Origin of the sequence: Clostridium sp. (genome assembly GCF_050717535.1) — a bacterium.
Taxonomy (GTDB): Bacteria; Bacillota; Clostridia; order Clostridiales; family Clostridiaceae; genus Clostridium_AD.
Genome location: NZ_JBOITM010000009.1, coordinates 1 through 46,739 on the forward strand (window position 1 = coordinate 1; position 46,739 = coordinate 46,739).

Sequence of the window (46,739 nt, forward strand, 5' to 3'; positions counted from 1 at the left end):
CAAGCTCATTACATACTTTTTAGTCTTACGACTAAAATTTTACTTGTTTATCTAAAGTAATTAACTGGTCTAACGAAATATTATTTCGTTATTTTACCTATTTCTCTGTTTAATTTTCAAAGACCAATTTGCTTTGTCATCAAGTGACGACTTCTACTATTTTACTAGGTATTGCTTGTTTTGTCAACAACTTCTTTAATTTATTTTCAAATTAAAACTTATCAAGTAGTAATTAACATTTAACATGCTGTGTCACTGCTTCGTGACGACAAGGAGTATTGTATCAAATCTATTTCATGCTGTATTTCAACTAGTTCTACTTCTTAGTAGATTAAACTTGATTTTCTAAATATACCTTTATTTTTCGCTCATTTACTGCTTGGGATACACTAGGTTCATTATATTACAATATAAAAAAGTACTTATCTGAAATAATTTCAAATAAATACTTTACATTTTAATCTTCTTTTTTAATCTTCTTTTTCATCATTTGTTCCATCATTTGTTCCATCTTCAGTTTCAACGTTTATTTCATCAGTTGTTTCGCTAATTGTCTCTAAGTCATTCTCTCCATTAAGAGAATTTTCTTCAATCGTTTCAATATCTTGAGTTTCATCCTGCGAGTCACCATCTAATTTACAAGATCCCCCGTCTGCATTAATTTCATCACTACAATTTATTTTAGCTATAGCAACGATATTATCTCCTTCACCGCTCTTCATTAAAGTAACTCCCATAGTATTTCTACTTGTAGTTGATATTCCGGCTACATTTAATCTTATAACAATACCATTACTATTTATTAGTATCATTTCGTCTCCATCTTTTACTATTTTAGCACCTACAAGTTTTCCTGTTTTCTCTGATACCTTATAAGTTATTACTCCTTTACCACCTCTATGCTGAAGTGAGTATTGTGAAACTACGGTTCTTTTTCCAAAACCATTTTCACTTATAACTAAAAGTTCTTCTTCAGGTTTAACAATATTCATAGCCACTACAATGTCATCTTGTCTTAAAGTTAAGGCCTTAACTCCAGTTGCAGTTCTTCCCATACATCTTACATCTTTTTCACTAAATCTTATGGAATAACCATTTCTTGTAGCAAATAGCATTTCGCTATCTCCAGTAGTTATTGCAGCTCCAATTAATTCATCATCTTCTCTTAAATTTATTGCATTTAAACCATTCTTCCTTATAGACGAATATTTATCTAGTGATGTTTTCTTAATTAAACCATGTTTTGTTCCCATTATAAGATAATTATCCTCTGTAAATTCTCTAAGAGATATAACCGCTTGAATTTTATCATCGTTAGCCAGTGGTATAATATTTACTAAGTTTGTTCCCTTAGCTGTTCTTCCACCTTCAGGAATTTCATATGCTTTTAATCTAAATGCTTTTCCTTTGTTTGTGAATAGCAATAGATTATTATGAGTGGAGGTTATAAAAATATGTTCTACAAAGTCATCTTCTTTTGTAGTAACACCTTGTATCCCTCTACCCCCTCTTTTTTGGGCACTATAAGTATCAGCTGGAAGTCTCTTTATATAGCCTGCATGAGTTAGAGTTATTACAACATCTGTCTCTTGGATTAAATCTTCCTCATCTATGCTATATGGATTTTTTTCTATTGCTGTTCTTCTAGTATCACCATATTTATTTCTAATTTCTATAAGCTCATCTTTAATTATGTTTAGTAATACCATTTCATCTGCTAAAATTCCTTGTAAATAATTAATAGTTTTCATTAATTCGTTATATTCATCTTCAATTTTATCTCTTTCAAGACCGGTTAATCTTCCAAGTCTCATTTCAACAATAGCAGTAGCTTGTTTTTCTGATAGTTCAAATGCACTTATTAAACTTTCTTTAGCTTCACTAATGCTTTTAGATGCTCTTATTAAACGGATTACTTCATCAATATGGTCTAGTGCAATTTTCATACCTTCTAAGATATGAGCTTTAGCTAAGGCTTTGTCTAAATCAAATTGAGTTCTTCTTCTTACTACATCTTTTTGATGATCTAAATAATATACCAAACACTGTTTTAAATTTAGTGTTTGTGGCTCTCCATTTACAAGAGCTATCATTATAACTCCAAAAGTATCTTGCATCCTAGTATGTTTAAATAACCTGTTTAATACTATATTAGGATTTGCATCTCTTTTTAGTTCTATAACAATTCTCATACCTTCTCTGTCTGATTCATCTCGAAGGTCTGATATTCCATCTATTTTCTTATCTTTTACTAAATCTGCAATACCTTCTATAAGTCTTGCTTTATTAACTTGATAAGGTAATTCTGTTACTATTATTGAATTTCTTCCTTTATTTTCTTCAATGTCAGTTTTAGCCCTTACCAGGATTCTTCCTCTTCCTGTTTCATATGCACTTTTAATTCCTGCTCTACCTAATATAATTCCTGCTGTAGGAAAATCTGGTCCTTTTATTTTTGTCATTAAATCACTTATTTCAGCTTCTGGATCATCAATAAGCATTAATACCCCATCTATAACTTCAATTAAGTTATGTGGAGGTATATTTGTTGCCATACCAACGGCTATTCCTGTTGATCCATTAACTAAAAGATTAGGAAATCTTGATGGTAACACGGATGGCTCTTTTTCTTCTCCATCAAAGTTAGGAATAAAGTCTACTGTCTCTTTATTAATATCGCGAAGCATCTGTGTTGTAATTTTACTCATTTTAGCTTCTGTATATCTCATTGCTGCCGCTCCGTCACCATCTACAGAACCAAAATTTCCATGACCATCAACCAAAATACATCTTTGAGAAAAGTCTTGAGCCATTCTAACGAGTGCTCCATATACTGCAGTATCACCATGTGGGTGATACTTACCTAAAACGTCTCCAACAATTCTTGCACACTTTCTATATCCCTTTTCTGGGGTTAACCCTAGTTCATGCATAGAAAATAATATTCTTCTATGAACAGGTTTAAGTCCATCCCGTACATCTGGAAGCGCACGACTTACTATAACACTCATAGCGTAATCTATATAGGATTTTTTCATTTCGTACCTTATATCAATAGGTAAAATTTTTCCCTGATTATTCATCTGTTACACCTCTTCAAACAAAATATTTTAACAACACCTGAAAAATAGTACCGCCATTCTCCATGTGTTATGGTAATTATACTAATCTACTATATATCTAAATTAAGTACTTTCTTAGCATTTTCTTGTATAAACTCACGACGTGGTTCTACTTTGTCCCCCATAAGAATAGTAAATATTTCATCGGCTGCCATTGCATCCTCTACATGGACCTGAAGGAGAGTTCTCTCTTCGGGATTCATTGTTGTATCCCAAAGCTGATCTGGATTCATTTCCCCAAGACCTTTGTATCTTTGTATATCAGTATTACCATCTTTTCCTCCTACTTCCAAAAGTACCTTTTCAAGTTCTTTATCAGTATATACATATTGCTCTTTCTTACCTTTAGTAACCTTAAATAATGGAGGTTGGGCTACATACACGTGTCCTTCTTCTACTAATTCCTTCATGTACCTATAGAAGAAAGTCAACAACAATGTTCTAATATGTGCTCCATCTACATCCGCATCTGTCATAATAATAATACGATCATATCTTATTTTTTTCACATCAAAATCTTTTCCTATACCTGCCCCAAATGCTGTTATCATAGCCCTAATTTCAAGTGATGCCAGCATCTTATCAATTCTTTGTTTTTCAACATTCATTATTTTTCCTTTAAGAGGAAGTATAGCTTGGAATTTTCTATCTCTACCTTGCTTTGCAGATCCACCAGCGGAATCCCCTTCGACAAGATATATTTCACATTCCATAGGATCTTTTGAAGCACAATCTGATAATTTTCCAGGAAGTGTAGTACTTTCAAGGATTGACTTACGCCTTGTAAGTTCTCTTGCTTTTTTTGCAGCATCACGAGCTCTAGCTGCATTCAATGATTTGTCTATTATTTTTTTACCAAGCTCTGGACTTTCCTCTAGAACATTACTCATAGCCTCACCAACTATACTATCAACAATTCCTCTTACTTCGCTATTTCCAAGTTTAGTCTTTGTTTGACCTTCAAATTGAGGATCAGTAAGTTTTATAGATACTACTGCTGTAAGTCCTTCTCGTACATCCTCACCAGATAGATTTTTATCATTGTCTTTTAAGAAACCAAATTTTTTAGCATAATCATTTACTATTCTTGTTAATGCTGTCTTAAAACCAACTAGATGTGTTCCACCTTCTACTGTATCTATATTATTAGCAAAAGAAAATAAATTTTCTGTGTATGTATCATTGTATTGTAATGCTATTTCAACAATATAATCATCTTTACGTCCTTCAATGTATATAGTATCGTGAATTTTACCCTTATTCCTATTTAGATAATCTACAAAAGATTTTATTCCACCTTCATATAAAAATTCTTGTTTTTTGTCTTCGCGCTCATCTGTAAGGGTTATTCTTATACCTTTATTTAAAAAAGCAAGTTCGCGAAGTCTTTGAGCTACTGTTTCATAATCAAAATCAATTTCCTCAAAAATTTCAGCATCAGGCATAAAGAAAATCTTTGTTCCATGTTCCTCTGTTGTACCAATCTTTTCCAGAGTACTAGTAGTTTTACCCTTTGAAAAAGTTTGTTTCCATATATCTCCATCGACTTTAACTTCAACTTCACAAACTTCAGAAAGTGCATTAACTACAGATGCTCCAACACCATGAAGACCACCTGATACTTTGTATGCTCCACCACCAAATTTTCCACCTGCATGAAGTACAGTCATTATAACTTCTACAGTAGGTATTTTCATTTTATGATGTATTCCTACGGGCATACCACGACCGTCATCTATAACCGTTATAGAATTATTTGGATGTATAAACACTTCGATATTCTTACAAAAACCAGCCATTGCCTCATCTATACTATTATCTACAATTTCATAAACTAAATGATGAAGCCCACGAATGCTAGTGCTTCCTATATACATACCTGGTCTTTTTCTTACTGCTTCTAATCCTTCAAGTACTTGTATTTGACTTTCGTCATAAACATTATTTATATCCATGCATATCCTCCTAATCTAATCTACAGTTCATAATATACAGTTTCTGTTCTCTTACATAGCGTTTGCGATGATATTGGCGATAGATATATTTTGCTCTTTTTATCTACCTCAGCAATAACAAAAGACTTAGCAATATTCTTAGTTATCCTTTCTACAAATCCATCTTCTTCAGCCATTCTTAAAAATTGTATAGTGTCCGAACTGTACATAGTCGTTTCCATGTCAAATATACCTATAATATCTTTTATAGGTACTACTACATTTTCTCCCAAATGTAAAAACATATGATATCCTCCTTAATAGCGCATTATACTTATTTAAATCTATGTAATTTCTTTTAACTTACCTGAGCTAACCTCAAATATCTTATTTTCAGAACTTAGATATTTTCTTATTTCATTAATTCCTGTACAAGTAATTAATGTTTGAACATTTTTTATAGAGTTTAATATATATTCTTGCCTTTTTGTATCTAGTTCAGACAAAACATCATCAAGTAACAATACTGGGTATTCTCCAGTTAACTCTTTTATAATTGCTAGTGCTCCAAATTTTATGGTTAGAACTGAAGTTCTCTGTTGTCCTTGAGATCCAAAGGTTCTAGCATCCATGCCATTGATAGTTATAGAAAAATCATCCCTGTGTGGTCCTATTGATGTTGTTTTAGTTTCTATATCTCTTTTTCTGTTTTTACATAAAAGCAAGTACAAGTTTTGCTGTATATTATCTAATTCTTTAATAGGTGTTAGATATTTAATTTCTATTATTTCACTTTTAGAAGTTATATCACTATGTATTACTTTACCTATTTTATTTAACTTTTCTATATAATTTATTCTGTCTTTTATAATAATTGCACCAAATTCACTAAGTTGTATATCATACACATCTATAATATCGCTATTTGTATTCCATTTTTTTATAGCCAAATTTCTCTCATTTAAAATTTTCTTGTATTGAGTTAAGCTATAGTAATATCGACTGTTTAACTTACATAGTTCTATATCTAAGAACTTTCGTCTATATGAAGGAGATTCTTTAACAATATTTAAATCTTCTGGAGAAAACATAATTACATTGAAGCTTCCTACCAGCTCAGAGAGTTTTTGAATTTTTATAGAATTTATATTAACCCCTTTTCTACCCTCTTTAAAAATTTTTATTTCTATTTTTTTATCTAATCTTGTTTTACAGACATATAACTTTATATATGCATCTGCTGCATTCCAATTTATAAGTTCCTTATCTCTATTAGTTCTATGAGACTTAGCTAAACTACAATAATAAATTGCTTCTAAAATATTTGTTTTTCCTTGGGCATTATCTCCCACGAATACATTAGTACCCTTATTTAATTCTATTGTTAAATCATTAAAATTCCTAAAATTTACAAGTTGTAAATATTTTACATGCATACAATCACCTATTACAATTATAACATATATATATTAATTATATTATTTAATATGTATAAATAATATAACATATTTTTTTATATTACAGACATAAATTGTACACCGGATAATATTTAAAAATTATCCGGTGTATTATATATCATCAAACTATTTTATAAAATTCATTGTTAAATTCAATTATATCACCTTTAGTTAATTTCTTACCTCTTTGAGTTTCGATGATACCATTGAGCTTAATTTCTTCATTTTTGATATAATATTTGGCTTCTGTTCCTAAACAAGCTATTCCAGCCCATTTTAGAAAAGAATCTAATTTTATTATATCTGTTTCTATTTTTATTTCATTCATTTTAAAACCTTCTTTTCTGAAATATTATTATAATTACTTTTTTCTAATTATTTGTAGCTCTTATTCTTACTGGTAAAACCATATAGGTACAATTATTTTTTTCTTTATTTCTTACCACACAAGGATTAACACCACTAGAAAATTCCATAATGATTTCTTCTTCTTCCATTATTTTTAGAAGCTCTATTAGGTATTTTGAGTTAAATGCAATTTGAAGTGGCTCTCCTTGCAAAATTATATTAATTTCTTCTCTGGCCTTTCCCAATTGAGAATTTGATGTAATTATCAAATTATCTTCTTCAATATTAAATTTTACTAAATTAGTATTTCCCTCTTTTGCCATAAGAGAAGCCCTCTCTATACAACTTAATAATTCAGATCTTTTAGCTGTTATCTTTAAATTATATTCTTCTGGTATTATTGAATTATATTTTATAAATTCTCCTTCTAGTAATCTTGATATAACCTTTGTTTTTCCAATGTTAAATAGTATATGGTTTGCTGTGAAGGTTATATTTACTGGCTCGTCTGTTTCTTCTAATATTTTTGATACTTCACTTAATGTTTTACCTGGAATTACAGCATTTATACTAGAATCGTTATCTACCGGTTCACTTCTAAATGCAACTCTATATCCGTCAAGTGCTATAAGATTAAGTTTTTTATCCTTTATTTCGAATAAAACTCCTTGTAGAATTGGTCTAGTTTCATCTTGAGCAACTGCAAAAATAGTACCTTTCATCATATTTTTTAATACCTTTTGGGAAATTGAAAAAATCATATTTTCTATTATATTTGGTAGATTAGGGTAGTCATCAGGATTCATATGTATTATAGTTGCATATGATTTTTGACAAACTATTTTAATAGAGTTATTTTCCTCAGAAGTTATTTCTATTGCACTATTAGGTAATTTTCTTATTATTTCACCAAAAAGTTTAGAGTCTAAAACTACACTTCCATCTTCCATAACATCTGCATTGACTTTAGCTTCAATACTTAAATCAATATCAGATCCTATAAGTGTTACTTCATTATTTTTTGCTATTAATAATATACCTTGTAATACAGGCATAGTTGATTTACCAGTAATAGCCTTTTGGACATTTGAAATAGCTTCTTGTAATATATTTTTTTCACATATAAATTTCATTTAAAAACAACCTCCTTATCCACATGGGAAATTAGTTAAAGATAGGTAAGATAATAATTTAAAAATAGTAGTAATAGTAGTAGGGGCTGTTGATATGTTAGAAACCTATGGTGGGCTTTAAGGCGCAACAATCATAGGTATAAGTAATTGTGGATAAGTATGCAAAAAAAATCATAGTTATCCACAATATCAACAGCTGTGCTTTATGTATTATTTTATACACAGGACTATATATAAATATTATCAACACTTGTTAGTAACGAACATATTATTTTTGACTTATTTTTTTAGTTAATTCAGCTATGTTATCTTGTAGATTTTCGTCTTCTTTAAGACCATTAGATATTTTCTCACATGCGTGTATTACTGTTGTATGATCCCTACCTCCAAATTCTTCACCTATTTTGGGTAGAGACATATCTGTGAGTTTTCGGCACAAATACATTGCTATTTGCCTTGGAAAGGTTATGTTTCTTGTACGCCTTGAAGATTTAAAATCCTCGACTTTTAAATTAAAATAGCTGGAAACTATATCTTGTATTAATTCAATAGTTACTTGCTTTGAATTTCTACTTGAAATAATATCTTTAAGTGCTTCAGAAGCTAAATCTATACCAATCTCTTTATTGGTAAGAGATGAAAAAGCTACAATTCTTATAAGCGCACCTTCTAGCTCTCGTATATTAGATTTTATTTTAGTCGCGATATAAACTAATACATCATTTGGAATATTTAAATTTTCTACATCGGCTTTCTTCTTTAAAATAGCAATTCTAGTTTCAAAATCAGGTGGTTGTATATCAGCTATAAGACCCCATTCAAATCTAGAACGTAATCTATCTTCTAAAGTAGGTATTTCTTTAGGAGGTCTATCACTAGATAAAATAATTTGTTTGTTTGCTTCATGAAGATCATTAAATGTATGAAAGAACTCTTCTTGTGTACGTTCTTTACCAGCAATAAATTGAATATCATCAATTAGGAGAACATCTACATTTCTGTACTTGTTTCTAAATTCTACATTTTTGTCATCTTTAATAGAATTAATAAGTTCGTTTGTGAACTTTTCCGAAGAAACGTAAACAACTTTAGATTTTGGGTTATTTGATAATATATAATGACCGATGGCATGCATCAAATGCGTTTTTCCAAGACCAACTCCTCCATAGATAAATAGCGGGTTATAGGCCTTTGCAGGTGATTCAGCTACAGCAAGTGACGCAGCATGAGCAAACCTATTACTATTACCAATGACAAAAGAATCAAAGGTATACTTTGGGTTTAGTGTTGCAGACATCTCATCATTAATTAGTAGGTTATTTCTTTCAGTTTCTCTTTTTGCTTTAGGTGTTTCAATTTCTGCGACTTCCTCAGATAATATAAAGAATTCAATTTTATATGTTTTAGAAGTAATTAATTTAACAGCATTCATTATTAAATCCTTATATCTATTTTCAAGAATGTCTTTGGTAAAATTATTAGGAACACCTAATTTAAAATTATTATTATCTAAGGCCATAGGTTCTATACTTTTAATCCAAGTATTAAAACTAACTTCTGTAAGTTCGCCTTTTATTATGTTTAAGGTTTTTTCCCAGATATCTTTAATTTGGGTGCTCATTTTCTACCCTCCAGTTCAAATAAAAAAAATATTTTATGTAAAAACAAACAATGTATAAACAAAGTTATAAACAATAAATTAATACATCATAGGTTGTTGATAAATAGCTTTAAAATTATTAACATGTTAATAACTATGTTAACAGTTTTAATATGATTTTAGTTATTAACAATTACAAAAAAAAAGTATTAACATATTAAATTTGGAATAAATCTACTAACATAGCTAAAAATAGATAAGTAAAAAGCAGTTTTGTACAATATTATAGTAGTTATTCACAATTTTGTCCACAAGTTGTGAATAACTTTGTTTACAAATAGGTTATTCACAGTTATATCTTATATAATATCAAAAAATAACAAGGTGTTCAAGAAGTTATCCACAAATAATCATATAAATATTTAAAATATCAACAATAAGAATAAAAATGGTTGTCTTGACATTAAGCCATAGTAAATATATAATACAATAGTAAAACCATAAATATGCGATTGCAAGACGATTGATATAATTTAAGGTTTAAAAGAAGGGGGTGTAGTAGATATGTTCATGACTTACCAGCCTAAAAAAAGACAAAGAAAAAAAGAACACGGATTTAGAAAGAGAATGAAAACCGCTTCTGGAAGAAACATTCTTCAGAAAAGAAGACAAAAAGGTAGAAAAAGATTGACAGCATAAAGGCCGCTAATGTGGCCTTTTTCTGCAATTTGCGGAAACGAGGGCGGCTAATATGAAAATTGATGTGAAGAAGTATAGGATTAGAAAGAATACTGAATTTAGAACAGTATATAGAAGAGGAAAATCTTTTTCTAACTTATTATTAGTGTTATATATCTATAGAAATGGCAAAGATATAAATAGATGTGGAATATCAGTAAGTAAAAAGGTAGGAAAAAGTGTAACTCGAAGTAGAGTTAAAAGACTAATTGGCGAAAGCTATAGACTTAACAATGAGGGATTAAAGACAGGATATGATTTGGTTTTTATTGCAAGGAATCCTTCTAATGGAAAGAATTATAAAGAAATAGAGAATGCTTTGAAGAATTTGCTTAAGAAGGCAGGTTTAATTAATAATGAAAAAAATACTTATACTGGGTATAAAGATTTATAGAAAATATATATCACCTCTTAAGAGGCCTTGTTGTATATTTTACCCAACATGTTCTCAGTATACTTTAGAAGCTATTGAAAAGTATGGAGCTATAAAAGGCTCTATTTTGGGAATAAAAAGAATATTGAGATGTCATCCCTATAATAAGGGTGGCTTTGATCCAGTTAAATAACCACTTGGGAGGTTTTATTTTTGTATTCGAAATTACAGTTTTTAATTTCTCCACTTCAAAAGTTCTTTTACTTTATACATAGTGGCATTCATACAGTTATACCAATTGACAATATATCTTATGGACTTGCAATAATTCTTTTCACAATTATAATAAGGGTATTATTGTTGCCTTTAAGTATTAAGCAAACTAAATCAACGGCTAAAATGGGCGCAATTCAACCAGAAATGAAGAAAGTTCAAGAAAAATATAAAAAAGATCCACAAAAATCTCAGCAAGAAGTAATGAAGCTTTACAAAGAAAATGGAGTAAATCCAATGGGCGGTTGTTTGCCAATGCTTGTTCAAATGCCAATACTATTTGCACTATTTGCTGTGTTTAACACATTAAATATGAAAGGTGCTGGCTTCTTATGGATGCCAGATTTGACATTGCCTGATCCATATTATATATTACCAATATTGTCTACCGTTACAACTTATTTTTCATCAAAACTTATGCAACCACCAGGTAGCGGTGCTCAATCTAAACAAACTTCAACAATGAACACTGGAATGGCTATTTTTATGGGGTTTATGAGTCTTAAATTTAAAGGTGCATTGGTATTATATTGGGTAATAAACAACGTATTACAAGTAATTCAAACTTTAGTTATAAATAAAATAGAACTTGGGAATACTGGAGTTGTAAAAAAACAGATTTAACACAATTGCCTAATTTTATATTGAGAAAGGCGGGTGTCTTACTGTATGAAGATTTTAGAAATGATGGGGAAGAATGTAGAGGATGCAATTAATAATGCATTGAAGGAATTAAATGTTACAAGAGATAAAGTAAAAATTGAAACCTTAGATGAAGGTAGTAAAGGGTTTTTAAATATCATTGGGGTAAAGCCTGCAAAAATTAGAGTTACAGTTAAAAGAGATAGTTCATATGAAGCTAAAAAGTTTCTAATGGAAGTATTGAAATCTATGAGTATGAAAGCTGAAGTAAACCTAAAAGATGAAAATAATGAAATTAGGATTGATTTAATTGGACCTAATATGGGACTATTAATAGGATATAGAGGTGAAACACTAGACTCCCTTCAATACCTTGTAAGTTTAGTTGTAAACAAAAATCATGATGAAGAATATAAAAGAGTAATATTAGATACTGAGAATTATAGGGCAAAAAGAGAAGAGACGTTAAAAAGGCTTGCATCAAAAATTGCCTATAAGGTAAGGGTTAGTGGTAGAGTATTAAAACTTGAACCAATGAACCCATATGAAAGAAGAATAATACACTCTACGCTTCAAAATGATTCATATGTTTACACCATTAGTGAAGGTGAAGAGCCCTATAGAAGAGTTGTAGTTGATTTAAAGAAAGCCTAAGGGCTTTCTTTTTAAATTCATAAAACTAAAATTAGGAGGTAATATTTAATGAAAGAATTTGATACTATAGCTGCAATAGCAACTAGTATAGGGGAAAGTGGTATATCTATAATTAGAGTATCTGGAGACAAGTCTAGAGATATAGTAGATAGTATATTTATAGGTAAAAACAATAGAAAACTTAGTGATTTTAAAACTTATACCATGAGATATGGTCATATTATTGATAAAAAAGGTATTAAACTTGATGAAGTTATTATTTCCTACATGAAAGGTCCAAAAAGTTTTACTTCAGAAGATACTATTGAGATAAATTGTCATGGTGGCATAGTTGGAACTAATATAATTCTACAAGAAGTTATTAGGGCAGGAGCAAGAATGGCAGCACCAGGAGAATTCACTAAAAGAGCATTTTTAAATGGTAGAATTGACTTAAGTGAGGCTGAGGCGGTTATGGATATTATAACAGCAAAGACAGAACTTAGTATGAAATCAGCCCTTATGCAATCAGAAGGTTCGATTTCCAGGGAAATAAAGAAAATAAGAAATAAATTACTTAGTGTAATTGCACATATAGAAGTTACTGTTGATTATCCTGAAGAGGATATTGAAGAAGTAACAGCGGGAGAAGTTAAGGAGGACGTTAATTCAATAATGGGTGAGATAGATTTACTACTCAGTACGGCGGATGAAGGTAAAATCCTAAGGGAAGGCTTAAGCACTGTAATAGTTGGTAAACCTAATGTAGGAAAATCTTCACTTCTTAATGCTCTTGTTAAAGAAAAAAGAGCTATTGTTACAGAGATACCTGGCACAACAAGGGATGCTATAGAAGAGTATATAAGCATAGAAGGTATACCAGTTAAAATAGTGGATACTGCAGGTATAAGGGAAACAGAAGATATTGTTGAGAAAATAGGAGTAGAAACATCTAAACAAAAGATTGATGAGGCTGATTTAGTTATATTAATATTAGACTGGAGTAATAAGCTAAGTCAGGAAGATATGGAAATAATCAAATACATTAAAGAAAAAAAATATATTGTATTGTTAAATAAAAGTGATTTAGGTGGTAAAATAGAGAGTGAACAATTACAAAATCTAAAATCAAAATATGTAACTAATATATCAGTTAAAACCGGTGAAGGATTAAATAAGGTTAAGGAACATATAAAAGATTTATTCTTTAAGGGTGAAATTAAAACTGAAGGAGTATTTGTTACTAATAATAGACATAAGGAAGCTTTAATACGGGCAAAAGAAAACTTAGAATCATCACTAAATGCAATAGAACATACATCGGCTATAGATTTGGCTTCTATTGATATAAGAAATGCATGGACTAATTTAGGTGATATTACTGGAGAGGCTTTAGACGAAGATATTATACATAAGATATTTTCAGAATTTTGTTTAGGAAAGTAGGGATAAATATGAAATATATGGCAGGGGAATTTGATGTTGTAGTTATTGGAGCTGGTCACGCAGGTTGTGAGGCCGCGCTTGCAGCTGCAAGGATAGGATGTAAGACTTTAATTTGTGCTATAAATTTAGATAGTGTGGCTTTAATGCCATGTAACCCCAATATTGGGGGAACTGCTAAAGGACATTTGGTAAGGGAAATAGATGCTCTTGGTGGTGAAATGGGAGTGAATATTGATAATACATATATACAATCAAGAATGTTAAACACTTCTAAGGGTCCAGCTGTGTTTTCGTTAAGAGCTCAAGCTGATAAAAAAGCATATGGCGCAAGAATGAAGAATGTATTAGAAAAACAAGAAAATTTACAGTTAAGACAATTAGAAGTAATATCTATAGACATGACAGAGGGAAAAATTAATGGTGTTCTTACAAAAAATGGTGCATACTTTAAAACGAAGGCTATTATTATAGCATCTGGAGTATATTTAAAATCTAAGGTTATAATTGGGGATCAAAGTTATAATGAAGGTCCTAGTGGATTACTTCCTGCTAATGAACTTTCGAAGTCATTAATTGAAATTGGAATAGACTTAAGGAGATTTAAAACAGGAACTCCAGCTAGAATTAATAGAGGATCAGTAGACTTTTCTAAAATGGAAGAGCAACGTGGTGATGATGAGGTAGTTCCATTTTCGTTTATTAGTGAAGATATACAGCGAGATCAGCTTTCTTGTTATTTAGCTTATACAAATGAAAAAACTCATAATGTAATACGACAAAACATAGATAGATCGCCACTATTTAATGGATCTATTAAGGGTACTGGGCCTAGATATTGTCCATCCATTGAAGATAAAGTAATGAGATTTGCGGATAAAGAAAGGCATCAAATATTCATTGAGCCTGAAGGAGAGAATACAGAAGAAATGTATGTTCAAGGTATGTCTAGCTCACTTCCAGAGGAGATTCAGGTGGAAATGATGAAAACAATACCAGGTCTTGAAAATGTAGAAATTATGAGAACGGCATATGCCATAGAGTATGATTGTTTAGATTCAACGGATTTAAAACTTTCATTAGAATTTAAGAATATTAAAGGGTTATTTTCAGCAGGTCAAATAAATGGTAGTTCAGGTTATGAAGAAGCGGCTGCACAAGGTCTTATCGCAGGAATTAATGCTGCACTTAGTATTCAAAATAAGCAGCCGCTAATATTAAAAAGGTCTGATGCATATATAGGAGTATTAATTGATGATTTAGTTACTAAAGGCACCAATGAGCCCTATAGGATGATGACTTCAAGAGCAGAGTATAGATTGCTATTAAGACAAGATAATGCTGATTTAAGACTTACTGAAATTGGGCATGGTGTTGGCCTTGTTAATGAACATAGATATGAAGTGTTTTGTGAAAAAAAGAAGCAACTAGAAGAAGAAATTGAAAGAATAAAGCATTTACAAATTACAAATAAAAAAGATATTGAGGAATTCTTAATTTCTTGCGAATCTACACCACTTAAAAAACCAATTAGCCTCTATGAGCTTATAAAAAGACCTGAACTTGATTATTATAAAGTTGAAAAACTTGATAAAGATAGACCTAAATTAAATAAATATATTGAGCAGCAAGTTAATATTATGTCAAAATATGAAGGATATATCCAAAAGCAATTAGAGCAAATTCATCAATTTAAAAAGTTTGAAAACAAAATTATACCTAAAGAAATAAATTATGAAAATATAAAGGGTTTAAGGATTGAGGCTATGCAAAAATTAGGTAAAATTAAACCAATTAGCATAGGGCAAGCTTCTAGAATATCAGGAGTATCACCTGCAGATATGACTGTTCTAATGATATATATTGAACAGCAGAATAGATTAAGAAATAGCTAAGAGGATTATTTATTAAAATATAAGAAGACCTAGAGGTGAAAGATGAAATACTTTGACATATTAAGCAAGGCCAGTAGTAATGAAGGCTTAGGATTTAACGAAAAAAAGTATGAGCAATTTATGAAATATAAGGACCTTATAAAAGAGTGGAATGAAAAAGTAAATTTAACCGCTATAAAAGAAGATGAAGAAATAATAAAAAAACATTTTATTGATTCTATGAAAGTCTTTAAGTTTCAAGGACTAAAAAATGCAAAAAATGTTATAGACATAGGAACTGGTGGTGGATTTCCGGGTATTCCTATGAAAATAATTAAACCTGAAATAAATATAGTTTTATTAGATTCATTAAATAAGAGAATTAATTTTTTAAATGAAGTAATTTCAAATCTTCAATTAGAAAAAATTAAAGCTATTCATGGTAGAGCAGAAGATTTTGCACAAGATAGACAATATAGAGAGAAATTTGATGTAGCTGTATCTAGAGCAGTTGCTAATTTAACAGTACTTAGTGAATATTGTTTACCTTATGTAAAGGTGGGTGGATATTTTGTTGCAATGAAAGGTCCTGCGGTTGAAGAAGAGATTAAATCTTCTAAAAATGCAATTAGAATGCTAGGTGGGCGGATAGAACATATCGAGAAGGTACAAATTGAAGATAGTGACTTAGACCATAATTTAGTAATAATAAGTAAAATTTCAGGTACACCTAAGAAGTATCCTAGAAAAGCGGGGATGGTCGCTAAAAGTCCTCTAGTGTAGTACTACGACCAAAAATGTAATAATTTGTCGTACGGAAAATATAAAAAAAAGAAGGAAATAAGATAAAAAAAGAGAACTGTTAATAAAAGGAAAAATTTAAGGGATGGTATATTATGCAAAATGATGTAAAATATGTGTCTATAGAATTATTATCTCCAAATGTTTATCAGCCTAGAAAGCATTTTAATGAAGAGACTATTGAAGAACTTTCTCAGTCTATAAAAGCTTATGGTATAATCCAGCCCCTAACAGTTAGAAAAAGCGGGGAGAGTAGATATGAATTAGTAGCAGGAGAAAGAAGATTAAGAGCCGCAAAAAAAATAGGACTGCAGGAAGTGCCAGTAATTATTATAGATATTACAGATAAAGACTCTGCAGCAATTGCACTACTTGAAAATTTACAAAGAGAAGATTTGAATTTTTTGGAAGAAGCCTCAGCTTACTATAATCTTATTCAAGATCATTCTTATACACAGGAACAATTAGCACAAATAATAGGAAAAAAACAATCAACTATTGCTAATAAATTAAGATTGTTAAAATTAGATAAAGAGATTACAAATGTTTTGATAGAGAACAAGCTTACAGAGAGACATGCCAGAGCTCTGCTAAAAATAACTGATATAAAACTTCAAAAGAAGGTACTTAAAATAATTGTTGATAGATCCCTAAATGTTAAAAATACAGAAGATCTTATTGAAAAGGAATTATTGAAGTTATGTAGAGATGAAGTAGCTGCAGATGGAAAGAAAAAAATAAAAGGCATTTTTGCACCTAGGGTTTACATAAATACTATAAAACAAGTTTTTGATAAGTATGGAATAAATGCAGAATATAAATCTAGAGAATTAGAAGATAGTATAGAAGTGACGATAAGAATACCTAAAAAATAGTAAAAAACAGAATGTTTCACGTGAAACATTCTGTTTTTTACTATTTTTTTTAAAAATGAAGAAAATACTATTAAAATATTTAACATATCTATATAATAAACTATATAGTAAAATTAGTTAGGCATATTAAAATAATTAATAAGTGTATATATCAGTGTATTTGAGTTGTTATTTATTTTTATGTACCTTATGTAAATATGAATAATATTATGAAGGGTAGGTGTAGTCATGAAAACCATATGTATTTTTAATCAAAAGGGAGGCGTAGGTAAAACTACTACTAATATTAACCTATGTTCCTATTTAGCTATGCAAGGTAAAAAGATTTTAACTGTAGATATTGACCCTCAAGGAAATACTACAAGTGGCTTAGGATTTGACAAGAAAAAAATCAAACTATCCATATATGATTTGTTAACATCAGATATATCCATTAGGGACACTATAAAAGAATGCGAATTAGTAAACAATTTGTACATAGTACCATCTAAAATGGAACTGGCAGGTGCAGAAGTAGAATTGATTAGTAGAAATGATCGTGAAAATATACTAAAGGAAAAGCTTAAAGAAATAGAAGGTGAATTTGATTATGTCTTCATAGATTGCCCTCCATCACTGGGTATTTTGACTATAAATGCACTTACGGCTGCAAGTAGTGTACTTACACCTATTCAATGTGAATTTTATGCTTTGGAAGGTGTAGGGCAATTAGTGAATACTATTCAATTAGTTAAAAAGTCCTTAAATAAGGGATTAGAAATTGAGGGTGTAATTTTAAGTATGTATGATAATAGAACAAAACTATGTAATGAGGTTGTATCAGAGGTTAAAAAATATTTTAACGATAAAGTATATAAAATTACAATTCCTAGGAATATAAGGTTGGCTGAAGCTCCGAGTTTTGGATTACCTATTATGTTGTATGATGATAAATGTAAAGGTGCAGAAGCATATGAAGCATTGGCAAATGAGTTTCTAGATAGACAAGGGAGGGATATATTTTGAATAAGAAGTTTGGGCTAGGTAGAGGACTTGGAGCTTTAATTCCTGAGGAAGAAATTAAAGAAGATAGTTCAATGGTTCTTAAAATATCTATGAATTTGATTAAGGCAAATATTGATCAACCAAGAAAAAGTTTTGACCCTGAAAGAATATCAGAACTTGCGCAATCGATAGAGGAACATGGGGTTATTCAACCTATTATAGTAAATAAAGAAGAAGATGACACATACACAGTTGTAGCCGGTGAAAGGAGATTTAGAGCAGCTAAAAGTATTGGACTTTCAGAAATGCCTGCAATTATAATGAACATAGATGATAAGGAAGTATTGGAAATATCATTAATAGAAAACATTCAAAGAGAGGATTTAAACCCTATTGAAGAAGCAATAGCTTATAAAAAATTATTAGTGGATTTTAATCTTACACAGGAAGAAATAAGTAAAAAGGTTTGTAAATCAAGAACTGCTATAACCAATTGTATGAGATTATTAAATTTAGATGAAAGAGTTCAAGATTACATAATAGATGGTGTGATTTCAGAGGGGCATGGAAGGGCAATACTAGGGATCGCCGATAAGGAAATCCAATGTGGAATTGCTCAAATGGTTATTGATGAAAGTCTTAATGTGAGAGAAACAGAGAGATTGGTAAAGAACTTTGAAAATGGAAAAAAGGAAAAAGTAGTTAAAAATCAAAGTAATATATATTACAAAGATATAATGAGTAAATTAGAAAATCATTTTGGTACTAAAGTTTTTATAAATTCTAAAAATAAAGAAAAGGGTAAAATAGAAATTGAGTATTATTCAGAACAGGATTTTGAAAGGATTCTAGAAATTTTAAACATGTAATGTTTCACGTGAAACATAATGGAGAGGGTGTAATTTAAAATGCAAAGGATATTTAACTTTATAAATAGTGCGCATATATACATAACAATAGCACTTATTATGCTTGTACTTATATTAATTATAATAATTATAATGACATATTCAGCTTTAAATAAATTAGAGAGAAAATATAGAAAATTAATGAGAGGTGTAAACAATAAAAATTTAGAAGATATGGTTGTAGCTTATTTGGATAAAATTGATGATGTTAAAGAAGAAAATGATATTATGAAACAAATGTGTGAACAAATAAGTGGAGAGCTAAAAAACTGTATACAAAAGACCTCAATGGTAAGATATAGGGCGTTTGAAGATGTTGGAAGTGATTTAAGCTTCTCTATAGCTCTTTTAGATGGAAGCAATAATGGAGTTATTTTAACAAGCATATATAGTAGAAATGAGAGTACAACTTATGCTAAACCAATAGATAAAGGTATTTCTAGGTATGAATTATCTGAGGAAGAAAATAGTGTTTTAAAAGAGGCTATAAATTCTATAAATTAACAGAAATATGCAATTACATAATCATAAAAAAATATTATAATAAAAAATAATTTTTGAGGCACAATAAAAACAAAGGAGTTTTTTTATGGTAATATGTATTTCGCAAGAACTTCACTATTTGAAGGAAGAATTAGTTAAAAGAGGTTATACGGTTATAAATAATAGAGATAATAATACAAATTGTGATGTAATAATATGTGAGCTTAAAGATGGTGGACTTATAAATTTAAACATGCAAAATAATATAAGAAGAGAAGGAACCTTAATTATAGATAGTGGTTGTAAGACCATTGATGAAATAGAATATATATTGTGTAATAGAGTATATAATTTGATATTTTAAAAAACAACAAGGTTATAATCTTGTTGTTTTTTATTAAATTAACCTTCAACATCTTTTATATTGAAATCTTCATAGTTAGAACTAAATTTTCTTCCTCCTAAGGTTTTAAGTATGGAATGATATAAACCATTGGAAATAGCATCAGCAAGCATCATTACTGTATATAATCTTGTGTTTTGAAGAACCATAAATTCAAAGGCTCCAGATATGTTTACAACACCTGTTATGCTAAGATCGCCTACTTTAGGTAAATCTTTATTTAAAGCAGCACCTGGGCATAATGGTTTTTCCTCAATAATTATTTTACCTACATTTTGTAAACTACCAAGACAAGCATCAATTGCAATGATGTAAGGGTTAGTATATGAATAATTAATTTCATCAATTGTTTCACATAAATTTTTTGCATGTACCGGGCACTCAAGACTGCCATAAACATGGATTTTATTTCTAACTAAAAATTTGAGCTTATTTCCAACTAAGGGACCTAAACTATCACCAGTAGATCTGTCGGTGCCAATACACAAAACAACAATGGGACGTGAGGATTTTGCAATGGGAAAAATATATTGACTGATAATATCTCTTAATTTAAAAGTGCAATCCCTGGACATAGAATCTAAAATAACTTTATCTACCATAAAAAAACCTCCTATTTGGATTTTATCCATGTAGAAGGTTTTTTATTCTATAAAACTTCAACTTTTTTCAAAATATTGTAAAAGACTACTAAAAACATACAGAATAACATACCAATAAGACCGTTTGCTTTTAATCCTATAAATATAGCAGCAAGAACTGCCACGGGATTAATTCCTAGTGATGAGGATACAATCTTAGGTTCTATAATTTGTCTTACTATGGTGATAATTATATAAGAGATCAGTAGGCCTAAAGCAGCTACATAGTTGCCGGATATAAAAAATATTATTATTAAAGGAATATATATAGCTCCTATACCAAAAATAGGAAGCAGATCAAATATTCCACACAATATACTTAGTGTTATGGCATACTTAACCTTGAAAACTAAAAAAACAACTAATGTTTCCAGAAAGGTTATTGTTATTATAAGCAAGTATGATAGTAAATAATTTTTAAACATTTTTTTTGATTCATCAAATATATAATGAATTCTATCTCCATTTTTAGAAGGAATCAAATCAAATATTTGTTTGCTTGAAGATGATAAATCTTTTGTGAAAAAATATGTGGTAAGTAAAGTGAATAATAAAACCATTAGTATATATGGAATAGCAGACATGAAACCCAGGGTTAGTGAAAATATTTTTGTGGAGGCATCCATACTAATATTTATGGTTTTGGTAATATAGTTTGAAACATTTGATTCAATATTAGTAAGTATGCTGGGGTCTAAATTTTTATAGTAACTTTGCATATTACTAAAAAAATCTAGTATATTATTTTTGTTAAGGGAAAAATAGGATTGAATATTTTTCCCTAGTTGTATTGATTCTGAAGTTATAGTTGTTATTATTAAAGATAACAAAACAATAATCAATGTGAAAAAAATAGTGGTAGTAAATAATGAGGCCATAGCGCTTTTAATTTTTAACTTTCTCATTAAAAATTTTGTTGGTATTTTAAGCAGTGAGGCTAAAATAAGAGCTAATACAAAAGGAAGTGTATAACCTATAGTTCCAAAAAATATTATAAAAACAAAGGTATATAAAACAAAGAAGATAGTTATTTTATCAATTTTTTCTAAAATATTTTCCAATTATATATATCACGCCTTTCTAATAATAGTATCGATAGAGCTCAGGGTATAATTAATGTCTTTAATATCGTTAAAAGGTCCAATTCCAAATCTTAAGGAGCCAGTTGGATATGTACCTATGGTTTTATGAGCCAATGGAGCACAATGAAGACCAGTTCTTGTAGTAACACCGTACTGAGTATCTAGAATAAATCCTAATTCTGAATTGTCGATTTTTGTAGAATTAACAGATATAGTAGCTGTCCTCTTAGAAACATCACTGCAACCATAAACCTCAAGGGAATTTATATTTAATAAGCCATCTATAAAACTTTTACATAAATATTCTTCATGTTGGCGAATAGTATCTATACCTTGCTTATTAATAAAATTAATGCCTTCTAAAAGCCCGGCTATGCCTGGGCCATTTAAGGTCCCACTTTCAAATTTATCAGGCAAAAAATCTGGTTGAATAATACTTGATGAAAGACTTCCAGTGCCACCTTCTATAAATGTAGAACAGGCTTCATTTAGATTATCGTCAATTAAAAAGCCACCTATACCTTGGGGACCTAATAAACTTTTATGCCCTGTGAAAGTTAGTGCATTACAATTTAATTTATAGAAATCAATAGGTAATACTCCAGCAGTTTGAGCGGTGTCAATAACAAAATAAATACCCCTAGCCTTGCATATTTTGCCTATAGCTTCTAGTGGTTGAATTGATCCAATAATATTAGATGCATGTGATAAAACTACTAATTTAGTATTGGGCTTAAGTGTACTTATAAAATCATCTATATTTATAAAACCCTCTTTTGAAGAAGGAACAATATCTAATTCTATAATGCCCTTTTGAGAAAGAGAACTTAGAGGCCTTAAGGTAGCATTATGATCCATTGAGGAAGTTATTACATGCCAACCACTTTTAACAACAGATTTTATAATGGTGTTTAAGGAAGTGGTGATATTAGGTGTAAAAATTACATTTTCAACCTTATCGAAATTGAAAAAATCCATTAATGCGTATCTACAATTTAAAATGACTTTATTGCCTTCAAGTGCTTTGGTGGACGCACCCCTTCCAGGATTTGTGCCTATGTTCATTATATAATTCATCATAGAAGTACATACTTCTTGTGGTTTAGGGAATGTAGTTGCTGCGTTATCTAAATATATTTTCATAATTTCCTCCATTTTTAAAATAAAATAATAGTATTACTATATTCTATAGATGATGTAGTATCTATTAAAATTATCAATAGCAAGTTAAATTTTGTTTTGATATAATTAAAGCTATAAATAGTTTATACTAATCTTAGTTAAAGAATAAATATAAATTTTTTATAAGATAAAACTAAATATTATTAAAGTTTAAGGGTCTATTTTTAAATTGACACATGATACAATATTATAAGCTAAAGTTCTGTAAATGTATATGAAATGGTAAAATTTAACTAATGCTTAGAGATATTTAATATTTTAACAATTAAGATGATAATTTAATAAAGAAAGGGGTGTGAAAGTTTTAAGTTAATTTTGTAAAAAATAATTTAAAACGGAAATAGTATGAATAATATAATAGATTGTAAGGGCTTACAATGTCCAATCCCTGTGGTTAAGACAAAAAAATATTTTGATTCAATTGATAATGGTGAAAGCACTGTAATTGTAGATAATCTAGTTGCTAAAAACAATATAGTAAAACTTTCTGAGGGTAGTGGATATAGAAGTATTGTAGAAGAGAAAGATAATTTATATTTTATCAATATAACTAAAGATAAAAATCAAGTAGTAAATGTGGAAAGCAACCAAAATAAAAAATTCACTTTGGCAATAACTACCGATAAGTTGGGGTTGGGTGATGACGAATTGGGTAATATACTTATGAAAAGCTATTTATTCGCATTATCAGAAGCGGATACAATACCTAATGATATTCTTTTTATTAATGGAGGAGTAAAACTTACTACAGATAGTTCGCTTGTATTAGAAAGTTTAAACAAACTATTAGAAAGAGGAACAAATATATCAGTTTGTGGAGTTTGTCTTGATTTTTATAATCTAAAAGATAAGCTTGCTATTGGAGAAATATCAAATATGTATTCTATAGTACAATTAATGAATAATGCAGACAAAACTATTAAGCTTTAATGATATTAAGAAATAGGATAGGGTGACAAACGTTGAATAAATATTATATAGTAACATTTCAAAATACACTTGAAGCTATGAAAGCAGAAAGACAAACTATAAATAAACAGATAAAGGTGGTAGTTATTCCTACCCCAACATATATAACTAAAAGTTGTGGGATTAGTTTAAAAATAGAAGAAGAAAATATTCAAAGTATTTTTAAACTTATAAAATCAGAAGACATAAAAGTAAAAGAAATTTTCCTGCGAGATGGAGATATTATAAAATCTATTGAAGGTGGGATGCGCAGTGAAAGTATTTAATTTAGGAGATATTGTTGAAATGAAAAAAACCCACCCTTGTGGCAGCAAGAACTGGGAAATTATTAGATTAGGTGCGGATATAAAAATAAAATGTTTAGGTTGTGCTAGAATAGTTATGCTTCCAAGAATTAAATTTGATTCGGCAGTGAAGAAAATCATAAAAGAAAATGTATTAAGCAAAGAAAATATAACTAAAAAAGAATAATTACTTGATTTATGAATAATTAAGTGATATAATTTATTGGGTAATCCCTGCTGTGCAATGCGCAGCCGTTAGTCCGAGGGGAGGAGGTGAAATTAATGAGAAAATATGAAACTATATTCATATTACATCCTTCATTAGACGAAGAAGCTGTTAAAGCTAACGTTGAAAAATTTAAAGGTGTAATAGAAAATAATGGTGGAGTTGTTGAAAATGTTGATGCATGGGGCAAAAGAAAGTTGGCCTATGAAATACAAAAGGTTGGTGAAGGCTACTATACATTAATCAATTTCAATTCAAATCCCGATTTACCAAAAGAATTAGATAGAGTATTCAGAATTACTGACAGTGTTATAAGACATATCATAATAAATCCAGAAAAATAGGTGGTGCATTTATGAATAAAGTTGTTTTAGTTGGTAGATTAACAAAAGATCCTGAGTTAAAGTTTGCTCAAGGAACAGGAACAGCTGTAGCCACTTTTACTGTAGCCGTTAATAGAAGATTTAAAAGAGAAGGTCAACCAGAAGCAGATTTTATACCAGTAGTTGTATTTGGCAAGACAGCGGAAGCTACTGCTAATTATATGAGTAAAGGTAAATTGTTAAGCATTTCTGGAAACATTCAAACTAGAAATTATGAGGCTAAAGACGGAACTAGAAGATATGTTACTGAAGTGATTGCTGATGAAGTTGACTTCCTTGAATGGGGAGGCAATAAAGAATCAGCAGCGAATACTAATCAAGGTGGAAATAATAGCGGATCTAATGCTGGATCTAATGATTTCAGCGGTGGTAGCGATATAACACCAATTGATGATGGAGACATCCCATTCTAATATTAGGTAAGGAGGAAAAAAAATCATGGCAATGAACGATCGTAAAAGAAGTAGTGGCGGAAGTGCTGCTGGCGGAAACAGAAAAAGAATGAAAAGAAAAGTTTGCGCTTTCTGTATGGATAAAGCAACTGCAATTGATTATAAAGACATAAACAAACTTAGAAAATATGTTACAGAAAGAGGAAAGATTCTTCCTAGAAGAATTTCTGGAAACTGTGCAAAACATCAAAGAATGCTTACTGTATCTATCAAGAGAGCAAGAAACATAGCATTATTACCATTTACTACAGAGTAGTAAATGACTGAAAGCAGCACCTTACGGTAGCTGCTTTTATTTTTTTTAAAATAAAAACAAATATTTTAAATAATATTGATAATAAAATTATAAAAGTATATATGCTTGGGTAGGATTTGTAGTATACTTGTAGTTATAATCCAAAAAATGTAAACGTTGAAGAGCGCTAAATATTAAATTACTTATTACTTATTATATATTACATATATATAAATAAACTTTAGTTGCATAATTTCAGAAAAATAACTAAAATAGAGTTATGCGCATAAGCCTACAAGGGGAGATGATATACTATGAAAAGAGATGATTTTAATATAATGTCTAACGTTAAACTAATTGAAAATTTGAAGGCTGAGCTACTATGTATAATAGCTGATTTCTTCAAATTGCTAAGTAAAGGAAGCAATGTTGCTCAAGACGCTATACTAGATTGCATTTCAGCGGCCATAATACTTTTATATATATTAGGTGAAAGGCTAGGATACTCCAATGTAGCTGTAGATGAAAGCATGAAAAAGAAACTAAAGGTTGGAATAGTAGAAGGGGATAATATAGAAAAGGATGGAAAGGACTTAAGCAGACTTTATATGCACATAAAAGGAAGATAAATAATGGAGGAAAAAATGGACAATAAAAATTATAGTACAAGGGCAATTGTAGAGGCTTCTCTTATAGCTGTTATAATTTCAGTAATAATGATTATAATAGGATACTTGCCATTTGTATCATTTATAGGAATATTAATATTACCAATTCCAGTGGCAATACTTTATATAAGGCATAATATTAAAATAACAATCACTGCTATATTACTCAGTATAATTTTAACATCCATGGTCTATAATCCAATAATGGCGATATATTCAGCTATAACTTGTAGTAGTGTTGGTATTGCGCTTGGTTATTGCGTAAAGAAAAATAAAAAATCATCTATAACATTAGTAGCTTTAGCTATTGCGTCTGCAATAGCTGATATATTAACTATAGTTTTTTCAATGCTATTTATAGAAAAAACAGGATTTATGAATTTTGTTACGGATAAATTAGAGTTTTTTAAAGGATCAATGAATGCTTCTTTGAATCAAGTAAAAGCAATTTATTTAAAATCAGGAATAACTGCAAAACAATTGAAGATTTTAGATGACAACTTTGCAATGGTAAAAAAAATGGATGTTACTTTAGTTTTGGCAATAATCCCAGCAGCTATTTTTATATACGCATTTATATCAGCCTATTTGAATTATATAGTATCTAGAGCAATATTAAACAAGCTAAACTATAAAATGGAAAAAGTATTAGCTTTTAGCCAAGTTTATGTTTCGAACATAGTTGGAGCCATACTCATAGGAATAGTATGTATAGGAATAATACTTTCGGCAAAAAAAATAACTGGCGGTAATTATATACTAAGCTCTTCTCAGCTTATTGTGGAGTGTGTGTTTATTATTAATGGTTTGGCTGCAAGTACATATTTTTTAAGGGTAAAGAAAAATTTATCAAAGACTGTAGTAGTACTAATTTTAGGGTTAACAGCACTTTCGCCTCTGGGTAATGTTTACTTTTCAATAGGGCTCATGGAAATGGCTTTTGATTTTAGAAAGCTTGACCCATATAGAATTAAAAGAAAATAATTGGGGGCAAATTATGGATAATAAATATAATTACTTTAATGTTAATAATAAAATATATATGGTGACTATGGCCCTATTCATATGTATAATATTTTATTATGGGCATCTCGAAGTAGGAATACTAATGCTGGGAATATATGCTATATTAGTAGTGTATAATATTTACAACTCAAAGATTAAAAAGAACGAGTGGAAGAAGTTTATTGAAAATTTTTCTTCTAAACTTGATATAGCAACCACAAGTACTTTAGTAAAGCTTCCATTTCCCTTAATAATAATAGGGTATATGGGAAACATTTTATGGTACAATCAAAGTGTAACTACAATGCTAGAAGGAGAAGATCTTTTAAATAAAAATATTAGAGATATAATTGTGGAACTTAATTTAAAGCAAGTTTTAGAAGGCAAGAAGAATATATTCCCAAACATTAAAATAAAAGATAATTTCTACGAAATTTATACTAATATTGTAGATACAAACGAAAATAAAAATGTTAAAGATAAGATTATGCTTTTATATTTTTATGATATAACTGAAAAGACCAATTTAATAAAAGGTATTAATGGAAACAGAGAAAGTGTTATGCTGGTAGAGGTTGATAATCTTGACGATGTCATTAAAACTACAGAAGAAGACAAGGCGCCCATGCTTGTAGCAGATATTGAGCGAACAATAAATAGCTATGGACAGAGTGTAAATGCTGTGGTAAAAAAGTACACATCAAATAAATATGTTATTATAGTACAAGACAAGTATATTGAAAAAGAAATAGAAAAGAAATTTGACATATTAGATAGTGTACGTGAAATAAGTAATGGTAATAAACTTGCAGTTACTCTAAGTGTAGGCATAGGTAGGGGAGAAGATACACCACTTAAAAACTATGAATTTGCTGCTTCTGCTAAGGAGCTTGCATTAGGCAGGGGTGGTGATCAGGCGGTAGTGAAGAAAGGTGATAAATTATCTTTCTTTGGAGGAAAAACAAAAGAGGTTGAGAAAAGAACTAAAGTACGTGCAAGAGTTATTGCTCACGCATTAATGGATTTAGTTAATGAGAGCGATGCAATTTTTATTATGGGACATAAAAACCCTGATGCTGATTGTTTAGGTGCTGCCATAGGTCTATATAGTGTTATTAAAAGTCAAAATAAAGAATGCTATATTATTCTCGAAGGAATAAGTACTGGTATAAAAAGCATGATGGATATATTACAAGAAGACGAGGAATATAAAAATACTTTTATAACAAGTGAAAAATTTAAAAGTGTTAAAGATTCTAATAATCTGCTCATAATAGTAGATGTTCACAATGAAAGTTATGTGCTTAATTTAGAAATAGTCAAAGATGTAGAAAAAGTAGTTATAATTGATCATCATAGAAAATCTCAAGATTTTATACAAGGGGCAGTGCTCAGCTATATGGAAACTTACGCATCTTCTACTTCTGAACTAGTTACTGAGATGATTCAATATATGGTAGATAAGCCAAAGCTTAAGCATATAGAAGCAGTTTGTCTACTGGCAGGGATATGTATAGATACAAAAAACTTCTATTTTAAAACAGGAGTTAGGACCTTTGAGGCTGCTGCATTTTTAAGGCGTCATGGTGCGGATACTATGGATGTTAAAAAAATGTTCTCTGATGATTTAAATGTATATTTAAAAAGAGCTGATATTATAAGATCAGCAAAGGTTGAAAATGAAATTGCTATAGCAGTTTGTCCTCCGACAGTAGAAGATACGGTACTTGCTGCTCAAGCAGCTGATGAACTTCTAAATATTACTGGTATTGAGGCATCATTTGTTATTGTTAAAATAGGAGATGAAGTATTTGTTAGTGGAAGGTCTCTTGGAAAAATAAACGTACAGTTAATACTTGAGACATTAGGTGGGGGAGGACATATGACTATGGCTGGTACAAAGTTTACTTCACTAAGGCTTGAAGAGGTAGTAGTGAAATTAAATGAAGCAATAGATGAATACTTAAGGGAAGGTGAAAAATAATGAAAGTTATTTTATTAAAAGATATTAAAAGTGTAGGTAAAAAAGGTGACGTTATAAATGCTGCAGATGGGTATGCAAGGAATTTTTTATTTCCTAGGAAACTCGCTGAGGAAGCTTCAGACGTAAATATGCATATGTTAAATAAAAAAAATGATACTCAAAGAAAAAAGAAAACATCTGAAATTGAAGAAGCTCAAAAAACAGCTAATGACCTTAAAGATAAGGTTGTAAAAATAGTTGGAAAAGCTGGAGAAAATGGAAAGTTATTTGGGGCGATTACAAATAAAGATATAGCGACAGCACTAAATAAACAATGTAATTTAGATATTGATAAAAAGAAAATTGTAACAGAGACAATAAAATTATTAGGAACTTATGAAGTAGAAATAAAAGTATATCCAGAAATATCTACTAAGATTAAAGTTCTTGTTTGTGAGGAATAATCATACAAAATGAAGGGAGGAAACGCTTTAGTAAATAAATTGATAATGTTATTTATTAAAGCGGATTGAGCTTGAAGACATTACTTGTTAATAAACTCGGAGAACCGGCCGCAAAAGATGAATTACCAATAGATACACAAATTGATGTACTATATGAAATAATGAGGAACGTAATAGATGAAGGTAGTATAAAGGCTAAAACTATAAAATTTAAACTTCAAAAATATATAAAAAGTGAAGATATGTATAAAAGATTGTATGCGCTAAATAAAATTATCAGCAATGGTAAGGGAATAGATGTAGTACCCAATCAAAAGAATGTATATGAGGTGTTAGATAAAACTAACAGTTATCTTACTGAAGAAATAGCTAAAAGATATGTACAAAATAAGATTGAAACTGAAGTAGAAAAAAATCTTATGGAAAAGCAAGACAAATATATTGATGAAGTAAGACTTAGCATAATAAAAAAACAAAAGGGCCCTGAAAATGCTAAAACACTTAAAAAATATGCGGAGCTTGAAGAGCTTGATAGTAGAAAGCTCACAAAAAATATACAAGCTATGCTAAGACCAGAGAGTTTCAGTGAAATAATTGGGCAAGAAAGGGCTATAAAATCTCTGTTATCTAAAATGGCATCGCCATATCCTCAACATATTATTCTTTATGGACCGCCTGGGGTTGGTAAGACAACTGCAGCTAGACTTGCTCTTGAAGAAGCTAAAAAGTTGAGTTACACTATTTATGATAAAGATGCTAAATTTATAGAAGTGGATGGTACAACACTTAGGTGGGATCCAAGAGAAATAACAAATCCACTACTCGGATCTGTTCATGACCCAATATATCAGGGAAGTAAAAGGGATTTAGCTGAAACTGGAATTCCTGAACCAAAAACAGGCCTTGTTACTGAGGCTCATGGAGGAATATTATTTATTGATGAAATAGGAGAACTTGATAATATACTCCAAAATAAGCTGCTTAAAGTATTAGAAGATAAAAGAGTTGAGTTTTCATCCTCTTATTATGATCCTGAAGATGAAAATACACCTAAATATATAAAATATTTATTTGATAAAGGTGCTCCAGCGGATTTTGTTTTAATAGGAGCTACAACTCGTGAACCGTCAGAAATAAACCCAGCGCTTAGATCGAGATGTACTGAAGTTTACTTTGAACCATTAACTGCAAAAGATATTGAAACTATAGTAATAAATGCTGCCCATAAATTAAAAGTTGAAGTTGCAGATGGAGTTGCAGAGACTATTAGTAGATATACTATTGAAGGAAGAAAAGCTGTAAACATTTTGGCAGATGCTTATGGATATGTATTGCATAATAGAGAATCAAAAAAGAGCTCTAAAATTAAAATTGAGCTTAAAGACCTTTTGGATGTCATATCTATAAGTAGACTTACTCCTTATGAAGAATTAGATAATAGGGTTAAATTTGAAGTTGGCCATATATATGGACTTGGAGTATCAGGGTACATAGGATCAACTATAGAAATTGAAACATCAGTATTTGAGGCTAAGGAAAAAGGTAAAGGCCAAGTAAGATTTAATGATACTGCTGGAAGTATGGCTAAAGACTCAGTGTTTAATGCTGCATCAGTAATAAGAAAAACAACCAATAAGGATATTAAGGATTATGATATACATGTAAATATAGTAGGTGGAGGTAAGATTGATGGACCATCTGCTGGAGCGGCTATAACTGTATGTATAATTAGTTCACTTTTAGATAAACCTTTAAGACAGGACATTGCCGTAACTGGGGAGATATCACTTCGTGGTATTATAAAACCAGTTGGAGGTATATTCGAAAAGATTTATGGTGCAAGAAGAAAAGGAATTAAAATGGTAATAATCCCCATTGAAAATGAAAAAGAAGTACCTATTGATCTTGTGGACATTGAAACAAAAACTGTATCAAACATTGAAGAACTAATGAAAGTAGTCTTCGCATAAAAAATAAGTAACATAATTAATGGCCCTGTTAAATCATTTTAGCAGGGCATAAACATTATCTTAGGAGAGATGAAATAAAATGGATACACCTCTTAGAAGTCTGCCTTATAATTTAGAAGCAGAACAATCAGTAATTGGATCAATGTTAATAGATAAAACCGCCATATCAAGAGTAGTGGAGGTTTTAATAGGCGATGATTTTTACAGAGATTCTCATAAAGTTATATTTAATGCTATTTTTGATTTATATCAGAAGGACACACCTATTGATATGATTACACTACTGGAACATTTACGTTCTTCTGAAAAATTAGAAGCTTCAGGGGGAATTACTTATATTACAGAGATAAGTAACTCAATACCCTCTACTGCTAATTTAAGTTCATATATAAAAATTGTAGATGATAAATCTATTTTAAGAAAACTTATCAGAGCTTCTACTGATATTATGGAAAATTGTTATAATAAGCAAGATGATGTAGAAGCAGTAATGGATCTTGCGGAGCAAAAGGTCTTTAATATAGCAGAAAGAAAGAATACAAGCGATTTTGAACCAATGAATACAGTACTTGAGAGAGGATTTCTAGAAATAGAAAGAATCTTTAATAATAAAGGCGAGACAACTGGTATACCTAGTGGATTCCCAGAACTAGATGACAAAACTGCTGGATTCCAAAAGGGCGATATGATTCTTATTGCGGCAAGACCTTCTATGGGAAAAACTACTTTCGCGCTAAATTTAGCTGAGTATGCAGCCCTTAGGGAAGGAAAAAACGTAGCTATATTTTCACTGGAAATGTCTAAAGAACAACTTGCCTATAAATTGCTTTGTTCAGAAGCAAATGTTGATATGTCAAAACTTAGACATGGTAATTTAGAAGATAAGGATTGGGAAAATATAGCGAAAGCCTCTGGTCCACTAGCTGCTGCTAAAATATTCATTGATGATACAGCAGGAACTTCCATTATGGATATGCGTTCAAAATGTAGAAAATTAAAAATGGAGCATGGTATTGACATGATAGTTATTGATTATCTTCAACTTATGTCTGGTAGTAATCCTGAGAGTAGACAACAAGAGGTATCAGAAATATCAAGATCTATTAAAGCCCTTGCAAAAGAGATGCAGTGTCCAGTTATTGCACTGTCGCAGCTCTCACGTGCCCCAGAGCAGAGAGCTGACCATAGACCTATGCTATCTGACCTTAGAGAGTCAGGGTCCATTGAGCAGGATGCTGACATCGTTATGTTCCTATATAGAGATGAGTACTATGACAAGGAAACGGAAGATAAAAATGTAGCAGAATGTATAATAGCAAAACAGAGGAATGGTCCTGTAGGAACAGTAAGACTTGCATGGATAGGTCAATTCAGTAAGTTTGCTAGGCTGGATGTAATTCATAGGGATTAAATTTCAAATAGACTGAAAGTTTTTCTTAGAGGATGCTATAACTAAAAGTATATGTCGCTAGAAATGCGTTCGCGGCGCTAAGTAATTCTAAAATTTATTTTATTTATACTTGCTAAAAACCGCAAACTCGCTTCGCTCAGACATGCGATTTTCTTTACGCAACTACAAATTAAATGAATTTTGAATTACTAGGGCTTGCTATAAAGACTTTTTCGGTGCTAAGTAATTTTTTAATTTAGACGTTGGTGAGTTTTCACTTAGCGTCTATTTTTATTTAATGAATTCATATATATAGAATATTATTCATTAGATAAACATGCAAAGAATGGTATGATTAGGGACTTAAGGTTAGTGTATATATATCTACATTTGTAAATATATATATAAATATATGTAAATATATAGGTAGACAAATGTAGATATAGGTAGATAAATATGTCTATGTTTATAAGATATCTATTTATAGCATTAAAAAAAGCAGTTCATTTGGCAGAGCCAAGAACTTATCTTAGATAATCAGGATTTATTGAACCGGATAGTAATCTTATTACGTTTATATATATATAATTATGAAATTAAAGAAAAGAACATACAACAAAGAAGGCACAAAGATAGGATAAGGAAACTATATAAGTTTTCTTAGCCTATCTTTGATCTAGTAAATATATATAAACATTTGTAGATATATATATTTATGTTTATAAGTAAATATATAAATGTTTACACATATATGTAAGTATATGTAGATATATGTTTATAAAAAACATTGCTCCAAAAGAAGGAAATTACATTATAATACAGAATATATAAATACAAACCATAAAAAGAAAAAACTAGGAGGGTAAAAAATGAACTTAACTGATATATCAAAAAAATATCCTGTGTTAAAAAAAGTGTTGGCCTCCGTATTAACTGTAGATATAGGAAATACCTTTACCAAAACAAGTACCAATGTAATATTTGCTAGTCGAGTATCTTCTGTAAGCAAACATGGTTCAAGGGCTACTGGAATAAGTAACGTCACTTGGAATGGAAAATTTTATACCGTAGGCAACAAAGAAGGTAAGCTTAACATGGAATCTAACAAATATATGTCAGATCATTATAAGTTGAACTTACTCAATGCAATTGCACTAAGTTTTAAAGGGGTAACTAAGATAAAGGTAAGACTTGCCGTGGGACTTCCTGCGGAATATTATATAGACCACAGTATCCAACTTAAAAATGAAATCAAGAAGATGGAGAGGCAAACTATAACAATAAATAATATAACATATGATATAGAAATCTTAGATGTACAAGTATTTAAACAAGGAGGTACATTAAGTGCTGAAACTATGGAAATGTTTAGTTATCCAATGTTATTACTTGATTTTGGTGGAGGTACTTTAGATGTATCTCAATGGAAATATGAGAAAGATGAATTTGGTAACAAGGTGCTGGGAATGACTAAAGCTAGTAGTTTTGCTCAACATGGTTTTGAGCCAACAATTGAGGCACTACTTACTAAGTTCAATTCTGCGGAAGGATCTGATGGTAATTATGATATATCAGATGCTATAGAATACTTAGAAGACAATGAATTACCATTTGGAGAGACAAATGTCCTACAAGACATTAAAGACTTGGTGTTAAGACCTTATGTAGAGAAAGCAATAAGTTCAATTAATAGCTCCTTTAAACCCAATACTTGTAAAGATATAAGAATAATAGGTGGGCCTGCAGAGTTATTACTGGAATATTTAAAGAATGAGTTCAAAAAAACTGAGCCAAAACTTATAGATAGTAAGGATCCTCAATGTGCTAATGCTATATTATTTGCTGAAAGATATAAAGAACTGTTAGTGCTTGAATACTTAGATGGAAATAAAGAAGCTGCTGTAACTACAGAAGCGGGACAATAATTATGGGAACCCTCCGTAAAACTGTATCCTCAAACTTAGGCGAGGATACAGATAAAGACTTAATTACTTATGTGAGCAGTATGGAGAAGAAGGGTATTAATAATTCTAAGCTCATAAAGCAGGCTTTAAGATTTTATAGGGACTACGGGAATAAAGTTAAGCAATTGGACACAGTAGATATTGCAAATATTTTAGATAATCCTGAAGTTAAAGAATATATAGGTAATATAGTTGGAGAGCTTTTTAAAAGTGCGGCCCCAAATTCATTACCGCAGGTTAACGATACAAACGATGCTAAAAAAATAAAGAGAGATCAGCAAGAAAAAGAAATTGATGCTATTGAAAGTGATTATAGAAAAAAACTTAATTGTGTGAAAGATATGTCCTTATAGTTTGAAAAAATATCATATATATAGTAAAATGTTGCCACATATGATAAAATGTAAATAAGCACTAAAATAATATGAAAAGGGTGATTTTATGTTCTGTCATAATTGTGGAGCTCAAAATGATGATGGATCTAATTTTTGTAAAACCTGTGGTATTAATATGTTAATTCAAACTAATAAGACTGAAGTGAGGACTATTAGTGAGAAAAATTGGTTAGTCGCACTATTGTTATGTGTTGTTCTAGGTGCACTTGGTATTCATAGATTTTATGTAGGCAAAACCGGTACTGGGATTCTAATGATTTTAACTGGCGGTGGTTTTGGAATATGGATATTAGTTGATTTGATTTTAATTGCTACTAATTCATTTACTGATGTAGATGGTTTACATTTAAATAGAAACATGTATAATTACTAAAGAGAGTAAACTCTCTTTAGATATGCTGAAATAGCTCAGTTGGTAGAGTAACGCACTCGTAACGCGTAGGTCGAGGGTTCGATCCCCTTTTTCAGCTCCAATATAAACTTAGTTATATCAACTATTTAACGGTGCTAGCGATTTATTACTTTCTATGAAAAACAATAGAATGGGTACTATAAATAATAAAAACTACTACAATTTACAAGAAGAAAGCAGAGATAAATATTATCTCTGCTTATTAATTGTGATTTTTTTGTTAAGTATATCTTCAAGGTTGTTAGATGATTCTTTATCTGTTTTTCTTAGCGAGTAAATTGATTTCTTCGTGTATTGTGACCACTATTATCTAGAACACTCGGCATAATAATTGTAGACGGACTATTATAATTCCTATTTTTCCATTTAATGAAATAAATAAAGTGTTCGTTTGAAGTATAATTCACCTGAACTTGGAAGGCTTACAAAAAAGTTTGTGGAAGATAAGGCACTACGAGCACCATATTTGTTTTATTTATGGGGACACAGTTATGAATTTGAAGTTGATAATAATTGGAATATAATTTAAAATTTTACAAAGTATACAGGAAATAAAAAAGATATTTGGTATGCAACAAATATTGAAATTTATGACTATATTCGATCATATAATCGATTACTATTTAGTGTTGATGTCAAACGCGTAGAAAACCCATCAAGTAAAAAATATGGTTTCAATATGCAGAAAAACTTATCAAAATACAGGCAGGAGAAGTATTAGAAATTTAAGATTATATAATTAGTTGTCTTTATTAAATATCTTAGGTGTTAGTTAGCAATGCCGATGAAAATGTTATTTGTAACTCTTATTGTTATGGCTGGTTATTCTACTGTAGAGCCGGTTATGGGTACTCTGAAATATATAATATTTCAAGAGATATTGAAACCGTACTATCAGAAGATCGAAAGTAATTAGCCTTAGCTGGAGAAAACGGTCCTTATGTACTATTTTCTCATTCCATGTAAGGAGTTGAAGAGATTTGCTGGATTCAACAATATCCCAATGAGATTTCAGAGATTGCAGGTGTAGACAAGGCAGTGCCTAAAGTCTATAATTCTATTGAAAATCCTAATTTTATGTATTAACTTATGGAATTGGCTGTATATTTTGGATTACATAGGCTAATATCTGGCATATATACCTTTAATACTAATTCCTTAACCTTTGAAATAAATTTTTTATATAAAGTTAAAAAAAATGAATATTAATCCACATATTGCAGAAAATGTGTATAGGCTTTAAATTTAGTGGGATTTTATCAAAACTCAATAGGAGATGATATAATGTGAAAAAATTTAAAAAAGGATTAATTGCATTGTGCTTTATGGCATCTATTATATTCTCTATTATTTTATATAAATTTCTAAATAATGGTGGTGGATGTATAAATAGTTTAGTAACAAATGCAGATAAATCAATACCATTTCTTAAGATATTTATATTGCCCTACATAAGCTGGTATGGATATGTTGCTATAGGTTTAATATACTTATGTATGAAAAATCGTAGAAATTACTATAATTCTCTTATTAGTTTAAACCTTGGTATATTTATATGTTACATTATCTATGTTGTTTTTCAAACTACGGTACCTCGGCCGATGGTTACGGGGGCAGATGTATTATCTAAATTAGTAAATATGATATATAAAAATGACAATCCATTTAATTGTTTTCCAAGTATGCATGTCACAACAACTTATATTATAATGAAGGGGATTAATCATACTGAAAAGAATATAATTACAGGGATTATTTTTAATATAATAGGGGTACTTATAATTGTATCTACTCAATTTATTAAGCAGCATGTGATATTAGATTTGGTATTTGCTGTGATATTAAGTGAAGTAATATTTAGATTTATTAATAATATTAAAAAAGAACATATTGATATATTAAAAAGTAAACTATGTAGAATTTATATTATAAAAAGAAAATTAAGAAATCCTTCTTAATTGCAGTATTTTTTGAATTTAAATTAAAAAACTTTACAATATAGAGCTTGAATCACTGAATATTTGCCCTTGTTCTTTTATAGGAAATAGCTTGCGAAAATAATTGTGGATAAGGTTTATATTCGACCTACTTTATGTTAAGTTATAATAATATTGGAGGAAAAAGAATAATGATGTATAATTAAAGAGTATAGTTAAGTCTTTAATAGATATAGAAATATTAAGCACTTATATCAGCATAATGTGTTATATATAATAAATTCAATACAATATAAGGAGATAAATATGGAAAACAAGAAGATAAGTGAAATAAAAAAAGGTGACAGGATTGAAAGCTTTTTTGTTATAAAATCTGTAGATAGCAAGGTTACCAATAATAGCAATACAAATAAATATTTAGATTTTAATCTAGGAGATGCTACAGGGGATATAAACGCAAAACTCTGGGAATCCAATGAAGAATTAGAAAGTAAATTTAAGCCTAATATACTAGTTAAGATTAAGGGTAGCGTAAATGAGTGGAGAGGAAAACTTCAATTAAAAATCGAAATGATAAGGCTTACAGAAGAAAGAGATGAAGTTAATATTTGTGATTATGTTGCAGTAGCACCATATTCACCTGAAGTAATGTATAATGATATCCTAAATTATCTATCTAAAATTAAAAATACGGATATTCAAAATATAGTTACTAATATTTTAGAGAATAATGAAGAAAAGCTAATGCATTACCCCGCAGCTAAGTCTAATCACCATGCTATAAGGTCAGGACTGTTATATCACACTACCACCATGCTTAAGGCAGGAGAAAAATTAAGTGAAATTTATACTTTTCTAAATACAGATTTACTGTATGCGGGTATAATACTTCATGATATTGGAAAAATATACGAAATGAATGCTAGTGAGCTTGGAATTGTGTCCGAGTATACAGTAGAGGGTCAACTTATAGGCCATATAGTACAAGGAATTAAAATGATAGAAACAGCAAGTCTTCAGGTTAAAGCGGATAAGGAAGTAACTATCTTATTACAACATATGGTGCTTGCACATCATTATGAAGCGGAATATGGAAGCCCTAAAAAACCTATGATACCGGAAGCTGAAATGTTACATCATTTAGATATAATGGATGCAAGAATGTATGATATGAATAAGGCATTAACGGATATAGATCAAGGTAAATTTTCAGAAAGAATATGGTCCCTAGATAATCTAAGTATTTATAAGAGTTTTATTAATAAATAGATAATAAATCATTGGATAAAGGTGAGGAAATGAAGGGAATAGTAGATAGATTTGAAGGAGATTATGCGGTAGTAGAACTTGATGATGGAAAAATGATTAACATAAATAAAAAGAAATTACCCACAGGAGTACAGGAAGGAATGGTTATACATATATCAGAAAGTATAACTATTAACATAGATGAAACTAACAAAAGAAAAAAAGAAATTGAAAAGCTTACAGAGACATTATGGGAAGAGTAAATTAGCTAGTAGGAAAAATACACTTATTCAGCGAATATGAGTAAGTGTATTTTTCATTTATATGAATAAATAAAATGCTAAGTATGCAAAATATTGTGTACTGTAAAATTTTTAATGAAGTAGGATAAAAAACAGAATTTATCTAATAAGGGTAACGGAAAATAAAATTTATACGAACTATTATCAATAATAAAATACTAATATTCGCATTTAATATTGACTGGGGTAGATACCTCTGATATTATTAAGTAGGGTAACAAACATAGTTAGTTACCCTAGAGTGGTACAAGGAGGATATGTAAAGTGAAAAATTTTTACGATGTAGTTATTGTAGGAGCCGGACCTGCGGGCATATTTACGGCACTAGAAATTGCAAATAAAAAGCCTGAACTTAGTGTACTTATAGTTGATAAGGGAAGAAATATAGAAAAAAGAAAATGTCCAGCTAGAGAAACGGGGATATGTGTTAAATGTAATCCTTGTGGTATAACATTTGGATGGGCAGGCGCTGGAGCTTTTTCTGATGGTAAGCTTTCTCTAAGTCCCGAGGTGGGTGGAAGAATTCTTGAATATTTTTCTGAAGAGGAATCAAAAAAATTAATAAAGTATTGTGATGATATATATATAAAATTTGGAGCAAATGAAAAAGTGTATGGACTTAATAGTGATAAGGTTGATGAAGTTAAATATGAGGCAAGTAAACATAATATTCGTCTTATTGAATGCCCAGTAAGGCATTTAGGAACAGAACTTGCCTATGAAGTTTTAAAATCTATGTACCATCATTTAATGGATAATACCAATACAGAGTTTATTGAACTCAGTGAAGTAGAAGAAATACTAATAGAGGATAACAAAGCTACTGGGGTATTACTAAAAAATAAAGACGGCCTAGTTAAAGTTAATGCAAAGTATGTTGTAGCAGCACCAGGTAGAGGTGGAGCAGAATGGATTTCAAATGAAGCTAAAAAACATAACATTGTGGTTACTAATAATGCAGTAGATATTGGACTTCGTGTAGAGGTACCCAATTCTGTTATGGATCATTTAACAAAAGATTTATATGAAGCAAAATTAGTGTATTATTCTGATACCTTTGACAGTAAGGTTAGAACCTTCTGTATGAATCCAGGTGGAGTGGTATCAGCAGAATATTATGATGATAATAAGATTGCAGTTGTAAATGGGCATAGTTACTCAGATCAAAAGCTTAGGACCACTAATACAAATTTTGCAATGCTTGTATCTACAACTTTTACAGAACCCTTTGATCAACCTATTGATTATGGAAAATATATTGCTCAGTTAGGTAACATGTTAACTGGTGGGGGTATAATGGTTCAAAGACTGGGAGATTTACTAAAGGGAAGAAGAACAGATTATCACAGATTAGCTAAATCAACCACTATTCCTACTTTAAAATCAGCAGTGCCAGGAGATTTAAGTTTTGTACTGCCACAAAGGCATTTAACTTCTATAGTAGAAGCATTAAAGGCTTTTGACAAGATAGCGCCAGGATTATATAGCAAAAACACACTACTATATGGAGTAGAAGTAAAGTTTTATTCTAGTAAGATTAGCACAAATAATAAATTTGAAACTACTATTGGTAATTTATACACTATAGGAGATGGAGCGGGAATAACTAGAGGTTTAATGCAAGCATCTACAACTGGTGTAATTGTAGCAAGGGATATATCAGATAAAGAAGACTGTGACCAATAACTTAAATGGTTGGTTATATTAACATTAAAAGTGTATAATTCAAAGGGTAAGTACATATGAGACACTCAACTAGCCTAAAGGGATAGTGGTTTTACACTTAAATTTATAAAAATTCACAACCGTAGTAATTTAAAAATCAAAGAATTGTAGTATTTTATTGCGGAATGAAAGAAAGCGAGGAATTTATATGTCAGCATTTATTATTTTAGGAGCCCAATGGGGAGACGAAGGTAAAGGTAAGATGACAGATTATCTTGCAGAGGGAGCTGACTTGGTAGTCAGATTTCAAGGCGGAAACAATGCAGGTCATACTGTAGTAGTAGGAGAAAAAGAATATAAACTTCATTTAATACCATCAGGAATATTATATAAAGATAAAATAAATGTAATAGGTAATGGCGTGGTTGTAGATCCAGAAGCGCTATTTACGGAAATTGATTACTTAGAAGCATTAGGAGAAAAAATAACTCCAGAGAGATTAATGATTAGTGATAGGTCACAAGTTATAATGCCATACCATAAAGAATTAGATAACTTATATGAAATTGCTAGAGGTACAAATGATATTGGAACTACTAAAAAGGGTATAGGCCCTTGTTACACCGATAAGGCTGAAAGAAGTGGAATCAGAGTATGTGACCTTCTTAAAAAAGATGTGTTTAAAGAAAAACTTAAAACTAGTTTAGCAATGAAGAATGATATAATAACAAAAGTTTTGGGTGGAAAAGCTTTAGATTTTGAAACAATATATAATCAGTACTTAGAGTATGCAGAAAAAATGAGACCTTTTGTAAAAGATATATCAGTTAAAGTTTTCGACTCAATTAAAGCTGGGAAAAATGTTTTATTTGAAGGAGCACAGGGAACATTGCTTGATATAGATTATGGTTCATACCCTTTTGTAACTTCTTCTAACACTATTGCAGGAGGAGTTTGTATAGGAGCTGGAATAGGACCTACTATGATAACAAATGCTGTAGGAATAGCAAAAGCTTACACTACAAGAGTAGGAAAAGGACCATTTCCAACAGAACTTAATGATGAGGTAGGAGATTGGATTCGTGAAAAAGGATTTGAATTTGGTGTAACAACAGGCAGAGCAAGAAGATGCGGATGGCTTGATCTTGTTATACTAAAAACTTCAGCAAGAATTTCAGGACTTACTAGTTTTGCCGTAACTAAAATAGATACTTTAGCAGGTCTTGAAAAAATCAAGGTTTGTGTAGGATACGAGTTTGAAGGAAGTGTTATAGATTACTTCCCAGCAAGTCTTGAGGATTTGGCTGAATGCGTACCAGTATACGAAGAGTTTGATGGTTGGGATGAAAATATAGCAGAGGCAAGAAGTTATGATGAACTTCCAGAGAATGCAAAAATATACCTTAAGAGAATTGAAGAGTTTACAGGAGTTAAAGTTTCTATAGTATCAGTAGGACCTAAAAGAGACCAAACAATGGTATTAACTGAAATATAGAAATAAGTAAGACATACATATTGTAAAGATTATCTTTGTAATATGTATGTCTTATATATTTTAGGGAATTATAAGTAGTGTAAAAATATGCGTTTATGGTGTATGGTATACAAGTATATACTAAAGATTAAAAAAGTGCGTACTTGTAAAATAGATGCATATAAAATATAATGAGAATGATAATTGAAGTTAAATAAATATTTTTATTTAATTGCTAGTTAAAGTCTGATATAATTATTTTAAATAAAAAAAAGTGAGGTAGATAATATGAAAATAACTAAGGATATGACAATAGGTGAAGTTGTAAGATCAAATCCAGATTCAGTTGAAATATTAATGAATTTTGGAATGGGTTGCGTAGGATGCCCTTCAGCACAAGCAGAAACAATAGAAGAAGCAGCAATGGTTCATGGTCTTGATGTAGAAGCATTAATGACTGCGTTAAACGCATAGAAAAATTAAGACACCTAGCAAAAATGCTAGGTGTCTTTTTCATTATTTTTTTATTTTTTTAATTGATAGAATTACAGGTATGGTAATTATAGTAGCTATTATAGCTTCTGGTACACCGTTTATTAAAGCTATACCATAAATGGTCTTGGCAGCAATAGAAGGGTCTATGCCCTTAGAAGCAGCAAATTTAGCTGCATATAAAATATATATCATAGTAAGAACACCAAAAGTGTTAGTTAAAGAACCGATTACGGTAGCTAGGCCTATTTTTAGGCTATCATTTTTAGTAAAGTTTAGTTTATAAACATAGTAAGAAGTAAGACCAATAAGAACTCTTGGTAATACGGATACTAGAGGATTTATGAAAGCAAAGGATAGTAAATTTGGAGCCATAATATTTTGCATAATGCTAAAAATTCCAAATATTAACCCAATAGCCATTCCAACCATAGGACCCCCTATTATGGAGCCTATAATAACAGGAATGTGCATAATGGTAGCTTTGGCACCAGGAAGTGGAATAAACCCATATCCAGTTAATCCAAGGACTACACAAATAGCTGATAGCATACCGATTGTTGTTAATTGACTTGTTTTTATTCTTCTGATTTTCATAGAATTATTAATCATAATTTCCCTCCGCTCTTATTCCATAAGGATATAAGTCGATTATTTTGATAATCTGAATTTATAGTTCAGTTTCATATTGAATACCGACAATAAGATTTTATCACGTATTTTATAAAAATTAAATAGATAAAAAAAATTTAATAAAAGTATTAAAATTTGTAGTAAAATAAGATATATGTAACTAAACAAATAAATGATTATCACATTATTTGTTAGTTTGATATTATTTTAACACAAACAAACTGAAATTACATAGAAATAATAAAAATTTGTTAATAAGAAATGTAGGAGGAAAAATATGATTAGAATTCCAGCAGTTACAGATAGAAATTATAATATTCATTACTATGAAGTAGATATCCATAAAAGAGCTCTAATTACCAGCATAATAGATTATCTTGGCGATATGGCAATGTATCAAAGTGAAATTTTAGGTGTGGGTATAGGGCACCTTAAAGAGAATGACATGGCATGGGTTTTATATAAATGGGACATAACAATGGAGTCCTATCCACTATTAAACGAAACTATAAAGGTGAAAACTTTTGCACATTCTTTCAGAAAATTTTATGCATATAGGAAGTATGAAATTCTTGATGCTAAAGGAAATAAGATAGGATATGCTGATTCTGTGTGGATTCTAATAAATACCAACAGAAGAAGACCAATAAGAATTACTGAAGATATGTACGTGGCTTATGGTATAGATAATAGCAATACCGATGCTTTAGATATTCCTAATATACCAAAAATAAACACAGTAGACAGTGAAAAAAGTTTCCAAGTTAGGTACAGTGACATTGATACTAATGTGCATGTAAACAATGCAAAATATGTTGCGTGGGCACTAGAGACAATGCCTAAGGATATAGTATTAGATTATGTTTTAAAAAATATAAAAGTAACCTACGAGAAAGAAACAACCTACGGAGAGATCATAAAGGTGAGTACGGAAATTATAAAAGAAGAAAACAAAGTAATATGTAGACACAAAATTATAAACGAAGAGGGTACTGAGCTTACCCTTTTAGAAAGTACTTGGTTGAAGTAATTTAGGGGTTTTTGAAAAGATTACGTTACATAATATTAAGTATATATGCATATAAAAACCGACTTATCTATTTATGAAGAGTCGGTTTTTGTTGTGTTATTTTATAATTAAAGCATAATCCAAGAAAAAACTCTTAACTATTAATAGAACATTTTGCTATTTAGAAGCATTAATGCCTGCAACTGCACCAGAGCTCCAAGCCCATTGAAGGTTGAAACCACCACAATCGCCATCTACATCTAAGATTTCTCCAGCAAAATATAAATTTGGGACAATATTAGACTCTAATGTTTGAGGGTTGATTTCATTTGTATTAATACCACCTGCGGTGACTTGTGCATTGGAAAAAGAATTAGTTCCTGAAACTTCAAATTTCCATTCTTTTAGTAGTTCATATATAGCATTCTTTTCTGTAAGTTCAAGATTGCAGCATAATTTATGGATATCTTCTATTTTTGCATGTTTTAGAATTATTGGAATTACTTTTTTATTAATTATCCCAATGAGTGAATTATTAAGGGATCTATTTCCGAATATAGACCAATGGTTTTCTAAAAATATTTTTAGATCTTCAGCTGAAATTGTTGGTAACAGGTCAATTTGTAGAGATACTTTATTGTTTTTAGCTAAGGCATAGGATGCGGTTCTACTAAGTTGCAGAATTGGAGGCCCAGATATACCGTAGTCGGTAAAGAGTATTTCTCCAAATTCCTTTTGGATGGATTTATTATCTATGAATATTTCCGCATTACCGTCGAATTTCACTCCAGATAATGCCTTTAGTCGATCATAGTTTAATTTAAGCTGTACAAGGGCTGGTACGGGAGATATTACACTGTGCCCTAATTGTTTAGCCAAGGTGTAACCAGATCCATCAGAACCTGTCTTAGGGGCAGATTTACCGCCGGTGGCGATAATTAACTTTTCACACTCATATGTAATATCGTCTGCTATTAAAATTTTAAAGCCTTTATTTTTTTTTATGATTTGTTTAGCCTTTGTATTTATATATACAGGAATATTTTTTTCTTCTAAAGAAAAGCGCAGTATGTCAAGGACAGATGAAGCTTGTAATGACATAGGAAAGATTTTGCCGTCATCTAAAGTCACTAGAGGTATACCTAAATTTTGAAAAAAGTCTATAGTATTATTTATAGTGAAAGAGTCTAGTGTATTTTTAGAGAAATCTGGATTTTCACTGTGATATCTAGTTATATTTATATTTGTGTTACTAATATTACATCTTCCGTTACCAGTGGTTAAAATTTTTTTGCCTACTCTATCGGAACCTTCAATTATGGCTACATCTATTCCTGAAATTTTTGCTATAAGTGCAGAAGTTAAACCGGCGGCACCTCCGCCAACTATTATAAGAGAATGCTTCAAGAAAATCTCTCCTTTCGAAAAATAAATTATATTTGTAATATTAAGTGTGCACCTATGATTTTACCCTAAAACACTTAGGTTTAACATGATTTTCACATAATATTATAAAAAAGTGGTGATTTACTTATAATTATTTGGTTAAGTTTAAAATATTTTCAAAGTTATACTAATTTTTTTTTATTAGACAAACCATTGAAATCACTAGATTCTTGCATTGTTATAAAAAAATAAATAAAAAAAAACAAGAAAATATGTTGACACTTCGACAAAAATTATGTATTATAGTTTATGTTGGGTTGCGAGACGGAAGCATATGATAAACAAACGTAATAATTAATATGGCTCCTTGGTCAAGCGGTTAAGACACCACCCTTTCACGGTGGTAACAGGGGTTCAATTCCCCTAGGAGTCACCAACAAAACATATATGGGAGCATAGCTCAGCTGGGAGAGCATCTGCCTTACAAGCAGAGGGTCACAGGTTCGAACCCTGTTGTTCCCACCATATATGGCCCAGTGGCTCAGTTGGTTAGAGTGCCGCCCTGTCACGGCGGAGGTCGACGGTTCGAGTCCGTTCTGGGTCGCCATTTTTTTTCTCGCTGGCATGGCTCAACGGTAGAGCAGCTGACTTGTAATCAGCAGGTTGTAGGTTCAATTCCTATTGCCAGCTCCAAAAAAACTTAATAAATTAATAAGGCTCCTTGGTCAAGAGGTTAAGACACCACCCTTTCACGGTAGTAACAGGGGTTCAATTCCCCTAGGAGTCACCAATAAACATATATGGGAGCATAGCTCAGCTGGGAGAGCATCTGCCTTACAAGCAGAGGGTCACAGGTTCGAACCCTGTTGTTCCCACCATATATG

At 30.4% G+C, this 46,739-nt stretch carries 50 protein-coding genes and 7 tRNA genes; 45 read left to right on the forward strand and 12 right to left on the reverse strand.

Annotated elements, in window-relative coordinates:
• Positions 1–470: 470 nt before the first annotated feature.
• The 7 genes from gyrA to dnaA all read right to left on the reverse strand — a co-directional run bounded on the left by gyrA (position 471) and on the right by dnaA (position 9,615).
• On the reverse strand, positions 471–3,083 hold the full coding sequence (gene gyrA, locus ACREVU_RS02005; RefSeq protein ID WP_431549965.1) for a DNA gyrase subunit A: 2,613 nt from the start codon (positions 3,081–3,083) through the stop codon (positions 471–473).
• A gap of 89 nt (positions 3,084–3,172) precedes the next feature.
• A complete protein-coding gene (gene gyrB / locus ACREVU_RS02010) occupies positions 3,173–5,077 on the reverse strand; it encodes a DNA topoisomerase (ATP-hydrolyzing) subunit B (RefSeq protein WP_431549966.1) in 1,905 nt (634 codons plus the stop codon).
• A gap of 20 nt (positions 5,078–5,097) precedes the next feature.
• Complete coding sequence (gene remB, locus ACREVU_RS02015) at positions 5,098–5,361, reverse strand: extracellular matrix regulator RemB (RefSeq protein ID WP_216146188.1); 264 nt, start codon at positions 5,359–5,361, stop codon at positions 5,098–5,100.
• A 39-nt stretch (positions 5,362–5,400) separates the two neighbouring features.
• Positions 5,401–6,492, reverse strand: coding sequence for a DNA replication/repair protein RecF (gene recF, locus ACREVU_RS02020; RefSeq protein WP_431549967.1), 1,092 nt, complete (start codon positions 6,490–6,492; stop codon positions 5,401–5,403).
• Positions 6,493–6,634: 142 nt separating this feature from the next.
• Positions 6,635–6,841: an RNA-binding S4 domain-containing protein gene (locus ACREVU_RS02025; RefSeq protein WP_431549968.1), complete on the reverse strand. Its 207-nt coding sequence runs from the start codon at positions 6,839–6,841 to the stop codon at positions 6,635–6,637.
• Positions 6,842–6,884: 43 nt separating this feature from the next.
• Positions 6,885–7,994, reverse strand: coding sequence for a DNA polymerase III subunit beta (dnaN, locus tag ACREVU_RS02030; RefSeq protein WP_431549969.1), 1,110 nt, complete (start codon positions 7,992–7,994; stop codon positions 6,885–6,887).
• 268 nt (positions 7,995–8,262) lie between these two features.
• Positions 8,263–9,615: a chromosomal replication initiator protein DnaA gene (gene dnaA / locus ACREVU_RS02035; RefSeq protein ID WP_431549970.1), complete on the reverse strand. Its 1,353-nt coding sequence runs from the start codon at positions 9,613–9,615 to the stop codon at positions 8,263–8,265.
• A 543-nt stretch (positions 9,616–10,158) separates the two neighbouring features.
• Between dnaA and rpmH the strand changes: the two genes are divergently transcribed.
• The 13 genes from rpmH to ACREVU_RS02100 all read left to right on the forward strand — a co-directional run bounded on the left by rpmH (position 10,159) and on the right by ACREVU_RS02100 (position 19,985).
• On the forward strand, positions 10,159–10,293 hold the full coding sequence (gene rpmH, locus ACREVU_RS02040; protein ID WP_071614800.1) for a 50S ribosomal protein L34: 135 nt from the start codon (positions 10,159–10,161) through the stop codon (positions 10,291–10,293).
• A gap of 64 nt (positions 10,294–10,357) precedes the next feature.
• Positions 10,358–10,726: a ribonuclease P protein component gene (gene rnpA / locus ACREVU_RS02045; RefSeq protein WP_431550007.1), complete on the forward strand. Its 369-nt coding sequence runs from the start codon at positions 10,358–10,360 to the stop codon at positions 10,724–10,726.
• Entirely contained in the window at positions 10,689–10,898 is a 210-nt protein-coding gene (gene yidD / locus ACREVU_RS02050; RefSeq protein WP_431549971.1) for a membrane protein insertion efficiency factor YidD, read from the forward strand. The genes rnpA and yidD overlap by 38 nt, the downstream gene beginning before the upstream one ends.
• 20 nt (positions 10,899–10,918) lie before the next feature.
• Complete coding sequence (gene yidC, locus ACREVU_RS02055; protein WP_431549972.1) at positions 10,919–11,602, forward strand: membrane protein insertase YidC; 684 nt, start codon at positions 10,919–10,921, stop codon at positions 11,600–11,602.
• 45 nt (positions 11,603–11,647) lie between these two features.
• Entirely contained in the window at positions 11,648–12,274 is a 627-nt protein-coding gene (gene jag / locus ACREVU_RS02060; protein WP_431549973.1) for an RNA-binding cell elongation regulator Jag/EloR, read from the forward strand.
• Between the two features lie 48 nt (positions 12,275–12,322).
• Complete coding sequence (gene mnmE, locus ACREVU_RS02065) at positions 12,323–13,699, forward strand: tRNA uridine-5-carboxymethylaminomethyl(34) synthesis GTPase MnmE (RefSeq protein WP_431549974.1); 1,377 nt, start codon at positions 12,323–12,325, stop codon at positions 13,697–13,699.
• 8 nt (positions 13,700–13,707) lie between these two features.
• A complete protein-coding gene (mnmG, locus tag ACREVU_RS02070; protein WP_431549975.1) occupies positions 13,708–15,591 on the forward strand; it encodes a tRNA uridine-5-carboxymethylaminomethyl(34) synthesis enzyme MnmG in 1,884 nt (627 codons plus the stop codon).
• Between the two features lie 42 nt (positions 15,592–15,633).
• On the forward strand, positions 15,634–16,353 hold the full coding sequence (gene rsmG / locus ACREVU_RS02075; RefSeq protein ID WP_431549976.1) for a 16S rRNA (guanine(527)-N(7))-methyltransferase RsmG: 720 nt from the start codon (positions 15,634–15,636) through the stop codon (positions 16,351–16,353).
• Between the two features lie 113 nt (positions 16,354–16,466).
• A complete protein-coding gene (gene noc, locus ACREVU_RS02080; RefSeq protein ID WP_431549977.1) occupies positions 16,467–17,246 on the forward strand; it encodes a nucleoid occlusion protein in 780 nt (259 codons plus the stop codon).
• Between the two features lie 228 nt (positions 17,247–17,474).
• Complete coding sequence (locus tag ACREVU_RS02085) at positions 17,475–18,251, forward strand: ParA family protein (RefSeq protein WP_431549978.1); 777 nt, start codon at positions 17,475–17,477, stop codon at positions 18,249–18,251.
• Positions 18,248–19,099 carry a ParB/RepB/Spo0J family partition protein gene (locus tag ACREVU_RS02090; protein ID WP_431549979.1) on the forward strand — a complete coding sequence of 284 codons (852 nt, stop codon included), beginning with the start codon at positions 18,248–18,250 and terminating at the stop codon, positions 19,097–19,099. Before ACREVU_RS02085 ends, ACREVU_RS02090 begins: the two co-directional genes overlap by 4 nt.
• 39 nt (positions 19,100–19,138) lie before the next feature.
• Complete coding sequence (locus tag ACREVU_RS02095) at positions 19,139–19,642, forward strand: DUF4446 family protein (protein ID WP_431549980.1); 504 nt, start codon at positions 19,139–19,141, stop codon at positions 19,640–19,642.
• An 85-nt stretch (positions 19,643–19,727) separates the two neighbouring features.
• A complete protein-coding gene (locus tag ACREVU_RS02100; RefSeq protein WP_431549981.1) occupies positions 19,728–19,985 on the forward strand; it encodes a YkuS family protein in 258 nt (85 codons plus the stop codon).
• 38 nt (positions 19,986–20,023) lie between these two features.
• Here ACREVU_RS02100 and yyaC read toward each other — a convergent pair whose 3' ends face one another.
• From yyaC to ACREVU_RS02115, 3 genes are read right to left on the reverse strand one after another with little or no spacing between them, the layout of a single operon-like run.
• Positions 20,024–20,626: a spore protease YyaC gene (gene yyaC, locus ACREVU_RS02105; RefSeq protein WP_431549982.1), complete on the reverse strand. Its 603-nt coding sequence runs from the start codon at positions 20,624–20,626 to the stop codon at positions 20,024–20,026.
• A 47-nt stretch (positions 20,627–20,673) separates the two neighbouring features.
• Entirely contained in the window at positions 20,674–21,726 is a 1,053-nt protein-coding gene (ytvI, locus tag ACREVU_RS02110; protein ID WP_431549983.1) for a sporulation integral membrane protein YtvI, read from the reverse strand.
• A gap of 9 nt (positions 21,727–21,735) precedes the next feature.
• Positions 21,736–22,890, reverse strand: coding sequence for an aminotransferase class V-fold PLP-dependent enzyme (locus ACREVU_RS02115; protein WP_431549984.1), 1,155 nt, complete (start codon positions 22,888–22,890; stop codon positions 21,736–21,738).
• A 384-nt stretch (positions 22,891–23,274) separates the two neighbouring features.
• Between ACREVU_RS02115 and yedF the strand changes: the two genes are divergently transcribed.
• From yedF to ACREVU_RS02240, 25 genes are all read left to right on the forward strand, one after another.
• On the forward strand, positions 23,275–23,859 hold the full coding sequence (yedF, locus tag ACREVU_RS02120) for a sulfurtransferase-like selenium metabolism protein YedF (protein ID WP_431549985.1): 585 nt from the start codon (positions 23,275–23,277) through the stop codon (positions 23,857–23,859).
• Between the two features lie 32 nt (positions 23,860–23,891).
• Positions 23,892–24,164, forward strand: coding sequence for a putative Se/S carrier protein (locus ACREVU_RS02125; RefSeq protein WP_431549986.1), 273 nt, complete (start codon positions 23,892–23,894; stop codon positions 24,162–24,164).
• Positions 24,165–24,183: 19 nt separating this feature from the next.
• Entirely contained in the window at positions 24,184–24,369 is a 186-nt protein-coding gene (locus ACREVU_RS02130; RefSeq protein WP_431550008.1) for a DUF951 domain-containing protein, read from the forward strand.
• Between the two features lie 95 nt (positions 24,370–24,464).
• On the forward strand, positions 24,465–24,752 hold the full coding sequence (gene rpsF / locus ACREVU_RS02135) for a 30S ribosomal protein S6 (RefSeq protein ID WP_431549987.1): 288 nt from the start codon (positions 24,465–24,467) through the stop codon (positions 24,750–24,752).
• A gap of 11 nt (positions 24,753–24,763) precedes the next feature.
• Positions 24,764–25,204 carry a single-stranded DNA-binding protein gene (locus ACREVU_RS02140; RefSeq protein ID WP_216160968.1) on the forward strand — a complete coding sequence of 147 codons (441 nt, stop codon included), beginning with the start codon at positions 24,764–24,766 and terminating at the stop codon, positions 25,202–25,204.
• A gap of 31 nt (positions 25,205–25,235) precedes the next feature.
• A complete protein-coding gene (rpsR, locus tag ACREVU_RS02145; RefSeq protein ID WP_376770086.1) occupies positions 25,236–25,499 on the forward strand; it encodes a 30S ribosomal protein S18 in 264 nt (87 codons plus the stop codon).
• A 293-nt stretch (positions 25,500–25,792) separates the two neighbouring features.
• Positions 25,793–26,107 (forward strand): MazG-like family protein, encoded by a 315-nt coding sequence (locus ACREVU_RS02150; RefSeq protein ID WP_216160972.1) that lies wholly within the window; start codon positions 25,793–25,795, stop codon positions 26,105–26,107.
• A gap of 15 nt (positions 26,108–26,122) precedes the next feature.
• Positions 26,123–27,130, forward strand: a complete 1,008-nt coding sequence (locus tag ACREVU_RS02155) for a DUF2232 domain-containing protein (protein WP_431549988.1) — start codon at positions 26,123–26,125, stop codon at positions 27,128–27,130.
• Between the two features lie 13 nt (positions 27,131–27,143).
• Positions 27,144–29,135 carry a DHH family phosphoesterase gene (locus ACREVU_RS02160; protein WP_431549989.1) on the forward strand — a complete coding sequence of 664 codons (1,992 nt, stop codon included), beginning with the start codon at positions 27,144–27,146 and terminating at the stop codon, positions 29,133–29,135.
• The gene (gene rplI, locus ACREVU_RS02165; protein WP_431549990.1) at positions 29,135–29,578 is read left to right on the forward strand and encodes a 50S ribosomal protein L9; all 444 of its coding nucleotides are present in this window, start codon (positions 29,135–29,137) and stop codon (positions 29,576–29,578) included. The genes ACREVU_RS02160 and rplI overlap by 1 nt, the downstream gene beginning before the upstream one ends.
• 71 nt (positions 29,579–29,649) lie before the next feature.
• Complete coding sequence (gene lonC / locus ACREVU_RS02170) at positions 29,650–31,548, forward strand: Lon family ATP-dependent protease (RefSeq protein ID WP_431549991.1); 1,899 nt, start codon at positions 29,650–29,652, stop codon at positions 31,546–31,548.
• 79 nt (positions 31,549–31,627) lie between these two features.
• The gene (locus ACREVU_RS02175) at positions 31,628–32,959 is read left to right on the forward strand and encodes a replicative DNA helicase (RefSeq protein ID WP_431549992.1); all 1,332 of its coding nucleotides are present in this window, start codon (positions 31,628–31,630) and stop codon (positions 32,957–32,959) included.
• An 848-nt stretch (positions 32,960–33,807) separates the two neighbouring features.
• Entirely contained in the window at positions 33,808–34,863 is a 1,056-nt protein-coding gene (locus ACREVU_RS02180; RefSeq protein WP_431549993.1) for a ParM/StbA family protein, read from the forward strand.
• Between the two features lie 2 nt (positions 34,864–34,865).
• Complete coding sequence (locus ACREVU_RS02185) at positions 34,866–35,255, forward strand: hypothetical protein (protein ID WP_431549994.1); 390 nt, start codon at positions 34,866–34,868, stop codon at positions 35,253–35,255.
• 88 nt (positions 35,256–35,343) lie between these two features.
• Positions 35,344–35,670 carry a TM2 domain-containing protein gene (locus tag ACREVU_RS02190; protein WP_431549995.1) on the forward strand — a complete coding sequence of 109 codons (327 nt, stop codon included), beginning with the start codon at positions 35,344–35,346 and terminating at the stop codon, positions 35,668–35,670.
• A 24-nt stretch (positions 35,671–35,694) separates the two neighbouring features.
• A tRNA-Thr gene (locus ACREVU_RS02195) sits at positions 35,695–35,770 on the forward strand.
• 54 nt (positions 35,771–35,824) lie between these two features.
• Complete coding sequence (locus ACREVU_RS02200) at positions 35,825–35,986, forward strand: hypothetical protein (RefSeq protein WP_431549996.1); 162 nt, start codon at positions 35,825–35,827, stop codon at positions 35,984–35,986.
• Between the two features lie 114 nt (positions 35,987–36,100).
• Complete coding sequence (locus tag ACREVU_RS02205; RefSeq protein WP_431549997.1) at positions 36,101–36,238, forward strand: hypothetical protein; 138 nt, start codon at positions 36,101–36,103, stop codon at positions 36,236–36,238.
• A 249-nt stretch (positions 36,239–36,487) separates the two neighbouring features.
• A complete protein-coding gene (locus tag ACREVU_RS02210; protein ID WP_431549998.1) occupies positions 36,488–36,625 on the forward strand; it encodes a hypothetical protein in 138 nt (45 codons plus the stop codon).
• A 370-nt stretch (positions 36,626–36,995) separates the two neighbouring features.
• On the forward strand, positions 36,996–37,667 hold the full coding sequence (locus ACREVU_RS02215) for a phosphatase PAP2 family protein (RefSeq protein ID WP_431549999.1): 672 nt from the start codon (positions 36,996–36,998) through the stop codon (positions 37,665–37,667).
• A 285-nt stretch (positions 37,668–37,952) separates the two neighbouring features.
• Positions 37,953–38,915, forward strand: a complete 963-nt coding sequence (locus tag ACREVU_RS02220; RefSeq protein WP_431550000.1) for a 3'-5' exoribonuclease YhaM family protein — start codon at positions 37,953–37,955, stop codon at positions 38,913–38,915.
• Positions 38,916–38,944: 29 nt separating this feature from the next.
• Positions 38,945–39,157, forward strand: a complete 213-nt coding sequence (locus ACREVU_RS02225) for a DUF3006 domain-containing protein (protein ID WP_431550009.1) — start codon at positions 38,945–38,947, stop codon at positions 39,155–39,157.
• A gap of 303 nt (positions 39,158–39,460) precedes the next feature.
• A complete protein-coding gene (locus tag ACREVU_RS02230) occupies positions 39,461–40,882 on the forward strand; it encodes an NAD(P)/FAD-dependent oxidoreductase (RefSeq protein ID WP_431550001.1) in 1,422 nt (473 codons plus the stop codon).
• 187 nt (positions 40,883–41,069) lie between these two features.
• Positions 41,070–42,356: an adenylosuccinate synthase gene (locus tag ACREVU_RS02235; protein ID WP_431550002.1), complete on the forward strand. Its 1,287-nt coding sequence runs from the start codon at positions 41,070–41,072 to the stop codon at positions 42,354–42,356.
• A gap of 267 nt (positions 42,357–42,623) precedes the next feature.
• A complete protein-coding gene (locus ACREVU_RS02240) occupies positions 42,624–42,809 on the forward strand; it encodes a DUF1858 domain-containing protein (RefSeq protein ID WP_431550003.1) in 186 nt (61 codons plus the stop codon).
• A gap of 42 nt (positions 42,810–42,851) precedes the next feature.
• Here ACREVU_RS02240 and ACREVU_RS02245 read toward each other — a convergent pair whose 3' ends face one another.
• Positions 42,852–43,439 (reverse strand): ECF transporter S component, encoded by a 588-nt coding sequence (locus tag ACREVU_RS02245; RefSeq protein ID WP_431550004.1) that lies wholly within the window; start codon positions 43,437–43,439, stop codon positions 42,852–42,854.
• A gap of 298 nt (positions 43,440–43,737) precedes the next feature.
• Here ACREVU_RS02245 and ACREVU_RS02250 point away from each other — a divergent pair, with 298 nt between their 5' ends.
• Positions 43,738–44,490 carry an acyl-[acyl-carrier-protein] thioesterase gene (locus ACREVU_RS02250; RefSeq protein ID WP_431550005.1) on the forward strand — a complete coding sequence of 251 codons (753 nt, stop codon included), beginning with the start codon at positions 43,738–43,740 and terminating at the stop codon, positions 44,488–44,490.
• 156 nt (positions 44,491–44,646) lie between these two features.
• Here the strand turns inward: ACREVU_RS02250 and ACREVU_RS02255 are convergent, their stop codons facing one another.
• Positions 44,647–45,876, reverse strand: a complete 1,230-nt coding sequence (locus tag ACREVU_RS02255) for a BaiN/RdsA family NAD(P)/FAD-dependent oxidoreductase (RefSeq protein WP_431550006.1) — start codon at positions 45,874–45,876, stop codon at positions 44,647–44,649.
• 340 nt (positions 45,877–46,216) lie between these two features.
• Here ACREVU_RS02255 and ACREVU_RS02260 point away from each other — a divergent pair.
• The 6 genes from ACREVU_RS02260 (at position 46,217) to ACREVU_RS02285 (ending at position 46,733) form a co-directional block, all read left to right on the forward strand.
• A tRNA-Glu gene (locus ACREVU_RS02260) sits at positions 46,217–46,291 on the forward strand.
• A gap of 13 nt (positions 46,292–46,304) precedes the next feature.
• Positions 46,305–46,380: transfer RNA gene (locus ACREVU_RS02265), tRNA-Val, on the forward strand.
• 5 nt (positions 46,381–46,385) lie between these two features.
• Positions 46,386–46,462: transfer RNA gene (locus tag ACREVU_RS02270), tRNA-Asp, on the forward strand.
• Between the two features lie 11 nt (positions 46,463–46,473).
• Positions 46,474–46,548 (forward strand) — tRNA-Thr (locus ACREVU_RS02275).
• Between the two features lie 22 nt (positions 46,549–46,570).
• Positions 46,571–46,645: transfer RNA gene (locus ACREVU_RS02280), tRNA-Glu, on the forward strand.
• 12 nt (positions 46,646–46,657) lie between these two features.
• Positions 46,658–46,733, forward strand: a tRNA-Val gene (locus ACREVU_RS02285).
• Positions 46,734–46,739 lie beyond the last annotated feature (6 nt).

What these genes read in the sequence shown, in the direction of transcription:
- gyrA (WP_431549965.1), bottom strand. Translation starts at nt 3,083, where the DNA reads ATGAATAATCAGGGAAAAATTTTACCTATTGATATAAGGTACGAAATG.
- gyrB (WP_431549966.1), bottom strand. Translation starts at nt 5,077, where the DNA reads ATGGATATAAATAATGTTTATGACGAAAGTCAAATACAAGTACTTGAA.
- remB (WP_216146188.1), bottom strand. Translation starts at nt 5,361, where the DNA reads ATGTTTTTACATTTGGGAGAAAATGTAGTAGTACCTATAAAAGATATT.
- recF (WP_431549967.1), bottom strand. Translation starts at nt 6,492, where the DNA reads ATGCATGTAAAATATTTACAACTTGTAAATTTTAGGAATTTTAATGAT.
- ACREVU_RS02025 (WP_431549968.1), bottom strand. Translation starts at nt 6,841, where the DNA reads ATGAATGAAATAAAAATAGAAACAGATATAATAAAATTAGATTCTTTT.
- dnaN (WP_431549969.1), bottom strand. Translation starts at nt 7,994, where the DNA reads ATGAAATTTATATGTGAAAAAAATATATTACAAGAAGCTATTTCAAAT.
- dnaA (WP_431549970.1), bottom strand. Translation starts at nt 9,615, where the DNA reads ATGAGCACCCAAATTAAAGATATCTGGGAAAAAACCTTAAACATAATA.
- rpmH (WP_071614800.1), top strand. Translation starts at nt 10,159, where the DNA reads ATGTTCATGACTTACCAGCCTAAAAAAAGACAAAGAAAAAAAGAACAC.
- yidD (WP_431549971.1), top strand. Translation starts at nt 10,689, where the DNA reads ATGAAAAAAATACTTATACTGGGTATAAAGATTTATAGAAAATATATA.
- jag (WP_431549973.1), top strand. Translation starts at nt 11,648, where the DNA reads ATGAAGATTTTAGAAATGATGGGGAAGAATGTAGAGGATGCAATTAAT.
- mnmE (WP_431549974.1), top strand. Translation starts at nt 12,323, where the DNA reads ATGAAAGAATTTGATACTATAGCTGCAATAGCAACTAGTATAGGGGAA.
- mnmG (WP_431549975.1), top strand. Translation starts at nt 13,708, where the DNA reads ATGAAATATATGGCAGGGGAATTTGATGTTGTAGTTATTGGAGCTGGT.
- rsmG (WP_431549976.1), top strand. Translation starts at nt 15,634, where the DNA reads ATGAAATACTTTGACATATTAAGCAAGGCCAGTAGTAATGAAGGCTTA.
- noc (WP_431549977.1), top strand. Translation starts at nt 16,467, where the DNA reads ATGCAAAATGATGTAAAATATGTGTCTATAGAATTATTATCTCCAAAT.
- ACREVU_RS02085 (WP_431549978.1), top strand. Translation starts at nt 17,475, where the DNA reads ATGAAAACCATATGTATTTTTAATCAAAAGGGAGGCGTAGGTAAAACT.
- ACREVU_RS02095 (WP_431549980.1), top strand. Translation starts at nt 19,139, where the DNA reads ATGCAAAGGATATTTAACTTTATAAATAGTGCGCATATATACATAACA.
- ACREVU_RS02100 (WP_431549981.1), top strand. Translation starts at nt 19,728, where the DNA reads ATGGTAATATGTATTTCGCAAGAACTTCACTATTTGAAGGAAGAATTA.
- yyaC (WP_431549982.1), bottom strand. Translation starts at nt 20,626, where the DNA reads ATGGTAGATAAAGTTATTTTAGATTCTATGTCCAGGGATTGCACTTTT.
- ACREVU_RS02115 (WP_431549984.1), bottom strand. Translation starts at nt 22,890, where the DNA reads ATGAAAATATATTTAGATAACGCAGCAACTACATTCCCTAAACCACAA.
- yedF (WP_431549985.1), top strand. Translation starts at nt 23,275, where the DNA reads ATGAATAATATAATAGATTGTAAGGGCTTACAATGTCCAATCCCTGTG.
- ACREVU_RS02130 (WP_431550008.1), top strand. Translation starts at nt 24,184, where the DNA reads ATGAAAAAAACCCACCCTTGTGGCAGCAAGAACTGGGAAATTATTAGA.
- rpsF (WP_431549987.1), top strand. Translation starts at nt 24,465, where the DNA reads ATGAGAAAATATGAAACTATATTCATATTACATCCTTCATTAGACGAA.
- ACREVU_RS02140 (WP_216160968.1), top strand. Translation starts at nt 24,764, where the DNA reads ATGAATAAAGTTGTTTTAGTTGGTAGATTAACAAAAGATCCTGAGTTA.
- rpsR (WP_376770086.1), top strand. Translation starts at nt 25,236, where the DNA reads ATGAACGATCGTAAAAGAAGTAGTGGCGGAAGTGCTGCTGGCGGAAAC.
- ACREVU_RS02150 (WP_216160972.1), top strand. Translation starts at nt 25,793, where the DNA reads ATGAAAAGAGATGATTTTAATATAATGTCTAACGTTAAACTAATTGAA.
- ACREVU_RS02155 (WP_431549988.1), top strand. Translation starts at nt 26,123, where the DNA reads ATGGACAATAAAAATTATAGTACAAGGGCAATTGTAGAGGCTTCTCTT.
- ACREVU_RS02160 (WP_431549989.1), top strand. Translation starts at nt 27,144, where the DNA reads ATGGATAATAAATATAATTACTTTAATGTTAATAATAAAATATATATG.
- rplI (WP_431549990.1), top strand. Translation starts at nt 29,135, where the DNA reads ATGAAAGTTATTTTATTAAAAGATATTAAAAGTGTAGGTAAAAAAGGT.
- ACREVU_RS02175 (WP_431549992.1), top strand. Translation starts at nt 31,628, where the DNA reads ATGGATACACCTCTTAGAAGTCTGCCTTATAATTTAGAAGCAGAACAA.
- ACREVU_RS02180 (WP_431549993.1), top strand. Translation starts at nt 33,808, where the DNA reads ATGAACTTAACTGATATATCAAAAAAATATCCTGTGTTAAAAAAAGTG.
- ACREVU_RS02185 (WP_431549994.1), top strand. Translation starts at nt 34,866, where the DNA reads ATGGGAACCCTCCGTAAAACTGTATCCTCAAACTTAGGCGAGGATACA.
- ACREVU_RS02190 (WP_431549995.1), top strand. Translation starts at nt 35,344, where the DNA reads ATGTTCTGTCATAATTGTGGAGCTCAAAATGATGATGGATCTAATTTT.
- ACREVU_RS02200 (WP_431549996.1), top strand. Translation starts at nt 35,825, where the DNA reads ATGAAAAACAATAGAATGGGTACTATAAATAATAAAAACTACTACAAT.
- ACREVU_RS02210 (WP_431549998.1), top strand. Translation starts at nt 36,488, where the DNA reads ATGCCGATGAAAATGTTATTTGTAACTCTTATTGTTATGGCTGGTTAT.
- ACREVU_RS02220 (WP_431550000.1), top strand. Translation starts at nt 37,953, where the DNA reads ATGGAAAACAAGAAGATAAGTGAAATAAAAAAAGGTGACAGGATTGAA.
- ACREVU_RS02225 (WP_431550009.1), top strand. Translation starts at nt 38,945, where the DNA reads ATGAAGGGAATAGTAGATAGATTTGAAGGAGATTATGCGGTAGTAGAA.
- ACREVU_RS02235 (WP_431550002.1), top strand. Translation starts at nt 41,070, where the DNA reads ATGTCAGCATTTATTATTTTAGGAGCCCAATGGGGAGACGAAGGTAAA.
- ACREVU_RS02240 (WP_431550003.1), top strand. Translation starts at nt 42,624, where the DNA reads ATGAAAATAACTAAGGATATGACAATAGGTGAAGTTGTAAGATCAAAT.
- ACREVU_RS02245 (WP_431550004.1), bottom strand. Translation starts at nt 43,439, where the DNA reads ATGATTAATAATTCTATGAAAATCAGAAGAATAAAAACAAGTCAATTA.
- ACREVU_RS02250 (WP_431550005.1), top strand. Translation starts at nt 43,738, where the DNA reads ATGATTAGAATTCCAGCAGTTACAGATAGAAATTATAATATTCATTAC.